The organism is Streptomyces sp. IMTB 2501, assembly GCF_001953885.1.
Classification (GTDB): domain Bacteria; phylum Actinomycetota; class Actinomycetes; order Streptomycetales; family Streptomycetaceae; genus Streptomyces.
This window is the reverse complement of the sequence record NZ_MQUS01000011.1, coordinates 229,725-276,796: the sequence shown is the minus strand read 5'-3', so window position 1 is coordinate 276,796 and position 47,072 is coordinate 229,725. Positions and strand designations below refer to the sequence as shown.

Below are 47,072 nucleotides of genomic sequence, written 5' to 3'. Positions count from 1 at the left end.
GATCCGATTTCCTCGGTGCTTTCCAGGCTCCCGCGTTTTTCTCGCGGTTTCCTTTCCGGCGGTTCCGACTCTATCAGATCCTTTCGGCGTCTGACTCCCAGTCAGGGGGGTTTGTCTTCCCGGCCGCTGGGCCGTTCCGACGTCTCAAACCTTAGCGGATCCGCTCGGCGATTCCCAATCGGGCCGCCGGGTTTCCATTCGAATTGAATTCGGGCATGCCGAAATCGACCCGTACGGGAGATCGTGCTGTGGTGTGAGGGGTGCCGCTCGAAGCGGCGGAGATGCTGCCGCAGAACCGTTACGGCCCCGTGGCAACCGGAAGAACTTTACGGAACCGGCAAGGGCGTGTCAACCCACCCTGTCAAGATCTTTTTCGAGTGGTCCCGGTGGCCTCAGCAGCCTCAGTCCAGGTCGCTGAGCCGGCCGCCAGCGTCCGGCTGGGCGTGCTCCACCCTGATCAGGAGCCTGGTCAGGACCTCGCCGAGCACCGCGCGCTCCGCGGGGGTGAGGTCTTGGAGGAGGTCCTCCTCGAAGACGGTCGCCAGGCGCATCGCCTCCAGCCACTTCTCGCGGCCCTCGGGGGTCAGCTCGACGATGACCCGGACGCGGTTGGACTCGTCGCGCTCCCGGGTGACGAGCCCCTCGGCGACCATGCGGTCGATCCGGTGGGTCATCGCGGCCGGCGTGAGCCCGAGGCGCTTGGCGAGGTCACTGGGGCCCATGCGATAGGGGACGCCGGAGAGGACCAGTGCCTTGAGCACCTCCCACTCGGCGTTGCTGATGCCGAGGGCGGAGGTCTGCCGGCCGTAGGCGACGTTCATACGGCGGTTCAGCCGGGACAGCGCCGACACGATCTTCTCCACCTGGGGGTCCAGGTCCTGGAACTCGCGTTGGTAGGCGGCGATCTGCTCTTCGAGTGTCGGCTCGGTGACGTCGGGGGCGGTGTCGGCCATGGCCGCAGTATGGCATGCAGCTCCTTTACATTGAAGTCCTTCACTGTGTACTCTTTAGCTTCGAACTTTAGCTTTGAAGTCTTCAGGTCTAACTAGTGAGAGAGGTGAACGTGACCAGGGCGATGGGCGCAGCGATGCGCCGGATCCACGTGGGTAACGCACTCAGCGCGTTCGGGCTCGGCTTCACCGTCCCGTACCTGTACGTCTATGTGGCGCAGGTGCGAGGGCTGGGAGCCATGACGGCGGGACTCGTGCTCGCCGTCTTCGCCGTGGCCGCGCTGATCGTTCTGCCGTTCGCCGGCCGGGCGATCGTGCGGCGCGGCCCGCTGCCGGTCCTGCTCGCCGCCCTGGTCACGGCCGCGCTCGGCGCGCTGAGCCTGGGGCTCGCGAGCAGCGCCGCCGCCGTACTGCTGTCCGCTGCGGCGCTGGGCGCCGGACAGGCGGTGATGCAGCCGGCGCTGGCGACGATGATCGTGGACTGCTCGACGGCCGACACGCGGTCGCGGGCGTTCGCGATGCAGTTCTTCCTGCAGAACCTGGGGCTCGGTATAGGTGGTCTCATCGGCGGTCACCTCGTCGACATCACGCGCGTGTCGTCGTTCACGCTGCTCTTCGCGATCGAGGCGGCGATGTTCCTGCTGCTGGTCGTGGTGATGGCGACGGTGCGGATGCCGCACTCGCCGCGGCTGGAGGACGCGCCGGCGTCGGCGAAGGGCAGCTGGAAGCAGCTGCTCGGCAACCGGGCGATGGTGCAGCTGTGTGTGCTGGGCTTCGTGCTGTTCTTCGCCTGCTACGGCCAGTTCGAGTCCGGGCTGAGCGCCTACGGCGTCGAGGCCGCCGGGATATCGACCTCCGCGCTGGGGACGGCCCTGGCTGCGAACACGCTGATGATCGTGGTGGCCCAGTTCGCCGTGCTCAAGTTCGTCGAGCGGCGCCGGCGGTCCCGTGTGATCGCCGGGGTCGGGCTGATCTGGGCTGTCGCCTGGCTGGCCGCGGGGTACGCGGGGCTGGGCCACGGCAGCCAGGAGATGGCGACGGCTGCGTTCGTCTCGACGTACGCGCTGTTCGGGCTGGGTGAGGCGATGTTGTCGCCGACGGTCGCGCCGCTGGTCGCCGATCTGGCTCCGGAGGGGATGGCCGGGCAGTACAACTCGGCGTTTGCGCTGGTCAAGCAGCTGGCGTTGGCCGTTGGGCCGGCGGTGGGTGGGCCGCTGGGGGCCTCTCTGCACGCGCCGTACATCGTGACCTTCCTGCTGTTCTCGCTGGGGATCACGGTGCTGGCGCTGCGGTTGGGGCGGCAGCTCACGGATGTGCAGGATCGGCCGTGGCTGGCGCGCGGGAGCCGGGTGGTCACGCGCGGCGGTGCGCCTGCGGAGCCGGTGGCCGCGGAGGCGTAGGCAGCCGGTGCTGGTGTCGGCCGGGGTGGGTTCCGCTCGCCCGCGCTTGCGGGGTGCCTCCCTCAGTGGGGGTACCCAGCGGCACGACCGCCCGCAGCGACGGCGGTGCCCGCAAACCGACGGCACTGCCGTTCCCCAGGGGCGCCTAGCCCTTCGACAAGACGAACTCGCACCACACGGCCTTCCCCCCGCCCGGTGTTCTGCGTGATCCCCAGTTGGAGGCGATGGTCGCCACGATGGCGATGCCTCGGCCCGACTCGTCGCCCGGTTCCGCGCGCCGGCGGCGTGGGAGGTGGTCGTCGCCGTCGGTGACCTCGATGATCAGGCGGCGGTCGGTGCGGCGGAGCCGGAGACGCATGGGTGGGGTGCCGTGCTGGAGGGAGTTGGCGACCAGCTCGCTGGCGGCCAGGACGCCGAGGTCGTGCAGCTCGGCCGGGAAGCGCCAGCTCGTCAGCACGCCGGAGGCGAAGGCGCGAGCGCGCGGGGCCGCTTCGACGCCGCCGAGGAGTTCCAGGGCCGCGTTGCGGAAGAGGTCGCCGTCGGGGCCCGTACGGGATGGGTGCTGGAGGACGAGGACGGCCACGTCGTCGTCGTGGTCGGCGGTGACGCCGGCCGAGCGGACCAGTCGGTCGCAGATCACCTGGGGAGTGCCCGTGGCGCCCGCGAGGGCGCCTTCGAGCGCCGCGATGCCCTCGTCCAGGTCCTCGTCGCGGCGCTCGACCAAGCCGTCGGTGTAGAGCACGGCTGTGGCGCCGGGGCCGAGGGCGATGGAGCCGGAGGCGTGGATCCAGCCGCCGGTGCCGAGCGGCGGGCCGGTGGGTTCGTCGGCGCGGGAGACCGTGCCGTTCTCGTCGCGGACCAGGATGGGCAGATGCCCCGCGGAGGCGTACACCAGCCGGCCCTCGTTCGGATCATGGACGGCGTAGACGCAGGTGGCGATCTGGTTGGCGTCGATCTCGGTGGCCAGGCCGTCCAGCAACTGGAGTACCTCGTGCGGGGGCAGGTCCAGGCGGGCGTATGCCCGGACGGCCGTCCGCAGTTGGCCCATCACCGCCGCCGCGCGGACCCCTCGGCCCATCACATCGCCGATGACCAGCGCCGTACGGCCGCCGCCCAGGGTGATCACGTCGTACCAGTCGCCGCCGACCGCCGCTTCCGTGCCGCCGGGCTGGTAGGTGGCGGCGATGCGCAGGTCGTCGGGTTGTTCCAGCTCCTGGGGGAGCAGGGAGCGCTGGAGGGTGACCGCGGTCTCGCGCTGGCGGCGCTCGCTGGCACGCAGCCGTTCGGCGGCCTCGGCGTGATCGGTGACGTCGGTGGCGAAGACGAGTACGCCGGCGTCGCGGTCCCCGTCCTCGGCGACGGGCGTGCAGGTGAAGGTGTAGGAACGGCCGTCGACGGCCTTGCGGGACTTCAGAGTGCGGGGCTTGCCGCTGCGCAGCACCTGGTCGAGGAGCGGGAGCAGGCCCAGTTCGGCGAGTTCGGGCAGTGCCTCGCGGGCGGGGGCGCCCGGGGGGCGTACGCCGAAGGCCGTCGTATAGGCGTCGTTGACGTAGGCGAGGCGGTGGTCGGGGCCGTGGACCAGGGCGACGAGGGCCGGGACGCGGTCGAGGACGTCGCGCGCGGGCAGTTCGTCGACGGCGGGCACCGGGGGTGCGTCGCCGGCCGGCTGTCCGGCGCGGGCCGCGGGCACGGAGCCTTCCCCTCGCCGGTCCGGGGAGACCGGGGTCTCGGTCCGCGCGGCGGCGCGGCGCTGCGTTCCGGGGAGCCGGGCGCTCCAGCGCGTGAAGTTCACTTGGGAAGAAGCCTCGTGGGTGCTGAGGGCGGGTGGGTGGCCCGTCCGCGGACGGTGGGGCGGTCTGGCAGGGGCGCGCCGCGGCGACATCCGTCAGACGCCTGGGCGAGCCGGGGAGTTCCTGGGTCCGGTCAGGACGACCCCTTCGGGTCGTCCGAGGGGCTGTGAGGAGGCTTTCCACCGGCCGCGAGTTCGAACTCCGCTCGCGGATGTTCGAGTGAACCGAGCGAGACGATCTCCCGTTTGAAGAGCCCTGCGAGGGTCCATTCCGCCAGGACCCGGGCCTTGCGATTGACGGTGGGCACCCTGCTGAGGTGGTAGACGCGGTGCATGAACCAGGCAGGGTAGCCCTTCAGCTTGCGCCCGTAGACCTGGGCGACGCCCTTGTGCAGGCCGAGGGAGGCGACCGAACCGACGTATTTGTGGGCGTATGTCTGAAGGGGTTCGCCGCGCAGCGCGTGGGCGATGTTGTCGCCGAGGGTGCGGGCCTGGCGGACGGCGTGCTGGGCGTTGGGCGGGGTCTCGGTGCCGGGCTCGGCGGCGGTGACGTCCGGTACGGCCGCCGCGTCTCCGGCCCCCCAGGCGTGCTCGGCGCCGTCGACGGTCAGCTGGGCGGTGCACTTCAGCCGGCCGCGCCCGGTGAGCGGCAGGTCGGTGGCGGCGAGCAGGGGGTGCGGTTTGACGCCGGCGGTCCACACGACCGTACGGGTCGGGAAGCGCTGGCCGTCGCTGAGGACGGCGACGCGGCCGGCGCAGGAGTTCAGGCGGGTGTCGAGGAGGACCTGGATGTTGCGGCGGCGCAGCTGGGTCACGGTGTAGCGGCCCATCTCCGCGCCGACCTCGGGGAGGATGCGGTCGGACGCCTCCACGAGGATCCACTTCATGTCCTCGGGGCGGACGTTGTGGTAGTAGCGCGCGGTGTAGCGGGCCATGTCCTCCAGTTCGGCGAGCGCCTCCACGCCCGCGTAGCCGCCACCCACGAAGACGAAGGTGAGGGCGGCGTCGCGGATCGCGGGGTCACGGGTGGAGGAGGCGATGTCCATCTGCTCGATGACGTGGTTGCGCAGGCCGATGGCCTCTTCGACGGTCTTGAAGCCGATGCCGTACTCGGCCAGGCCCGGGATGGGCAGCGTGCGGGAGACCGAGCCGGGGGCGAGCACCAGCTCGTCGTAGCCGAGAAGTTCGGCCGCTCTGCCCTCCTCGGCGGTGGCGAGCGTGGTGACCGCGGCGGTGCGCACCGCGTGGTCGATGGCGGTGACCTCACCGATGACGACATGGCACTGGTCCAGGACGCGGCGCAGCGGTACGACGACATGCCGAGGGGAAATGGAACCGGCCGCCGCTTCGGGGAGGAACGGCTGGTACGTCATGTAGGGGTCGGGGGTGACGACCGTGATCTCGATCTCACCCCGCTTGAGCTCGCCCTTCAGCTTCCGCTGCAGACGCAGGGCCGTGTACATCCCGACGTAGCCGCCGCCGACAACCAGAATGCGCGCACGTTCCTTCACCATCCCATGACGCACCCGGCGCAGTTGTTTGTCCACAGCCCCGGCAATTTGTGTGACTGACGGCCGGGTGGGCGCGAGGACGGCGGCGCTGTCGGGGTGGGACGAAAGGGGGCAGGTCAGCGGGGGCGGGCGAGGGGGCGCGAAGGTGCAGAAACGGGACGTACGAGACCCGTACTCCGATCGGGGGGCGCACTGTGCGGAACCTGCCCCTTCTGAATTGACTTCCTCTCAACTATGTTCGTGTGTCGACGGGGTGTAGGGGATGTGGTCGAACGGGTATCGCGACGGGCGGACCCGGTCGAGACCGATGCCAGTTCCACGCACTCCCGATTCAGTGGCGGGGAGAGTCTCCGGGGGGAGACGTCATTACCGGGGGAAGACATGCATGTTCAGGACACACATTGGTCATCCGCAGCCGCCATCGCGACCGGTGGCGGGGCGATGAGCCCGGCGGTGGGCAACGGACGCGCGGACGGGTCGCGTACGACACCGCTGCGGGTCGACGCACAGCGCAATCTGGAGCACGTGCTGCGTGCGGCGCGTGAGGTCTTCGGCGAGCTGGGGTACGGCGCGCCGATGGAGGACGTGGCGCGGCGCGCCCGGGTCGGGGTCGGCACGGTGTACCGGCGCTTTCCCAGCAAGGACGTGCTGGTGCGGCGGATAGCCGAGGAGGAGACGGCGCGGCTGACCGAGCAGGCGCGGGCCGCGCTCGGGCAGGAGGACGAGCCGTGGTCGGCGCTGTCGCGGTTCCTGCGGACATCGGTGGCGTCGGGGGCGGGGCGGTTGCTGCCGCCGCAGGTGCTGGTCGGTTCCACCGGTTCAGCCGGGTCCGGTGCTTCGGTGAGGTCCGCTGACGAGGCTCGGGTGCCTCAGCAGCGGGTGCAGCCGGGCGGTGGTGAGCTTCGGCTGGTGCCGGGGGAGTCCGCCGGCGCTGCCGATGACAGCGGGGCCGGGGAGTTGCTCGATGTGGTCGGGCAGCTGGTCGAGCGGGCTCGGGCGGCCGGGGAACTGCGGGCGGACGTGTCCGTGGGGGATGTGCTGCTGGTGATCGCCACGGCGGCACCCTCTCTGCCGGATGCGGCGCAGCAGGCCGCCGCGAGTGCGCGGTTGCTGGACATCTTGCTGGAGGGGCTTCGGTCTCGGCCGGCGTAGGGCCTTGGGAGCCGGTTCGGGGTGAGTGGCCCGTGTAGTCGTCGGGCCGCGGGCGCGTGGAGGCCGGTCGCTCCCCCAAGTTCTCGGCGGGGCCGCGTATCACATGCGGTCCCGCGCCCCTGAGGAGGTTGCAGTTCACTCGTCCGAGTAGTGGTCGTAAGGCTGTGCTGGCAACAGCCCTCGGATGAGTGGATGCCGTGAACGAGGGGTCCTTGAACAAAAGACAATGTGGCACCCTGAGCCGGTGAAGGGTTGGGCTGGGCCGGGGCCGGGGGCTTTCCGCGATGGGCGTTGACGGGTGGGACGAGTCACGCGGTGACGACGCGGGCGCGGATGCGGCCGCCGGGCTGCCCCCGCCCCAGGTGCCGAATCAGGGCGGTCGTGCGGCTTCGTCCGGTGAGCGGAGCAGCCGGAGCGTACCGGCCCAGCGTGACGGCAGCGTGCTGCCGCCGCCCCGGGAACGGCCACGCGACGACGGCGAGCTGATCGAACGGATGCGCGCCGGTGACGACTCCGCGTACGAGGAGCTGTATCGGCGGCACGCGGACGCCGTACGGCGCTACGCCCGCAGCTGCTGCCGGGACGGGCACACCGCCGACGACCTCACCGCCGAGGTCTTCGCCCGGATGCTGCAGGCGGTGCGCGGGGGATCCGGGCCCAAGCACGCCGTGCGCGCCTATCTGCTGACCTCCGTGCGGCGCGTCGCCGCGCACTGGACCAGGTCCTCCCGGCGTGAGCAACTCGTCGACGACTTCGCCACCTTCGCCCAGCAGGCCGCCCGGAGCTCGGAGGTCGCCGACGACGACACGTTGGACCTCGGCGCCGATGTGCGCGCGATGCACGAGGCCGAGCAGTCCATGGCCATGCGGGCCTTCCGCTCACTGCCCGAGCGCTGGCAGGCCGTGTTGTGGCACACCGAGGTGGAGGACGAGTCCCCGAGCGAAGTGGCCGTGCTGTTCGGGCTGGACGCCAACGGCACCCGGGTCCTCGCCAGCCGCGCGCGCGAGGGCCTGAAGCAGGCCTATCTCCAGGCCCACGTCAGCGCCTCCCTCTCCGGTGACGAGGAGTGCGCCCGCTACGCCGACCAGCTCGGCACCTACGCCCGCCGCAAACTGCGCATCCGCGCCGAGCGGGGCCTGCGCAAGCACCTGGAGGAATGCGTCAAGTGCCGGCTGGCGGCCGCGCAGATCGAAGAGGTCGCCGGCGGTATCCCCGGTGTCGTCCCGGTCGCGGTCATCGGCTGGTTCGGGGCCGCCGGGTACGCCAAGGCGCTCGGGATCGTCGCCGGCAGCGCCGGGGTCGGAGCCGCGGGTGCCGCCGCCGCGGCCACCGGGTCGCCCGGAAGCGCCGGCGGCGCGGGCGGGGCCGCGGCCGCGGAGGGGCTCGGGGCGCCCGTGAAGGCGGGGATCGCGGCCGGTGTGGTCGCGGTGGCCGCCGCCGCGGTGGCCCTGGCCCTGGTGAACGACAGCCGTCCGCCGGCGAAGGAGACGGCCAAGCCGGCGCCGTCCGCACCCGTCGTACAGCCCCCGGCGCCGCGGCCGACCCCGACGAAGAAGAAGCCCGCGCCGAAGCCGGTGGTGGTCCCCCCGGAGCCGGCCCCCACCCGGAAGCCGACGCCGAAACCCACCCCCAGGCCGACGCCCACACCCAGGCCGACGCCCACCCCGACCCCCACGCCGAAGCCGGCCCCGACGCCCACTCCGCCGCCGCCCACCACCGTCTACGAGGTGAGCGACCTCAGCTACGACATCACCGGCGACGGCACCCGGCCCGAGATCCAAATCGGCCAGAGCAGCTGGGTGTGGCAGCGCTACGGCATGTCGATCGGCGACAAGCAGTACGCGCGCGGGGTGACCGTGCACGGCGACTCCTCCGTGACCATCGCCCTCAATCGGCAGTGCACCTCCTACGACGCACTGGCCGGCGTGGACGACATGACGCTGGGCCTCGGCAAGGTGTCCTTCTCCGTCTACGCCGACGGCGTCCGGCTGTGGCACTCCGGGACGGTCAAGGGAAACGACCCTGCCGTGCCCGTTCATGTGGACCTGACCGGGCGCAAGACCGTACAACTGGTCGTACAGCCGCGCGCCGACCTCCTCGACCGGGCCGCGCTCGCGGACTGGGCGGAGTCCCGGTTCACCTGCCGGTAGGTAGGTAGGTAGGTAGCCAATAGACCGGCAGATCGGCGTGGCTAGCCGCGTTCGGCGGTCGTCGTCGCCTTGGCGTCCAGCTCGCGCAGCACGTCGGCCACGTCGAGGGACGCGCCCCGGGCGACCTCGGCCTCGTACCGCTCGGCCGACAGGGCCACCCGGGCGCCGGCCCGCACCCGCAGGGCCTCGCTGCGCTCCGGCTCGGGACGGAGATTGCCGTCGCGCCAGTGGTCCGCGGCGGCGAACAGCCGGACCGCACCGGCCAGATCGCCGCGCCGGGCCTGCAGACCCGCCGCGATGTCGGCCAGCCCCGCCGTGATCGACTCCGCGCACCGCTGGGCCACGGCCTCGCGCAGCGCCGTGGCGACGATCGGCAGCCCGTGCGCGGGGCCCGACTCGGCGGCGGTGAGAAGCGCCTCGACGCTGCGCAGGGCCGCCACGAACTGCGGCGGCGGGGTGCCCCCGTGCGTCACCGCGCACGTCGCCTCGTACAGCTCGCGGGCGGCCGCGTGCTCCCCGTCGTGCAGGGCGATGTGGGCGCGCAGCAGCAGCACGAAGGCCCGCGACTCCGGCACGGCGTACCGGTCGGCGGCCGCTCCCGCCTCGTCCAGGGAGGCCAGCGCGGTCCTCGGGTCGCCGGAACGGTAGGCGATCTCGGCGAGCCGGGCCATCAGGAAGGGCGATTCGGCGTAGGCACCCACCTCGTAGGCGAGGCGCAGCGCTTCCTCGTACTCACCGCGTGCCTCGCCGAACCTGCCGCGCGCCATGGCCGCCTCGCCGGCCGCGCTGCACACCTGGGCCCGCATCCAGCGGTCCCCGACGCGCCGGCTGAGTGTCCGCAGCTCGGCGAGATCCTCGTCCACGCCGCGCAGATTGCCCGGGGAGTCGACCATTGTGTGGGTGCGGTACATCAGGGAGACGCCGACTTCCCAATCCCCGCCGTACGCCCGGCAGTTGGCGACGGCTGCGGCCATGTCGGGGCCGAGGTCCCCCGCGCCGCCCAGGTAGTAGGCGGTCAGCGGCCAGACGATGCCCGGGAGCCGGGCGGCCCGGGGACCGCCGTGCTCGAAGGCGGCCCGCACGCGCGCGAGGTACTCCGGGGCCCGCGGGTCGGCCGCGAGGTGCTCGGTGGCCGACTCGGAGGTCAGGAACAGGTCGAGCATCCGCAGGTCCATCCGCAGCTCCCGCAGCGGATGCCCGGCCTCGCCGTCGGGTACGGCGAGAAGGGCGCCCACCGGGTCGGCCGACTCCACCAGCTTCATCAGACCGCCGCCCGGGGCCGGGCCCTCCGAGACACCCGGGACATCCGCGACGTCCGAGGTCGCCGGGGTCGCCGGGGTCGCCGGGGTCGCCGGGGTCGCCGGGGTCGCCGGGGTCGCCGGGGTCGCCGGAGTGTCCAGGGTGTCCAGGGCCACGCCCAGGCGCAGGACCAGCCGGACCCAGGACACCGCCTCCTGGCGGTGGTTGCGCAGCCACCAGAACCAGCCGATGGCCAGGACGATCGCACCCGCCTCCGGCTCGTCGCCGGCGCGCACGGAGCGGTCCAGCGCCGCCCGGATGTTGTCCAGTTCGGTCTCCAGACGGGAGATCCAGGGCAGTTGGTCCGCCGACCGCAGGCGCGGCTCGGCCGCCTCGACCAGCGCGCGCACCCACGCGCGGTGCCGTCGCTCGGCGGCGGGGCGCAGCCCGGTGACCTCGGCCGCGCGCTCGGTGGCGTACTCGTGGATGGTCTCCAGCATGCGGTAGCGCATGCTGCCGCCCGAGGCGTCCGGGGCGGCGACGACGAGGGACTTGTCGACCAGGGCGCCGATCAGGTCGGCGGCCGGGCCGGTGCACACGGCCTCGGCCGCCGCGAGGTCCCAGCCGCCGGCGAACACCGACACCTCGCGCAGCACCGTGCGCTCCCGCTCGTCCAGCAGGTCCCAGGACCAGTCGACGACCGCACGCAGGGTCTGCTGGCGGGGCAGGACTGTGCGGCTCCCGGAGGTGAGCAGGCGGAAGCGGTCGTCGAGCCGGTCGGCGATCTGGCGTGCGGTCAGCAGCCTGAGCCGGGCGGCGGCCAGCTCGATGGCCAGCGGCAGCCCGTCCAGCCGGCGGCAGATCTCCGCCACCGCCCCGGTGTCGGCGAGCACCACGCCGCCGTCGGGACGGACGGCCTTCGCGCGCTCGGCGAACAGTCGGTGCGCCTGCTCCGGGACGAGGGGCTCGACCGGGCGCACCGACTCACCGGGGACGCCCAGGGGTTCACGGCTGGTCGCGAGGATCGTGAGCCCCGGGCAGTGGGTGAGGAGGGTCTCGGCGAGGGCGGCGGCCGCGCCGATGACATGTTCGCAGTTGTCAAGGATCAGGAGTTGGCTGCGCGGGGCGCAGTACTCGATCAGCAGGGCGACGGGGTCGGCCTGCGGGGTCCCCAGCTCGTTCGTCAGCAGCACGGTCTCGCGCAGACCGAGCGCGCTGACCACCGCGCCGGGCACCGCCTCCGGATGGTCGAGCGGGGCCAGCTCGACCAGCCATGCCTGGGGGAGCCCTGCGGCGGCCTCCTCGGCGAGGCGGGTCTTTCCGGAGCCGCCCGGTCCGGTGAGCGTGACCAGGCGGGCCCTGTGCAAGTCGGAACGAATGGCTTCGAGTTCTGGTTCCCGCCCGACGAAGGACGTCAGACGGGGGCGGAGATTGCCGGTGCGCTCGGGGGGTTGGGCGGGGGCGGCCGGCCTCAGCGGCTCCGGCTCCGCAACTGACGGCGAACCCGACTGTGGCTGTGCGTCCGACTTGGGCTGTGGCTGTGGCTGTGGCTGTGGCTGTGGCTGTGGCTGTGGCTGTGGCTGTGGCTGTTGTGTGAGCAACGACGTGTGCAGGGCTTTGAGTTCCGGGCCCGGGTCGGTGCCGAGGGTGTCGGCGAGGGTGCGCCGGGCGGACTCGTACGCGGCGAGGGCGTCGGCGGTGCGGCCCGTGTCACGCAGAGCGCGGATGAGCAGGGCGTGCAGAGGCTCGTCCAAGGGGTGGGCCGCGGTCAGCTCCTTCAGCTCCGGTACGACGTCCGGGGCGCGGCCGAGGTCGAGGGCGGCGGCGGCCCGGGCGCGGGTCGCCTCCCGGCGCAGGGCTTCCGGGCGGGTGGCGGCGGTGCGGTCGGGGAGGTCGGCGAGCGCGGGGCCGTGCCAGAGGGTGAGGGCCTCGGTGAGGGAGCGGTGGGCGGTGGCCGGGTCGCCTGCGCTGAGAGCCTCGGTGCCGGTACGGACGAGCTCCTCGAAGACGTACAGGTCCACGTCGTCCTCGGTGGCCTCCAGACGGTAGCCGCCGGGGGTGGAGGTGATGCTGTGGCGGCCGAGGGCGCGGCGGAGGCGGCCGATCAGGGCCTGGAGGGCGGCGGGGGCGTCGTGGGGTGGGTCGTCGGCCCAGATCTCGTCGATCAGGGTTTCGGGAGTGGCGGTGCGGGAGGGGCGCAGGGCGAGGGCCGTGAGGAGGGTGCGCAGGCGCGGGCCGCCGATGGGTATGGGGGTGCCCCGGTCGTCCGCTGCTTGGGTCACTCCCAGGATTCTGTACCGCACCTGGTCATTGTCGCGGGGGGTTTCGGGGCGGGGCGACGGGGTTTCGTGATCGGTGCGGGCGCGGTGCCCCGAGTTGGAACGGGGCGAGAGCCGGGCGCAGCTCGCCGGGGGTGCCGCCAGGAAGGCGACGGCACCGCAGTTCCCTGAGGGGCGCGGCGCTGTGGCTGGTCGCGCCCCCGCGGCGAAGCCGCTGACCCGCAGGCGCGAACGGCGGGGTCAGGCCCCCCTGCGACCCGGCTCACGCGCCGGAGGCCAGCGCGTCCCTCCTCGGCTGGATCCCGGAGGGCACCGCACGCGCGCGTGCCGGGGTTCCCGTCCAGCAGGTGCCTCGGCGGGAGAGGAGGCGGTGGAGCCAGAGTTCGAGGGAGATGAGGTCGGCGAGGCCGTCCAGGGGGATGGGCTCGCCGGCGGCGCCCGCGCGCACGGCCTCGCGGATGACGCGGGCCTCCACCAGGCCGGCGTCGGCCAGAAGCGGGGTGGAGAACAGGTCGAGCAGCGGGTCGGCCGCCACGCGCAGGCCCGCGCGTGCGGCCGCCGCCGAGGAAGCGTGGGAGGGGGCTCCCCAGCCGGACGGGACGTCGGTGACGCCGGCACCCTCCAGGACCGTACGGAGGATGGCGGCGCGGGCGCCAGGCTGGACGCGCAGGGCTTCCGGGAGGGCGCGGCAGGCGCGGACGACCTGGTTGTCGAGGAACGGCGCGTGCAGGCGCTGGGAGCGGATCTCGGCGGCCTGTTCCAGGACGCGCAGATCGGCGGCGTGGCGGGCGAGGGCGGCACGCGCGCGATAGTCGCCGGGGCGTCGGCCTGCGCCCGCGGCGGAGCGGTCCGCGTCCGCCTGGAGCAGAACCGATACTTCGGCCAGGGCCTCGCCGGTCAGCCAGCGGGCGGCGGGCCCGGGTCTGGCCCAGGTCAGCGCGGCGAGGGAGGCGCCGACCGCTCCCTTGGGCTCGTCGAAGCGGCGCCGCATCAGCCGCTCTGCCAGCACTTCCAAGCCGGCCCGGTAGGGCGTGCGGGCGAGCCGGCGGGCGGCGCCGTACACGCGCGCGGTGACCATCACCGAGCCGTCGGCCTTGGCGAGCGCGGCGACCGGGCGGACCAGATGGCGCCGTTTGCGGTCCATGAGGAGGTCGGCGAGGCGGGCGGGGTGGGCGTCCAGGACCTGGCGGGCGCCGTGGCCGGTGAAGTGGTCGGCGCTGCCGGCGGCGAGCCGGGCGCGGTGCCGGGCGGCCGTGACCAGGGAAGGTCCGGGTTCGTCGGTGAGGGGGCCGTCGAGGTCGGCGTACGGCAGGGTCTCCTCGGCGCCGGTGACCACCACGTGGTGCAGGCGCGGGTTGGCGGCAAGGGCCCCGGCGCGTTCCACCTCGGCCTCGCGGCCGCCCACGGCCAGGTCGTTGAAGGTGACGGCCAGCAGCCGTTCGCCCGCGCCCGTGCCGTGGCCCAGCAGCGTGCCGGGTCTGCCGGGCAGCCCGGCGGCCAGCAGCGCGAGGGTGCCGGAGGCGGGGCCGCCGGAGAGGTCGGCGCCGATGCCGGGCACGGGCATCCCGCGCCGGGCCCGCCGCTCGGCCGGGCCCATGCCGGGCACCGGGCCGGGGTCGAGGTCGGGCACGTGGCGCGGTGCGGACAGCCGGGTGCGGACCGCCTCCACCAGGGCGTCGCGTACGGCGTCCACGGCGTGGTCGGGGTCGGCCGGGGGCGCGGCCACAGCGAGGGAGGCGACCGGCTCGTACCCGGCGATCTCGCGCGCCCCGGCGCGCAGCACGAGTGCGTGCCCCGGCGGAACGCGCCGTACGCCCTCGTACGGGGTGGTGTCGCGCAGCGCGGCCGGTACGTCCGGGGCGGCGAGCAGGGCGGCCAGGTGGCCGAAGTCGAGGTTGGCCTCGATGAGGTCGGCGAGGGGGAGCGCGGCGGTGGCGTAGGCCGTGCCGCCGGCCCAGGGGGTGTGGAACACCGGGCGGGCGCCCGCGAGATCGCCGCAGACGGTGATGCGGCGGCCGACCTGGACGACGGCCGTGTAGCTGCCCGGCCAGGTCGTCAGATGGCGCAGTGCGCCCCCGCGCGCGGTGAACAGGCCGCGCCGCAGCTCCTCGTCGGAGGCGCCACAGATGCCGAGGACGGCGATGCGGTTCTCCGCGTCGGCCCGGATCACGCGCACCTCGTCCGGGCGCCAGTCGCCGACGGCCCACAGCGGATCCGGGTCGCCCCACAGGAGTTGGGAGCCGACCGGGTGCAGGGTCTCGCCGTCATAGCCGGTGGCGCCCGCGGACCCGATTGCGGCGACGCCCGCGGCGGTGCTGCTCCAACCCACCAACCACCGCATCGACGCCTCCACAGGCTGTGGACAACAGTGCACCGTACGAACCGGATCCTCATGCTGCCATGAAAGACGCGGTGTGGAGGGGCGGCGGCACCGGCTTCGATCGAGGGAAGCCCGCGGGCAACACCGGAGGACACCAAGGGAGTCGACGGATGCGACGCATGCCGGCCGTCGGCGGTTCACGATGAGTACGACGCGAATGCGCCCCCCGTACGCTCCCCCAAGACGCCCTTCGCGCCCTCAAGTTGCGTGGTGGGAGCAGGGATTCAACCCTGACGAGCGGGATCGATTTTCAGCCAAACATACGGAGACGCCCGGGATTTGAGCACGCTCCGTACAGGCCTGCGGAGAGCGCGGTGAACGCGGACACGCGCACAGTCCGGGAGGCGGGCATCGCCTCCCGGACCGGTCCGCCACCCGCGGGGATGAAGGTGGCGGTGTCCCCCAGCCCACTGGATCCAGTACAGCGGGCCGACCCACGCAAGAGCCATGGAACCGCTCCCCCGATGGCCGGAGAAGAGCGCACGGACGGGCGCACGGCCACACGGGCGGGGGCACGCGGCGACAAGCCGTGCACGGTGCGTACAGGGCCGCGCTTCCGTACGGACCACAATCCCGCCATCCGGAACAATGCCCCTTAACGCTTGGGATGCGGCGAACTACGCTGGGTTTACGAATGCCGCGTGGTTATGCCAGCGCGGCAGCCGTCTGTGTCGAGGGGTGGCGCATGTCCAGGGAGCAACGCGGGCCGAACGAAAAGCTCGGCGCCGTTCTCGCCCTCGCGGGAATCAGCAACGCAGGACTCGCGCGACGCGTCAACGACCTTGGCGCACAACGCGGGTTGACTCTTCGCTACGACAAGACCTCCGTGGCGCGCTGGGTGTCGAAGGGGATGGTGCCGCAGGGCGCGGCGCCACACCTCATCGCAGCCGCAATCGGCCAGAAACTCGGCCGCCCGGTGCCGCTCCACGAGATCGGCCTGGCGGACGCGGATCCCGCGCCCGAAGTGGGCCTCGCCTTCCCCAGAGACGTAGGACAGGCGGTGAGGTCGGCGACGGAGCTGTACCGTCTCGACCTCGCCGGGCGCCGGGCCGGCACCGGCGGCATCTGGCAGTCGCTCGCCGGATCGTTCGCAGTGAGCGCATACGCAACGCCTGCCTCACGCTGGCTGATAACCCCCGCCGACAGCTCGGTCGCGCGGGAGGCGGGCTCCGCCGAGGGCTCCGGCGCACCGATCAAAGTCGGCCACAGCGATGTGCAGAAGCTGCGGGAGGCCGCCGAGGACGCCCGGCGCTGGGACTCCAAGTACGGCGGCGGGGACTGGCGTTCGTCGATGGTGCCGGAATGCCTGCGGGTGGAGGCGGCGCCGCTGCTGCTCGGCTCCTACTCCGACGAAGTGGGCCGCGCGCTCTTCGGGGCCTCCGCCGAACTCACCCGGCTCGCCGGGTGGATGGCCTTCGACACCGGCCAGCAGGAGGCCGCGCAGCGGTACTACATCCAGGCGCTGCGGCTCGCGCGCGCGGCGGCGGACGTGCCGCTCGGGGGCTATGTGCTCGCCTCCATGTCGCTCCAGGCGACGTATCGCGGCTTCGGCGACGAAGGGGTCGATCTGGCGCAGGCCGCGCTGGAGCGGAACCGGGGGCTGGCGACGGCCCGCACGATGAGTTTCTTCCGGCTGGTGGAAGCGCGGGCACACGCGCGTGCGGGTGATGCGCAGGCGGCGGGTGCGGCGCTGAAGGCGGCGGAGGGTTGGCTAGAGCGGTCCAGGGATGGTGACAACGACCCCTCTTGGCTTGGTTTTTATGGCTATGACCGGTTTGCTGCCGATGCAGCCGAGTGCTACCGGGATCTGAAGGCGCCCCGGCAGGTTCGGCGGTTCACCGAGCAGGCGTTGTCGAAGCCGACGGAGGAGTTCGTGCGCTCGCACGGACTGCGGCTGGTGGTGTCGGCCGTCGCCGAGCTGGAGTCCGGGAATCTCGACGCCGCGTGCGAGCAGGGGGTGCGGGCCGTGGAGGTGGCCGGGCGGATCTCCTCGGCCCGGACGACCGAGTATGTGAAGGATCTGCTGCACCGGCTGGAGCCGTACGGGGACGAGCCGCGGGTGGCGGAGCTGCGGGAGCGGGCCCGGCCGCTGTTGATGACGTCGGCCTGAGAACCCGCACCGCCTGCGTTTGAAGGCGTTGTCAGTGGCGCAGTGCACTATCGAGGTGGGAGGTGGTGCAGGTGCCGGTCGAGGCGTACGACTGTGATGTGCTCGTGGTCGGTGGGGGGATCGTCGGGCTGTCCACCGCGTATGCGATCACACGGGCCGCGCCGGGCACACGGGTCACCGTGCTGGAGAAGGAGCCGGGCCCGGCCCGGCACCAGACGGGACGCAACAGCGGGGTCGTCCACAGCGGGATCTACTACCGGCCGGGCTCGCTCAAGGCGCGGTATGCCGTGCGGGGCGCCGCCGAGATGGTGAAGTTCTGCGCCGAGTACGGCATCGCGCACGCCGTCACCGGCAAGCTGATCGTCGCCACGGAGCGGGAGGAGCTGCCGCGGCTGCACGCGCTCGTGCAGCGCGGACGGGAGAACGGCATTCCGGTGCGGGAGCTGGGCCCCGCCCAGATCGGCGAGTACGAACCGGAGGTCCGGGGGCTGGCGGCCATACATGTCGGCACGACCGGCGTGTGCGACTTCGTGGGCGTCGCACGCCAGCTGGCACAGGCCTCGGGGGCGGAGATCCGGTACGGCGCGCGGGTCGTCCGGGTCGACCGGCGGCCGGAGCGGGGGGTCGCCGTACTCACCGCCGGCGGTGACGTCGTACGCGCGCGCGTGCTGGTGAACTGCGCCGGGCTGTACTGCGACGAGCTGGCCCGGCTGACCGGGGACGAGCCCGGGGTGCGGATCGTGCCGTTCCGCGGTGAGTACTACGAGCTGGCGCGGCCCGAGCTGGTGCGGGGGCTGGTGTATCCGGTACCGGATCCGGCGTTCCCGTTCCTCGGGGTGCATCTGACCCGGGGCATCGACGGGGGTGTGCACATCGGGCCCAACGCGGTGCCGGCGCTGGCCCGCGAGGGGTACGGCTGGGGGGTCGTACGCCCCCGGGAGCTGGCCGGGACCGTGGCATGGCCGGGGTCGTGGGCGATCGCCCGGCGACACTGGAGACACGGCGCGGGGGAGCTGCACCGCTCGCTGTCGAAGGGGGCGTTTCTGCAGGCCGTGCGGAGGCTGTTGCCCGGGGTGGAGGGCGACGACCTGGTGCGGGCCCCTGCCGGGGTGCGGGCGCAGGCGGTGCTGCGGGACGGGACGCTGGTGGACGACTTTCTCATCCGAGAGGGGAGCCGGGCGGTGCACGTGCTCAACGCGCCGTCTCCGGCGGCAACGGCTTCCCTGCCGATCGGCAGGGAAGTCGGGCGCCGGGTGCTGTCCATGCTCGGCTCGGTCAGCTGAGAGGGCACCCTCGTAGGGCGCCGTAAAATCGGAAGCACTGTGTCTGACTTCCTCAACGCCCCCGAAGCCCCCTCGCCGGCCCCCCACACCCCCGGCGTCTCCGTCCGGCATACCCGGGCCAAGGGGGAGCCGCGGTTTCCGGACGGGCCCAGGGCGGATCCTGCCGGGTCGCACTTCGAGCGGCGGATCCGGAGTTTTCAGCCGCGGCGGAGCCGGGTGACCGCGGGGCAGGCCGATGCGTTGCAGCGGCTGTGGCCCCTGTGGGGGCTCGACATCGACGGGCAGCGGGTGATCGAGCTCTCCGAGCTGTTCGGCAACGACAAGCCCGTCGTGCTGGAGATCGGGTTCGGGATGGGCGAGGCCACCGCGCAGATGGCCGCCGCCGACCCGGACACCAATATCCTCGCCGTCGACGTGCACACGCCGGGGCAGGGGAATCTGCTGAATCTTGCCGACCGGGGCGGAATGGCCAATGTCCGGGTGGCGAACGGGGACGCGATCATCCTGCTCAGGGAGATGCTCACCCCCGACTCGCTGGACGGGGTTCGCGTGTACTTCCCGGATCCCTGGCCCAAGAAGCGGCATCACAAGCGGCGGCTCATCCAGCCCGAGTTCCTGACGCTCGCCGCGACCCGGCTGAAGCCCGGTGCGCTCGTGCACTGCGCGACCGACTGGGAGCCGTACGCCGAGCAGATGCTGGAAGTGCTCAGCGCACACCCCGACTTCGAGAACACGCAGGCCGACGGCGGTTTCGCGCCACGCCCCGAGTTCCGGCCGCTGACCCGTTTCGAGGGTCAGGGACTGGACAAGGGACATGTGGTGAACGATCTGCTGTTCCGTCGTGTACCGCACCCGGGCCGATAAACCGCTCAGCACCTCGTCCCGTCACCGTTAGGGTCGATGCCGTGGCCACCAGTCCTCCGTTTCCGACGTATCCCCCGGGCCCCGAGGGCCTTGTGCTTCGCCATCCGCACTGGTGGCAGCGCAGGTGGGTGCGGTACGGAGCACTGATCACGCTGCTGGCGCTGTCCGGGCTGGTCATCCTCGCGCTGGTGCGCAAGCAGACCGGTACCGAGGGGTTCCTCGTGGGGCTCGGGCTGGCCATGCTGCCCGTGCCCTGGCTCATAGCCGCCTTCCGCTGGCTGGACCGGGTGGAGCCCGGCCCCTGGCGGAATCTGGTCTTCGCCTTCGCCTGGGGCGCGTGCGCGGCCGCGCTGATAGCCATCGTCGCCAACAGCTTCGCCACCAAGTGGATAGCCACCGCCACCGCCGATCCGGCCAGCGCCAACACCCTCGGCGCCACCGTGATAGCGCCCATCGTGGAGGAGTCCGCCAAGGCCGCCGCCGTGCTGCTGGTCTTTCTCTTCCGCAGACGTGACTTCAGCGGGATCGTGGACGGGGTGGTGATAGCGGGGATCACCGCCACCGGGTTCGCGTTCACCGAGAACATCCTCTACCTCGGTACGGCCTTCGGGACCGACCAGCTCACCGGCGACCGCGGCATCGCCTCCGTCACCGCCGCCACCTTCTTCGTGCGCATCGTGATGTCCCCGTTCGCGCACCCCCTGTTCACCACCCTCACCGGTCTCGGCTTCGGTTTCGCCGCGCTCTGCGCAGAGCGGCAGCGCGCCCGACGGGTGCTGCTGCCGATCTGCGGTCTGCTGCTCGCGATGAGCATGCACGCCTTCTGGAACGGCTCCTCCACCTTCGGCGAGTTCGGGTTCTTCGCCGTCTACGGCGCGTTCATGGTGCCCGTGTTCGGGCTGCTCACCTGGCTCGCGATCTGGACGCGGCAGCGGGAGCTGCGGACCGTGCGGGAGGAGCTTCCGGCGTATGTGCTGGCCGGGTGGCTGGGGCCGGCCGAGCCGTTCGCGCTCGGGTCGATGGGGGCGCGGGGGACGGCCCGTGACTACGCCCGGCACCACCATGGCCGGGCGGCGGCGCGGGCGGTGACGCAGTACGAGACGTACGCCACGTCGCTCGCGTTTCTGCGGCGCCGGGGGCGGCAGGGGAAGGCCGGGGCCGACTTCGTCGTACGGGAGCGGGAGCTGCTGGACGAGTTGTGGAAGCGCAGGGACGTGGCGCGGCCGGCCCTGGAGTATGCGGCGCGGACGGCTGCGCCGGCCTGGCCGATGTATGCGGCACCGGTGCCTCCGGCGTCCTGGCCGGGGTACGGGTATCCGGCGGTGCCGTACCCCGCCTACAACCCGTATCGGTCGTAGCCGTTCGGGTTGCGGAGGGTCCGGCACCGCCGGAATGGCTAGGCCGACGCCTCCGTCAGGCTCGTCACTTCCTCGTCCGTCAGCTTCAGGTCCGCCGCCCCCAGCAGCGCCGGGAGCTGCTCCACCGTGCGGGCCGAGGCGATCGGGGCGGTGATGGTCGGCTGGGCGGCGAGCCAGGCGAGGGCGACCGTGGCGACGGGGACCTCGTGAGCGGCGGCGATCTCGTCCAGGGCCGTGAGGACCTGCTGACCTCGCTCGGAGTCCGCGTACTGCTGGGCCCGGCCCGCGCGAGCGCTGTCGACCGTGGTGCCGGGGCGGTACTTGCCGGTCAGGAAGCCCGCGGCGAGGGAGAAGTACGGGACCGCGGACAGGCCCTCCTTGGCGGCCAGGTCCTGCAGCGGGCCCTCGTAGGTGTCGCGGGAGACCAGGTTGTAGTGGGGCTGGAGGGCGACATAGCGAGCCAGGCCCTCACGGTCGGAGAAGTCGAGGGATGCCTTGAGGCGCTCGGGGCTGATGTTGGAGGCGGCGATCTGCCGGACCTTGCCCGCCTTCACCAGCTCGTCGAGGGCGCCGATGATCTCCTCCACCGGCACCTCGGGCTTGTCGAAGTGGGTGTAGTAGAGGTCGATGTGGTCGGTGTCCAGGCGGCGCAGCGAGGCGTCGGCGGCGGCCTTGATGTTGGCGGCGGACAGGCCCTGGTACTCGGGGTGCTGGCTGACCTTCGTGGCGATGACGACGCTGTCCCGGTTGCCGCGCGCCTTGACCCACTTGCCGATGATCGTCTCGGACTCGCCGCCCTTGTTGCCCTCGATCCAGGCACTGTAGGCGTCGGCGGTGTCGATGAAGTTGCCGCCCGCCGCCGCGTAGGCGTCGAGGACGGCGAAGGAGGTCTCCTCGTCGGCGGTCCAGCCGAAGACGTTGCCGCCGAGGGAGAGCGGGAAGACCTTGAGGTCGGAGGAGCCGAGTGTGCGCAGAGAAGTCATGTTCTGCGTCAACGCCGGTGGCAGATGATCTCATTCCGCCGCCGGCGTCGCGTTCACACGAATGCCGTGCTCAGGGGTTGAGGCCCTTGTCCCGCAGCCACGGCGCCGGGTCGACGGCGGACGCCTGGCCGTTCGGGTGGACCTCCAGGTGGAGGTGCGGGCCGGTGACGTTGCCGGTGGCGCCGATGCGGCCGATGACGTCGCCGGTGGAGACCTTCTGGCCGACCGAGACGTTGATCGAGGACTGGTGGCAGAACCACAGCTCGGTGCCGTCGTCCAGGGTCAGGATGGTGCGGTAGCCGTAGGCGCCGGCCCAGCCCGCCTCGGTGACCGTGCCGCCGTGGACGGCCTTGATGAGGGTGCCGGTGGGGGCGGCGAAGTCGAGGCCGGTGTGGTAGCCGGAGGACCACATCGCGCCGGGCTGGCCGAAGGTGCCCGTGATCGTGTACGACACGACGGGCAGGGTGTACTCCTTGGCCAGCTCGGCCAGCCGCTTGGCCTCGGCGGCCTTCTTGGCGTCGGCGTCCGCCTGTGCCTTGGCGTCGGCGGCCTTGGCGGCGGCCTCCTTCTCCGCCTTGGCCGCGGCGTCGGCGGTCTGCTTCTCGGCGGCGGCGAGCGCGGCGGCGGTGGCCTTGCTGTCGGCCTTGCTCTGCTGCTGCTCGGCCTGGGCCATGATCCGGTTGCGCAGCGCCTCGCCGGCGTCACCGCTGTCGGCGCTCTCGGAGGTCATGCCGACCTTGCTGAGCCCGGTGGCGGTGGCCTGGTGCTGGTGGGAGGAGTCGTCGCCGAAGAAGTGGGTGACGGAGTCCGGCAGGGATATGGAGACCGGCGGCTTGCCGGTGTTGGCGCTGGCCATGCCGCCCGCGCCGACGGCGGCCATCACGCCGACGCCGAGGACGGTGGAGCTGCGCGCGAATCCGCCGCGCTGCTTGGCGACGCGGTGCCGGCCGCGGGCGGGGGTGAGGGACTCCTCGGTGGGGTTCCACTCCTCCCAGGGGCCCTCCTCCGCGCGGTAGGAGCCGTAGCCGAAGATCTCCGGCTCGGGTTGCGCGGGCGCGAACGGGGCTTCTGGGGCAGGCGGGTTGGACGCCACTCGGGCGTGCTCCTTTCCTTCCTCCGCCTACCGGGTTAGCTGACGGGTTCGGAGCAGGAAGGTCTCCTACGCGCGTATACCAGGCGTGGACTCGACGAGTTCACGTCAGTATCCGCGTGATTCACCCCAAGGTGGTGGTTCCCCGGTTCCCTTGCGGGATTCGGCGCGTGCGCACGGAGCCGCCTCTTGTGACGGCTGGGACGACCGCGCTGCGTTATCGAACGTTAATAGACCCCAGAGTCACTTTCCAAGCCGTTCGGCTTGATCATTAACGTTTTCCGATGGGGACTTACCAGCCAGGAACGCTGCAAATCGGGCGAGTTGGCCACCGTTCAGGAGCGTCGGAGTTTTTGATGGTGTCTCAGATGTTATGCGGAGGGCGGTCGTCCGGTTACCGTACGTAAAGGTGATCACGGACGTCGTACGGCGAGCAGGGCCATGTCGTCCGTCATCCCGCCGCCGGAGTGCCTGCGCACCTCGTCGGCGAGCCGGTCGAGCAGGACGACCGGGGCGGGGAAGGTGCGTCCGGCGAGCCGTCGTTCGGGGTCGTAGAACCGGCCGTGCGTGTCACGGGCCTCGGACAGGCCGTCGGTGTGGAGCAGCAGGGTGGCACCGCTCGGGAAAGCCTCCTGCTGCGCGCGGTCGGGCCACATCCCGAGGTCGCCCATGCCGAGCGGCAGCGCGGGGTCGGGGGCGGCGAGCGTGCGCAGGGTGCCGTCGGCGTACAGCAGCAGCGGCGACGGATGACCGCGGTTGACGATCCGTACGACGCCGTCGCCGTGCGGGAGTTCGACGAGGACCGCGGTGGTGAAGCCCTCGAAGGCGTCGACGCCGTCCCGCCGGGTGCCCTCGCGGGCCAGCGCCCGCTCCAGCCGCTGCGCGACCGCCTCCAGTGTGGCCTCCTGCTCGGCCGCCTCCCGGAACGCCCCGATCACCACGGCGACGGCGGCGACCGCGCCCAGCCCCTTGCCGCGCACATCGCCCACGACCAGCCGGACCCCGCGCGGGCTGTCCTGCACGGCGTACAGGTCGCCGCCGATGAAGGCGTCCTGCCGGGCCGCCTCGTAGCGGGCGGCGATCTCGAAGCCGCCGATCCGCTCGGCGGGCTCGGGCAGCAGGGCCCGCTGGGCGGCCTCGGCGATCTCCCGGGCGGAGGCGAGCCGCCGGTCGCCGATGCGGACCACGCGGTTGATGGCGACGGCCAGCAGGGCGACGGTGGCCACGGTGACGACGTCCGTGACGGTGGCCACGGCCGGGTGTTCGCCGCCCCGGGTGTGCACCGCGTACATCGCGGCCACGGCCGCCAGGCCGGTCAGCACGGTGGTGCGCAGCGAGGACAGGGGCGCGGCGATCAGCGGGGCGGCGGTGAAGAAGGGGACGGCGGTGAACTCCCTCGGGGTGAGCAGGCCGTACAGGACACCGCCGGCGATCAGCAGGGCGGGCAGCGCGCGGGCCAGGGCGCGGGGGGTGAAGCGGCGCGGGAGCGGCGGTGCCGTCTCGTCACCGAGACCCGGGTCGGGCACCGGGTCACCCGGAAGCCGGCCACCCGCCCTGGCGTACGGGCTCTCCTCCACCTCACCAGAGCGCACCGCTTGTCTCCCACATGTCCGACGTACGTACAGCCTGGCCGGACCGGGCCCGCCGGGCGAGCTCCATGACCCGAGCGGATGACGCCGGTCCACACCTCCCGGTCAACCGGTGTGCGAGCAGCCCTGCGCATGACGTATGCTGGTGACACAACGACGCGGGGTGGAGCAGCTCGGTAGCTCGCTGGGCTCATAACCCAGAGGTCGCAGGTTCAAATCCTGTCCCCGCTACTGAAGACTCAGGGCCCGGAAGCCATTGGTTTCCGGGCCCTGAGTGTTTTCACCGGCGCCGAGTGTTTTCACCGGCCCTGAAAGCCTTCCGGGCGGATCAGCCCACCAGATGCCTGTTCGGCGCCTTGGCCTGGTCCTCGTACTCCGGCAGTACGACCACCTCGACGCCCCCCTTCACCAGAATCCCCGTACCGTCGGCCCCCGCCACGAACGTGTCCGGCTCCTGCCAGGCAGTGACCACCCGCCGCACCCCCGCCCGAAGGATCAGCTCGGAGCACGGCGCGGGGCGGGAGGCGCGTCGGGCGCACGGCTCCAGGCTGCTGTAGACGGTGGCGGCAGGCAGCCGGGGGTCGGCCGGGTCGATCTTCGCGAGCGCGGCCTCCTCCGCGTGGACCACGGGGTCGTCCCCCTCGCGCGAGTGGCCGCGGGCCAGCTCCGTACCGTCGGCGGCGACCACCACCGCCCCCACGCTGAACGCCGTGGGCGAGGGCGGGCACAGCGCGGCGAGTTCGCAGGCGGTGCGCAGCCAGTGGCGGTCGGCGGCGGCGGGGAGCGGGCCGGTACCGGGGGCCGTGGGCTCGTAGCGCATGAGGACCACGTCCTCGATCCGCCGGGTCTCGGTCAGCCGCAGCCGGCCGGCCTGGTAACCCCCGGGGCCGAACAGACGGGGTGCGGCCGGGTCGCCGACGAACAGCGGGGCGAGGACCAGCTGCAGCTCGTCGGCGAGGCCCTGCCGCAGCAGCTGGGTGTGGACCGTGCCGCCGCCCTCGACCATCAGCCGCCGTACGCCGCGCACGTCGTGCAGGTGGGACAGCAGGGCGCGCCAGTCGAGGTCGGGGCCGAGCGGGACGACCTCGGCGGCACCGCCGAGGCGGCGGCCGGCCTGCTCGGCGCCCTTGTCGGTCGTGTAGACGAGCTTGTCGCCGCCGGTGTGCCAGAACTTCGCGCCGGGGTCGAGGTCGCCGGCGGCGGTGACGGTCACCTTCAGCGGGTACTCCGGCCGGCCCTCCCGGACGCGGGCCGCGCGGCGCTCGGCGGAGTTGACCAGCAGCCGCGGGTTGTCGGCACGGATCGTGCCGGCGCCGATCAGGATGGCGTCGACGGAGGCCCGTACCGCGTCGACCCGGTCGAAGTCGGCCGGGCTGGACAGCAGAAGCCGTTCGGGACCGGTGTCGTCCAGGTAGCCGTCGAGGGAGACGGCGGCGGACAGCAGCACGTACGGATACGACATCGGCGCGGTCTCCCTGCGAAGTCACTCTTGGTTCAAGTTTGAAACAAACCTACACTGTCGGCATGACGACCCGCTGGCTCAGCCCCGAGGAGCAGCGCGCGTGGCGCGCGTACATGGCCGCGACCCACCTCCTGGAGGACGCGATGGACCGGCAGCTCCAACAGGACGCCGGCATGCCCCACCTGTTCTACTCGGTGCTCGCCAACCTCTCCGAGGCGCCCGACCGGCGGCTGCGCATGACCGATCTCGCCGAGACGCTGAAGATCACGCGCAGTCGGCTGACCTATGCGGTGACCCGCCTGGAGCGGGACGGGCTGGTGCGCCGGGAGAACTGCCGCTGGGACAAGCGCAGCAGTATCGCCGTGCTGACGGACGAGGGGACGGCCGTGCTGGAGCGTACGGCACCCGGGCACGTCGCGGTCGTGCGCGCCACCCTGTTCGACCGGCTCACGCCGGAGCAGGTGGGACAGTTGGAGGAGATCTTCACGGGGGTCGCACGCGGGCTGCAGGGTGACGGCGCCGGCGAGGCCGGGGCGGACGACGTTCCCTGGCGGCGCCGGTCGTCCTGTTCCGGCTCCTGAGCCACACCCGACCGCCCCCCGAGTCACATCCGGCATCCGGAAGTCACACTCGACACTCGGAAAACAATTGCTTTAAGTTTGAAGCATGAGGTAGGGTCCCCTTCGAAACCGCTGTTTCAAATCTGAAGCAGCAGCCGCTTCCGGAGGGACCCGCATGCCCGACACCCCCGCCGCCACGACGCGCGCCCGCGTCCGGGTACCGCTGCGTTTCCACGACGGCTACAGCGTCGACGCCGAACTCGTCACCTTCCACGGCCTGGCCGACGGCCAGGAGCACGTCGCCGTCGTCCTCGGCGACCCGGCCCCGGGCTCCGTCCCGCTGGTGCGCCTGCACTCCGAGTGCCTGACCGGCGACGTCTTCGGCTCGGCCCGCTGCGACTGCGGTCCCCAGCTGCGCGAGGCGGTCGAGCGCATCGCCGACCGCGGCGGCGTCCTGCTCTACCTCCGCCAGGAGGGCCGCGGCATCGGCCTCTACAACAAGCTCGACGCCTACGCCCTGCAGGACCAGGGCCTCGACACCTACGAGGCGAACGCCGCGCTCGGCCTGCCGGAGGACGCCCGCGACTACACGGCCGCCGGGCAGATGCTCACCGCCCTCGGCATCGGGGAGCTGGACCTGCTGTCCAACAACCCCGACAAGGCGGAGCAGTTGCGTACGCTGGGCGTCGTCGTACGGGACCGGGTGCCGACCGGTGTCTTCACCACGGCTCACAACGTCCGCTACCTGCGTGCGAAGGTCCTGCAGACCCGGCACACCCTGCCGCTGGCGGAACTCACGGAGCGCAGCGCGGGCTGAGCCGGCCCGCATCCGCCCCGGCTACGAGGGGGCTCTCAGTCGTGGGTGCCCGACGGGAGGCGGAGGGCCGGCAGGGCCGCCAAGGCCAGCAGGATCGCCGCGATGGCGTACGCGGTTCGGAAGCCGGGTGGGGTCGTGCCCGTCTGGCCCAGTGCCACCGACAGGGCGGCCGTTCCGACGGACGCGCCCAGTTGGGAGTTGATGCTCAGCGCGGTGCTCGCCGCGGCCAGCCGTTCCGCGGGCAGTTCCCGGCTCGCGGTGGTCATCGTCGGCATCAGCACCACGCCGACGCCGACGCCCAGCACCATCGCCGAGGCGACCATCCGCCAGGGCGCGACCCCGGGCACCCCGGACTGCCAGGCCAGCAGTGCCATCCCGAGGGCGGCCGCCGCGATCCCGGCCGGGATCAGCCGGCGCGGTGCCACCCGGTCGATCCGTCGCGCCGCGATCTGCATCGTCGTGCCGACGACCAGACCCGTCGGCGCGCCCAGCAGGCCGGCCGTCGTGGCGCTCAGGCCGCGCTCCTGCTGCCAGTACAGCGGGCCGAGCAGCATCGCGCCGAAGTAGCCGCACGTGAACAGCGCGAGCGTGCCGATGGCGCCGGCGAACGTCCGGTCGCGCAGCAGCCGCAGGTCCAGCAGGGGGGCGGACGCGGTGAGCGCCCGGCGTACGAAGCCCGCGGCGAGTGCCGTGCCGGCGAGCGTCGGCACCAGGGCGCCGGGTGCGCCGAAGTCACCGCGCTCACCGCCCCGGGCCAGGCCGTACAGGAGCAGGGCAAGGCCGGGCGAGAGCATCAGCAGGCCGGGGAGGTCCAGCCGGGCGGCGGTACGCGCCGTGCCGGTCCCGTTCGTCGGCGCGTCCGGCGGCAGGAGCCGTAGTCCGAGCGCCAGGGCCAGGGCGCCGACGGGCACGTTGACCAGGAAGATCCAGTGCCAGGAGGCGGCGTCGACCAGCCAGCCGCCGAGCACCGGCCCGGCGACCGGCCCGACCAGGATGGGCAGCCCGCCCACGGCCATGGCGCGGCCGAGCCGACCGCGGTCGGCGGCGCCCATCACCATCGTCATGCCGACCGGCTGCAGCAGCCCGCCGCCGAGCCCCTGCACCGCCCGGAAGGCGATGAGGCTGCCCGCGTCCCAGGCGCACGCGGCGAGCAGCGAGCCGAGGGTGAAGAGTGCGAGCGCGGTCAGATAGGTGCGCTTGGCGCCGAGCCGGGCCATGGCCCACGCGGCGGTCGGGATGACGGCGGCCAGCGCGAGCGTGTACGCGGTGGCGGTCCACTGGATGGTCTCCAGCGAGGCGCCGAAGGACTGCGAGAGCCGGCGCATCGCGACGTTGACGATCGTCATGTCGAGCACCGCCATCATCGAGCCGATGACGGTGACGGCCAGGGTGCGGTTCAGGACCGTGGCCGGGTTCCCCGGGTTCGGTACCGGTCGGGCCGGTGCCGCGGCCGACGCGGTCGTACGCATCTCCCCCACCTCTCCTCCCCCGCCCTCAGCCCGCGTACGGGCGCTCGGCCCGCGCGGCTCGCAACGCGCGCCCCCACCAGGCGAGTTGGCCGAGCATCCCCTTCACGGCGCCGGCGCACACCGTCTCGTCCCGGGGCGTGCCGTCCTCCCCGAGGCCGGACCAGGGGCCGTGCAGGCTGACCGAGTCGCGCACGGTCGTCGCGTGCAGCTCGGCGAAGACCAGCCGGAGTTGCTCGACCGCGCGCAGCCCGCCGCCGAGGCCGCCGTACGACACGAAGCCGACCGGCTTGGCCTGCCACTGGGTGTAGTGCCAGTCGATGAGGTTCTTCAGGGATGCCGGGAAGCTGTGGTTGTACTCCGGAGTGACGACGACGAACGCGTCGGCGGCGGCAAGCCGCGGCGAGACGTCCCGCAGCGCGGCGACGGCCGCGGGGCTCGGCGTGTCGCCCCAGCCGGGCAGCACCAGCGGGAGGTCGACCTCGGCGAGGTCGATGACGTCGAGGTCGAGGGCGTCGTCGGTGGCGGCGCCGAGGAACCAGTCGGCGACGGCCCGGCCCTGCCGGCCCTCCCGGACGCTGCCGACGATGACGGCGACGCGCAGCGGCGCGTCCTGGGCCGACAGAGCTTCCTTGCTGGTGACAGACACAGGTGTCCCCCTTCTCCTGGCGGGTCGGCCGCCCTGTGCGGCCTCCCGCACAGAAAGTACAACGGTCGTTGTAAAAAATACAACGCTCGTTGTAAGTCGGATAGAGTGGCCGGTCAGGAGGAGGCGGTTGTGGGCGAAACGAACGAGTCCCGGCTGACGCAGGCGCGACGCGAGGTCTCACCGCGCAAGCTGGAGAAGCAGATGGCGATCGCGAGCGCGTCCTGCACGCTCTTCGGCCGCGAGGGCTATGCGCGCGCCTCGGTCGACGCGCTGGCCGCCGAGGCCGGCGTCTCCACGCGCACGCTCTACAACCACTTCCCGGGCGGCAAGGCCCAGCTCTTCCAGACGGTGGTGACCTGGTCGTCCAACGAGGTCCGCGATGCCCAACTGGCCCGCCTGCGAGCAACGTTGGACCCCGAGCGGCCACCGCGCGCCGAGGATCTGGAACGCGATCTGGTCGCCCTGGCCCGTGCGTTCGTCGGCCTCATGGCCGACTATCCGAACCACTTCGCGCTCGTCCGGCACATCCACGCCGAGGCCGACCATGTGCCGCCGGAGGTCCTCAAGGCCTGGTACGAGGCCGGTCCGGGACCGGTCGGCCGGGCCGTCGCCGAGGCGATGACCCACCTCACGGACGCCGGACTGCTGGACATGCACGGCGACGCGGCGCTGGCCGCCGGCCACTTCATGGCCCTGACCAGCCACACGATCGTCCAGTTCACCGACTACGGCGTCCACCCCCTCCCGGCGGCGGAGACGGACCGGCTGATCAGGGGCGGTGTGGCGGCATTCCTTCGGGCCTACGGACGCGACGGCCTCGGCCCCACCGGCTGACCATCGGCCCGGCCGCAGGAGTCGGGCAGGGATCAGCGCGCTCCCCGGAGGAACCCCTCCACCACCCGGCGCACCTTGCGGGCGGCACCGTCGTCCCCGAGCCGCATCGCGATGTTGGCCGCGTTGCAGACGGCGTCCACCTGGAACGCGGCCAGCTCCACGTCCGGCGCGGCGGGATCACCGGCGCCGGCGGCCTGCCGCAGCTGTTCGGCGATCAGTTTCAGCCATGCCTCGCGATGGGCGAGCAGGGCGTCACGGACCGCGCCGGGACGGCTGTCGTAGGCGGGAAGGTTGGCGGACCAGAAGCAGCCGCCGACGAAGAGGGGGGTCTGCGCGTAGGTGATCCAGTGCTCGGTCAGCGCTCGCAGCCGGGCGGCACCCGCCGGGAAGGCCCGCGCGGGTCGCACCACGGCCCGCTCGAACTCGCGGTGCGCGCACTCGGCGGCGGCCAGCTGCAGGTTCTCCTTGGTCCGGAACAGCGTCTGGACACCGCTCTTGCTCAACCCGAGGTCAGCGGCCAGCCGGCCGATGCTGAGCCCGTCGAGGCCCTCCAGCGAGGCGATGTCGACGGCGTGCCGGGCGACTCGTTGCCGGGCGCGCGCACCGCGCACCAGCCGCAGATCGGTCACCTCAGGCCCCTCCGCACCCAGGATTCCGCGCCCCGCGCCGCGCTCCGGAACGTGTCGTTCGCTTTCCATCCGCGCCATCGTGCCACACCTCACAGAAGATGTACGACCGGTCGTATGTCTTGTTGACCGTCTGTACCGGACGACTTGCTGGACGTCTTGTTGCCCGGGACCGCCCGGGCTGACAACTTCGCGCGGAGTACTGTGACCGGAGTGGTTGTCGATGACCGCCTGCACACGGAGCCGGACATTCCATGGTGAGACGCAATGACCAACGGCGTGCCGTGCTGGTCGACGCCGCGATCGAGGTGCTGGCGCGGGACGGGGCACGCGGGCTGACCTTCCGGGCGGTGGACGGGACGGCCGCCGTGCCTCCCGGTACGGCGTCCAACTACTTCTCCAGCCGCGACGAGCTGCTCACCCAGGCCGGCGCCCGCGTCTACGAGCGGCTCCAGCCCGACGAGGCCACGCTCGCCCGCCAGCGGACCGCCGGCCGCGACCGGGAGACGTACGCGGAGCTGATGCGTGAACTCGTCGGCCGGGTCGCCGCCTTCCGCACCGGATACCTCGCGCTGCTGGAACTCCGGCTGGAGGCGACCCGCCGCCCGGAGCTGCGCGCCGTGCTCACCGAGCGGGTCCGCGCCGATCTCGCCGCCAACGTCGCCTATCACGAGGCCTCCGGCCTGCCCGGCGACGCCACGGCCGTCAAGCTGCTCTACCTCGCCCTGAACTGGCTGATCGTCGAACAACTCACCCTGCCGGACGTGCTCTCCGAGGCGGAGCGGGACGAACTGGTGACGGCGGCGGTCGAGCGGATCGTGACCCAGGCCTGAACAGCCCGCCGTGTGCGCCACCGAGCCCGGGGCGTGAACGCGGTCAGACGGTGGCCCGGGACCGGTCCGGGCAGAGGTGGTGCACGGCGGTCCGTGCGGCGTGCGGGGCGAGGAGGCTCTGCAGTTCGTCGGCCGCGAGCTTGAGGAGATCGCCGTCCCGGGTGGTGTGGAGGGTTTCGAGGACGAAGGTGACGTGGGTGGAGTCCTCGGTGACGCGGGTGCGGTGGGCGTCGCGGTGGTTCCAGTGCCGCGTCAGGACACCGGTGGTGTCGGCGTAGATGATCTCACCGGGCTTGGGGTTCTCGACGGCGTCCGGCTCGCCGAGCGGGGTGAAGGGCTCGGCGCCGTGCGCGTAACGGATGTCGACGTCACCGGTGACCCGGTCCAGGTCGAAGGCGCCGGCGGGCAGACCGTGCCGGACGGAGACGGCGTTGTAGGAGTCGACGGCCGGGTTGATGCGCGGCAGGGTGCCCTTCTTGGCGAGGCGGCGGCCGAGCGCGTCGACGCTCGGGCGGATGCGGCGGGGGTTGGTGCCGAAGGCGCGGTAGGCGCCGTGCCAGGCCTCGATACGGGGGTCGGTCTCGTCGGCGGGCCGCCAGGTACCGTCCGCTAGTTGCTGTTCCAGTTCCTCCAGGGCGGTGGCCGTGTGCGGCCAGGGTTCACGGCCGCGCAGACCGGTCGCCGTGACCAGGGCGATGAGGGTGTCGGGGAAGGCGTCGGCGACGGCGGGGGCGAGCCGGAAGGCCCGGTCGCGCACAACGTCCGGGCGGCCCGCGTCCGCGCGGGTCTGTCGCTGGACGAACTCAGCCGGCGCGCCCAGGTCAGCAAGGGCGCCCTGGTGGGCCTGGAGAAGGCCCAGGGCAACCCCAACCTGGCCACGCTCGTCCGGCTGGCCGACACCCTCGGCATCTCGGTGTCCGCGCTGATGCAGGGGCCGGCCGAGAGCTGGGTCCGCGTGGTGTCCGCCGACACCACGGCTCCCCTGTGGACCGGAGAGCGGGGCAGCGAGGCCCGGCTCATGCTGACGACCGCGGGCCCGACCCCGGTCGAGGTCTGGCGCTGGCGGCTGGAACCGGGCGAGGAATACCCCAGCCACCCCCACCAGGCCGGGGTCGTGGAGACCGTCAGCGTCACCGGCGGCCGGATGACCCTGGTCGTGGACGGCACCGAGCACCCGCTGGAGGCCGGCCAGACCGCCGTGTTCGACGGCGACACCCCGCACACCTACCGCGGCGCGGGCACCGGGACCTGCCATCTGATCATGACGGTCCAGCTACCCCTCTGATCGAACTCCGCGATATTCACGGAATGCAATTTCCTGCCTATTAGCTTTTCGCCGATTGCTGCGATCGGCCCCCTCAAATACTGCTTTCGGGCAACGAAAACACCCGAATGTACGACACCCCCTCCCCCGGAGGGGCTCGTTAGGCGGTCGTGACACGAACTGAGGGACTCACGACCGGGAATCTTCGCTCGACGATCACATTTAACGTGGAATGCGACGAAGGTGAGGTGTTCATTGACGGATGTTCAGATCTTCTCGACGACTTCCTGAGAAGAATGACCCAGCTGGAAAGTGAGTACCTGCAGGCGATGGTGGGGCTATAGGACTTACAGGATGGACAGGATTCACAACGAAGACCTCTTCAGCGACACCGAGTTCAGCACGCTTGAGATGCAGTGGGATCCAGTCGAAGAACTGGCCCAGATGCTGTCCGCCGCGTCGGCCGCGGAACCCGAAGTACCGAGTCCGCCGCACGAGCGGTCCAGCCACCGGAGGACCCGGCAGCGGCTCCGTGCGGAATCCCGCTCGCACGACAGCAACCGGGGAACCCATGTCACGATCCTGATCGCGACCATCTCGGTGTGCGCCGTCTGTATGTTGGGCTGGTCATTCTCTTATTCCTATGCCCAGCTCCGCGCCACCGCGGGCTCCGTGCTGCCGGCGAGACTCGCCGAGTGGTGGCCGCTGACGGTGTACGGGCCATGGCTCGTGGCGGCCCTGTCCATTCTGCGGGCGACCGTTCAGAATCGCAGCGCGCGTAGGTCCTGGGGTGTGGTGCTGGGCGCCTCCGCCATGGCGGTGGCCCTGTGTGTCAGCCACTCACCGCACTCACTGCTTTCCTGGATTATTTTCGGAATTCCGCCGATCACCGCGCTGGTGTGTTTCTGGGAGATTGTCGGCCAGGTCTCGTCCAAAGTGGCCAAACCCCGGCACGCCGCACACACGCGACGGAACTCCAAGCCGTAGAGCCGCCGTTCGCCGTCACTCCGTCAGCCGTCGCCGCCCGCCCCGGCGCCGAAGCCGCTCGGCGCCGCCGGTCCGCGCGACGGCCGGCCGGTGACGTTCGAACCGTGCTCTGCGGCCCGGATGGGCGGAAGCCCAGATGGATGAAAGAGGTGCTCGGCAACCTGGTCCGATTACAGACGGTATTACGTTCGATATGCGGTCTGTGCGCGTCTGGGCAAGCCTTGGACGCAAGCCCCCAAGACACGTGTCTTGCCGGAGGATCCAGAAAGGACCGTTCCCATGCGATACATCGCCGCCCTCTTCATCGCCGGGCTCCTCGCAGCTGTTGCGGCCCCGTCCGCTTCCGCTGGGGAAGGCCCCGGCTACGTCTGCGACACCCACACGATTAGCTCGCTCTGCTGGTGACTTCGTTGTGAACGGCAACAGGCCGCGGACGTGGAGTCCGCGGCCTGTTCCCGCGCTCACGACGAGCGGCTCACGGGTGCTGGGATGCACCGCGGGCGTAGTCGGTCTCGCCGATCGCGACGGGACGTACGCCGCCGAGCCGAGTCAGCGGAATTTCATCAGCAAGGTATAGGCGGGGCCAACTCACCGCGAAGCTCCGCCTGTTGCCGTACCTTCCGAAGTGTCGAGGCCCGACGGAAGCGGCAGGGGGGACGCACGTGGGGAACCAGGCTCGCTACCGGCACCCGTCCGCGCGGGAACCGCGCGTATGAGCGGGAGCCCGTTCTTCCAGCATGACTTCAAGCCCGGCTCTGCGCCGGATTCCCCGCCGGACTCTCGGCCGGACAAGACCCCGTCACCGGGTGATGCGCGGCGGGCGGCCAGAGGGCGGGTGCTGATCTTCGCCGGATGGACCCTGCGGATCGTGGGCACGGCGTCGGGCATCCTGGGGTTCATGGTCTTCAGGAAGAGCCTGGAGAGCGATCAGTGGTCGTCCGTTCCGCACATCCGCTGGTGGTTACGCCTGCTGGGAGCGGTGGTGGGCTTCTTCGCCGGCGTGGCGGTCTTCATGATCGGCCGGCAGACCGTCGTACGCGGCAAGCAGCACATCGCCGACGTCATCGAGTCCTTGGACCGCCTGCCCGGCACCCGCTACCTGCTGTACTTGCGCCCGTTCTCCAACGACGCGCTCATGTCCGGGCTGCCCGACGACATCCAGGGCGGCGGAAACGCCCAGAACTTCTTCCTCGTCTCGGGGCTGACGTACGAGGAGTCCCTGGTCCGCCGCTTCCGGCGGTTCGGCCGGGTCATCGCGATCGGCCGGCCCGGCGAGGCGCTGCCGCTACCGGGAGCGGCACGCGGGTATCTGCCGCTGGGCGACTGGCAGTCCGAGGTGAGCAGGCTGATCGCGGGTGCGCACGCCGTGCTGCTGGCGGCGGGTCCCGGTGCGGGCACGGTGTGGGAGTTCACCGAGGCGGTGCGCCTCGTACCGCCGGCACGGCTGTTGCTGCTGGCCTACTGCGATGCCCCGACGTACGACCGCTTCCGGGAAGCCGTCGCCGAGGAGTACGACCGCCGCTCACGCACCGAACCAGGCGCACCGGTGACGGGCCTGTGGCCCCCACTGCCCGGCCTGCCGGACTTCCCCTCGCCCGCCCGCCCCGAACGGCCACGCTGGGAGGTCCTCCTGAACGGCGGGAAGAAGCGGCTGCGTTGGGACTTCACCCTCAAAGGGCTGATCGTCTTCCGGCCGGACTGGGCGGCGAAGTTCATTCGCTTCGACCCCACGACGCTACGGCTGTCCAGCACATGGACGCTCAGCCGGCTGGTCAGGCGTGAACTCCAGCCCGTCATGGACCAGTTGACCGAGCTCGACACACGGGAGGAGCCCGGTGACGACATCCCCTGAGCCGGACCCGCAGCCGGAGACGCCGGTCAGGCGGCCGGAAACACCGAACCGGCGGCCGGAGACACTGGACCAGCAGCCGGAGCTACTGGAGTTGTACAAACTCGCCGTAGAGATGGCCGACCGGGTCTCCGCTCGTCGAGGCACCGCCAACGCCTTCTTCCTGTCGGTGCAGTCGGCCCTGGTGACCCTGGTCGCCTTCGGCTCTCCCAATCTGTCGCAGTCCCCCTGGTGGGTACCGCTGGCCGTGGCCCTGGCGGGCATCACCCTGTCCGGCGCGTGGTGGCTGCAACTGCGCAGCTACCGGGACCTGAACAGCGCGAAGTTCCAGGTCATCCACAAGCTGGAGGACCACCTCGCAGCACGGCTCATGGCCGACGAGTGGGACATACTCAAGCGGGATCCCCTTCCCGGCCGGCGCACGCGCTACGCGGAGCTGGGCACCTCCGAGCGCATCGTCCCCCTCGTCTTCGCCATGGCCCACCTGATCCTGTTCGGGGGCACACTGTCCGTGTGACCTACCTGGACTCGCTCGCCGCCCTCATCCGCTCCTGCCTGCCCCCGCACGCGAAGCCCCCCGCGTACTCCGACGGCCTGTTCCGCCTCTACGCCGTCCTTCTGCTGGCAAAGGGGGACCAGGTGACCGACGAGGACGTCCACAACGCCTGGTGCGCCTGGATGCAGACGGTGAACAGCGACCACAAGGCCCTGATCCCCTTCAGCGACCTCGACCCGGCGACACGCGCCGCGGACACCCCGTACACCGAGGCCATCCACGCAGCGACCCGCCGGGTGGCCAGGGGCCACGAGTAGCCCCCGGCCACCCGGGCCGCTCACGCAGGTCAGCCGATGGGGGTCTTGGCCAGAACCTCTCGCAGCGAAGTTGATCCCCGGGTCGCGTCCGGCAGCTGCTGATTCGTCCGCCCGAACGGCAGCGAATCCGCAGGCCACAGGCACATCCGCTCACGCATCGCCCACGCACGAGCCCGAAAACGACACAGCGCCCGAGTCAGCCGAAGCCGACCCGAGCGCTGCGTAGCAGGTCAGAGGGCATATCCCCCGCCTACCTCCGGTAGGCCCTGTGGGACTCGAACCCACAACCAATGGATTAAAAGTCCACTGCTCTGCCAATTGAGCTAAGGGCCCAGGCGATGTTGCCTGTCCGAGCATAGCCGGACGCGGCCGCGTCTCCGATCGGGTATCGGTGACCCGGCCGCGTCATGTGGGGCTCGGAGGGGGAGTAGGGGGTGGGATGGTCAGTTTTCGACCGGTTCCGGGGTCGCGGCGCGCGCCCCGTCGAGGAACCAGTGGCGGGCCGAGGCCAGCCACCAGGTCGCGGCGAAGCCGAGGACGACCAGGACGGCGACGGGGGCGTAGTTGAAGGTCTCCCAGGTGACCGGGGAGACCTGCGGGAGCATGAAGAGGATCGTGATCAGGACGACCCAGGTGACGGAGACGACGCCGACCGGGCCCGACCAGCGGCCCAGGTGCCACGGCCCCCGGGCGAAGGCCGCACCCTTGCGCACCCGCAGGAAGGTCGGGATGACGTACGCGATGTAGAGGCCGATGACCGCGATCGATGTCACCGCCGCGTACGCCGTCGAGTTGATCAGGTAGGGGAGGCCGAGGGCCAGGGCGCCCAGCGCGGCCAGCCAGACCGCTGCCACAGGGGTGCGGGTGCGCGGGCTGACCGTGTGCCAGACGCGGGAGAAGGGCAGCGCGCCGTCGCGGGAAAAGGCATAGATCATGCGGCTGTTGGCCGTCACCGACGCCATCCCGCAGAAGAGTTGCGCGCCGATCACCACCAGCAGGAGGAGTTTGCCGGTCGTGGCACCGAGCGCGTCCAGGAGAATCTGGGCCGGGGGCGCGCCGGTCGGGGACGCGAGTTCCTTGTCGTACGACTGGATCGCGAAGGTGAAGCCCAGCAACAGCACGAAGCCGGCTATCCAGGACGTCCAGATCGAGCGGACGATGCCCTTCGGGCCCGCCGTCGACGCGTCGTGGGTCTCCTCCGTCATGTGAGCCGAGGCGTCGTAGCCGGTGAAGGTGTACTGCGCCATCAGGAGGCCCAGGAGGACGACGTACGCGCCACTGCCCCAGCCGGTTTGGTTCACGAACTTCGTGAAGACGAACGTCGCCGACTGGTGGTGGTCGGGGACGAGGGCGAGCGCGCCGACGATCACCGCCACGCCCAGCACATGCCACCACACGCTCACGTTGTTCAGGAACGCGACGATGGGCACGCCGAAGGTGTTCAGCAGGCCGTGCAGGAGCAGGATCGCGGCGAAGAGGAGGACCGTGCGGCCGGGGGTCACCTCGAAGTCGAACTGGAGGTTCAGGTAGGCGCCCAGGAAGGACGCCGCTCCGAAGTCGATGCCGGCCGTCACCGCCACCTGGCCCAGTACGTTGAACCAGCCGGTGAACCAGGCCCAGGCTGCCGCGGAGCGGGGCGGTGCCAGGCGATGGGCCCAGAAGTACAGGCCGGCCGAGGTGGGATACGCCGAGCAGATCTCGGCCATCGACAGGCCGACGAACAGCGTCATCAGGCCCACCGCCACCCAGCCCCAGGTGATCACGGCGGGACCGCCGGTGGTCATGCCGAAGAGATACAGCGTGAGGCAGCCGGAGAGTACCGAGATGATCGTGAAGGAGACGGCGTAGTTCGAGAACGCCGACATCCGGCGGGCGAGGACCTGGGTGTAGCCGAGCTGGGCCAGCCGTTCCTCGTCCGACGGCGTATGTGCCTCGCTCACTCTCGCATCATCTGTCATGCCCCCAGCAATTCCCTTACCGGGGGCGTGACATGCGTCACGCTATGGCCAAAAAGGGCCCGTACGACGTCGTCGTACGGGCCCTTCTCAGATCACTCGGCGGTGCTCAGCTGCGTCAGCCGTTGCGCTTCCAGCGCGGCTTGTCCTCGCGGCGGCCGAAGGAGCCGTTGCCGCGGTGGTCGTCACGGCGGCCGTAGGGGCGCTCGTGGCCACCGGAGCGGAAGCCCGGACGGTCGTCGCGGCGGTCACGGTTGAACGGACGGTCGCTGCCGCGGTGCCCGCCACGCTCGTCCCGGCGGAAGCCGCCACGGTCGTCACGACGCTCGAAACCACCCCGGTCGTCACGACGCTCGAAGGAACGGCCACCACGGTCACCGCGGTCATTACGGTCGTTGCGGTCACGGTCGAACGGACGACGGTCGTCACGGCGCTCGAAGCCACGGCCACCACGGTCGTCACGACGCTCGAAACCACCCCGGTCGTCACGACGCTCGAAGGAACGGCCACCGCGGTCATTACGGTCGTTGCGGTCACGGTCGAACGGACGACGGTCGTCGCGACGCTCGAAGCCACGGCCACCACGGTCGTCACGACGCTCGAAACCACCCCGGTCACGGTCGAACGGGCGGCGCTCGTCGCGACGCTCGAAGCCACGGCCACCACGGTCACCCCGCTCCTCACGGCGCTCGAAGCCCCGCTCGGCACGGTCACCACGGTCGCGGTCGAAGCCGCGCCGCTCCCGGCGCTCGTACGGCGCCGAAGCCGCCGGACGCTCCTCGCGCTCGGCCCGCTGCTCGGCGGCGGCAGCGGCCTCGGCGACCGCCAGCTCCTCCGCGGCCGTCGCCTGGGCCTCGGCCACCGCGGTCTCCGGGTCCTCGCCGCGCTCGCGGGCGACCCGGGCGACCAGCCGGTCGGCCTCCTCGCGCAGCTCGGCGGCGCGGCGCTGGGCGCGCTCCAGCTGCTTGGTGAGCTGGGTGACCTCGCGCTCGGCCTGCTGGGCGGCGTTGCCCGCGGACTCAGCCTGGACCTCGGTCATGGAGCGGGCGCCGGTGATCTCGGCGACCTCCGGGTCGAAGGCGGCACCGCCCTGGATGATGTGGCGGGCCGCGTCCACGCCGGCGTCCTCCATCAGGCGGAAGATCTGGCGCCGCTGGTGCGGCAGGGACAGGGAGACGACCGTGCCCGTGCGGCCAGCGCGAGCGGTGCGGCCGGCGCGGTGCAGGTAGTCCTTGTGGTCACCGGCCGGGTCCACGTTCAGGACCAGGTCGATGCCGTCGACGTGGATACCGCGGGCGGCGACGTCGGTGGCGACCAGGACGTTGACGTAACCGTCCTTGAAGTCGGCCAGCGTGCGGGTGCGGGCGCCCTGGGTCATGCCACCGTGCAGCGCGTCGGCCTTCGCACCGGCCTCGCGCAGCTGCTCGGCGACGCGGTCGGCGCCCAGCTGGGTGCGGACGAAGATGATCGTGCGGCCCTTGCGGGAGGCGATCGCGGCGGTGACCGGCGCCTTGTCCTTGGGCTTCACGATGAGGATGTGGTGGGACATCGTCGTGACGGCGCCCTGGGCCGCGTCCACCTCGTGGGAGACGGGGCTGTTCAGGTAGCGGTCGACGAGGGTCTGGATCTCGTTCTCCATCGTGGCGGAGAACAGCATGCGCTGGCCGCCCGCCGGGACCTGGTCCAGCAGCTCGGTGACCTCGGGCAGGAAGCCCAGGTCGGACATCTGGTCGGCCTCGTCGAGTACGGCGATCTGCACGTCCTCCAGCGAGCAGGCGCCGCGGTTGATGATGTCGCGCAGACGGCCGGGCGTGGCGACGAGGATGTCGACGCCGCGCTCCAGGGCGTAGATCTGGTTGCCCATGGAGGTGCCGCCGCAGACGACCTTCATCTTCAGGCCGAGGACGTCGCCGTACGGCTGGAGGGCGTCGGCGACCTGCATGGCCAGCTCGCGGGTCGGGGTGAGGATGACCGCGCGGGGGCGCTTCTTCTCGGTGCGGCCGCCGGCCAGCGTGGCCAGGGTCGGCAGACCGAAGGAGAGGGTCTTGCCGGAGCCGGTGCGGCCACGGCCGAGGATGTCCTTGCCGACCAGGGCGTCCGGGATGGTCGCGGCCTGGATCGGGAAGGGGGTCGTCACGCCGTTCTGCGCGAGCTTGCGCACGACACCCTCGGGCAGGCCGAGGTCGGCGAAGGTGATCTGGGGGGACTGGGTGTCAGCGGCCTCGGGGGCCTCGGCGACCTCGTCGGTCACGTCGGCGAGTTCCTTGTCGAGCTGGTCGATCTCGTTGAACTCGTTCTCGGACACGACGAACTGGTCAGTGCTGGACACGGACATGCGAATGCGAAACCTTCCGGAGTCTCTTCGGCACGCGCCCGTCAACTCCGTGTTTCGCTCACGACCGCCTCAATGCGGTCCGCCACGGCAAAGGAGAGTACGCGCCACACGGCGCGCTCTGTGGTGGCGCCGGGCAAATGGGATCAAACGATCTACCACCATACGCACTCACCACCCCTGAAGGCAAACCGAGCCTCATAGTCGCAGGTCGGACCTCATCTGCTCGGGTCAGCTCCGGCTCGGCCGCTCACGCCGGTGCGCCCGCAGCCGGTGCCGGTTCGCGCTGGACGAGCTGCGGTCCCGTCTCCGCGTGCGCCGACGAGGACGGCTCGGCCGTCGGGGGCTCGGAGGTCGCCGGAGGCGGGGTGGAGGGCGGGGGCTCGGGCGGGGCGGAGGTGGCCGGTGGTGTCGGCGGGGCCTCGGTGGGCGCCGGATCGCCGGGCTTGACGGTCCGGCCCGGCTTGCCGGGTTTCGCCGGGGCCGCGGGGACGCTGTCCTCGCCGGACGGGGTGTCCGAGGCGGAGGGCGACGTCCCCGGCTTCGCCTTGCCGCCGTGCTCGTGCTTGTTGTCCTCGCCCGCCCTGCCGTGCTCGCCGAAGCCCCTGGCACCGTCCACCGGGCCGCCGTCGGGCGCCTCACCACCGTGCCGGCCCGCCGAGTGCGAGGGCCTGGCCGGGACCGCGTCGTCACCCACGTTCACACAGCCGGCGGCAGCGGCGAGGGCCAGCACCGAGACGGTGAGCCGGACGGGTACGGACAAGGGGCGCACGGCGGCCACCTCCGGAGGCAAGGAACGGAGTCAACCTCCCCAACTCCCGCCGCCCGCAAGAAGACACGCGCCACGTCCGCATCGACGCCCACCCACAAGCCGACGCACGTCTACGACCCCCTCCGCCGTAGTGCGTACCTCGTCATTCACCGCTACCGCACTCACCCGTACCCAAGGGCATGGAGCCGGGCGTCGTCGATGCCGAAGTGGTGGGCGATCTCGTGGACCACGGTCACCTCGGTCTCGGCGACGACGTCCGCGCGGCTGTCGCACATCCTCAGCGTCGGCCCGCGATAGACGGTGATCCGGTCCGGCAGCACGCCCGCGTACCACTCGCCGCGGTCGGTCAGCGGTGTGCCCTCGTACAGGCCGAGCAGCTCGGGGTCGTGGGCGGGCGGTTCGTCCTCCACGAACACCGCCACGTTGTCCATGAGCCGCGTCAGCTCCGGCGGGATCCGGTCGAGCGCCTCGGCGACCAGTTCCTCGAACTCCTCGCGCGTCATCTCCAGCACACGGTCATTGTCCGGTACGGGGGCCCGTACGAGAGCGGTGCGGCACCGCATATCCACGGCCGGACTTGGGCATACGGCACCAATGGTCCGCGTTCCCGTCGCAGCCCTCCGCACGATGACTCACCGCCTGCGCCACGCCGCCCACGGCGCCCGCCCGCTCCCCGTTCCGCAACGCGCCGCCCCGAAGCCCGCCGCCCCGGAACTCACCGTGCCGGAAGTCACCGCCCGCCCGCGCCCCTGGCTCCGTGCCCTCGGTCTCACGGCCGTCGTCCTCGTAGGCGCCTGGCTGGGGCTGCTGATCGTGGGGAACGTACGGGCCCCGGTCGGCCCCATGAACACGACGATGGCGCTGCGCCCGTCCCTCACCGGCGGCACGAAGATCAATATCTCGCCGCTGGGCGCGCTCACCCTGGACAGCCATGTGGCGCCCGTCCGCCTGGACGTGAACGTGGACCAGCTCGACCCACTCCGCTCCCAGGCGCTGGTCGACCACCCCGAGCGGATCTCCGGACTGCAGGACGAGGTCGCCAAGGACGTCGAGCACGACACGCTGGACCTGGCCGTGCGCTCCTGTGTCGCTGTGGTCGCCGGCGCCACGGCCCTCGGCCTCGCCGTCTACCGCAGCCCCCGCCGGGCCCTCACCGCCGGCGGCCTCGCCCTGACCCTGCTGGCCGCGTCCGGGGCGAGCGCGGCCGCCACCTGGAACCCGAAGTCGATACTGGAGCCGAAGTTCTCCGGCCTGCTCAGCTCGGCACCGCAGGTGGTCGGCAACGCACGCAGCATCGTCTCCGACTTCGGCGTCTACCAGAAGGAGCTGGCCCGCCTGGTGACGAACGTGACGAAGCTCTACGACGTCACCTCCACGCTCCCGGCCTACCAGCCGGATCCCTCCACCATCCGGGTCCTGCACGTGTCGGACATCCACCTCAACCCGGCGAGCTGGAAGATCATCGCCTCGCTGGTGGAGCAGTACAAGGTGAACGTGATCGTGGACTCCGGCGACACGATGGACCACGGCATCGCGGCGGAGAACGGCTTCCTGGACCCGATCCGGGGCCTGGGAGTGCCGTACCTCTGGGTGCGCGGGAACCACGACTCGCCGACCACCCAGCACTATCTGGAGCGGATGAAGAACGTGCACATCCTGGACGACGGCCGCGCCCAGACGGTCGCCGGACTGCGTTTCGCGGGCATCGGCGACCCGCAGTTCACCCCCGACCGCTCGGTGGTGCCCGGCGGCGACGCGGCCGAGCAGCTGGCGGGGGACCGGCTGGCCAGCGCCCTGCGCGACCAGAAGGCCCGGCACACCCCGGTCGACGTCGCCGTCGCCCACGAGCCGGCCGCGGCCCGCGAGACGGACGGCGAGGTGCCGCTCGTGCTGTGCGGCCATCTGCACCACGAGGGGGACGAGAAACTGCCCTACGGCACGAGGCTGCGCATGGAGGGCTCCACGGGCGGCAGCGGGCTGCGTGCGGTGGAGCGCACCTACCCGGCCCCCATCGAGGCCTCGATCCTCTACTTCGACCGCGACAGCCGACGGCTGCAGGCCTGGGACGCGATCAAACTGGGCGGCCTGGGCGAGACGACGGCCGAGGTCAGCCGCCACCTGGCCGACGACGCCCTCCACCAGCGGACCCACCACGGGAAACCGAGCGCCACCCCCACCCCGGCAACCCCTTCCCCCGCCTCTTCCACCTCTTCGCCGTAAACCGTTTTGGCGATACTCCCCGCCATCCCATATGCTTCTCACGTCCCCGACGCGCTGAGAAGCGCCCAGGCGGGCCGATAGCCCTCATCGTCTAGCGGCCTAGGACGCCGCCCTTTCAAGGCGGTAGCACGGGTTCGAATCCCGTTGGGGGCACGCAATGCCGTGTGCGACACTGTTGCACGCAAGCTTGGTCCTGTGGAGCAGTTTGGAGTGCTCGCCACCCTGTCAAGGTGGAGGCCGCGGGTTCAAATCCCGTCAGGACCGCTGGTGTTTCACGTGAAACACCTTGGCTGGGTAGCTCAGTTGGTACGAGCGTCCGCCTGAAAAGCGGAAGGTCGCCGGTTCGACCCCGGCCCCAGCCACAGCCACGAAGGCCCCGTTCAATGAACGGGGCCTTCGTCGTTCGGTTACGACCGGGCGCGGTACGGGCTGCTCGCGCTGATCATCAGCAATCTGGCGATAGCGGCCGTCGCGATCTTCGGTGTGTGACGGCTCCACGAGGACGAGTCCGTGATCGTCGGCGTCCTGACCGCCGCGTTCACTGCCGTGAGCAGCATGACCACCGCCTACCTGGGCATCAAGGCAGTCTCAAGTACCGCGAAGTCGATCGCGCTGGGCCAGCAGGGCGCTGCTCCGGCCACGACACCGCCGGCCGCCACGCCGCCGCCCCAGCGGACTCCCTGAGCAGCGCGGTCAAATCGTTCGCTTGTTTTTCGGACGGGGTGAGATCCTGGATCGCGTATGTCTACGCATCCCGCCCCCGTTCTCGGCACCCTCGCTCCCCGTCTGACCGAGTTGTCGCTGCGCGACGCGCATCGGCTCGGCCGGCGGCTCGAGGGCGCGCGCAAGATCCGTAAGCCGGAGGCCCGCGCCGCCGTCCTCGCCGAGATCGAGGCGGAGGTCGGCAAGGCCGAGGCACGGATCGGTGAACGGCGTGCCCGTGTGCCCGCCGTCTCGTACCCCGGGCAGCTGCCCGTCAGCCAGAAGAAGGACGTGATCGCGGAGGCCATCCGCGATCACCAGGTCGTCATCGTCGCCGGTGAGACCGGGTCCGGCAAGACCACGCAGATCCCCAAGATCTGTATGGAACTCGGGCGCGGCGTGCGTGGCATGATCGGGCACACCCAGCCCCGCCGTATCGCCGCCCGTACCGTCGCCGAGCGGGTCGCGGAGGAGCTGCGGACGCCCCTCGGTGAGGCCGTCGGCTGGAAGGTCCGCTTCACCGACCAGGTGAACCCGGACGCCACCTTCATCAAGCTGATGACGGACGGAATCCTGCTCGCCGAGATCCAGACCGACCGCGAACTGCGCGCCTACGACACGATCATCATCGACGAGGCCCACGAGCGGTCCCTCAACATCGACTTCCTGCTCGGCTATCTCGCGCAGTTGCTGCCGAAGCGGCCGGATCTCAAGGTCGTCATCACCTCCGCGACCATCGATCCCGAGCGTTTCTCCCGGCACTTCGGCGACGCCCCGATCATCGAGGTCAGCGGCCGGACGTACCCGGTGGAGGTGCGCTACCGGCCGCTCCTCGAAGAGGAGTCGGACGACGCCGACCGCGACCAGATCACGGCCATCTGCGATGCGGTGGAGGAACTCCAGGCCGAGGGGCAGGGCGACATCCTCGTCTTCCTCTCCGGTGAGCGGGAGATCCGGGACACCGCCGACGCGCTGGAGAAGAAGAGGTACAGATTCACCGAGATCCTGCCCCTCTACGCACGGCTGTCGCACGCCGAGCAGCACCGGGTCTTCCAGCCGCACACCGGGCGCAGGATCGTTCTGGCCACCAACGTCGCCGAGACATCCCTCACCGTCCCCGGGATCAAGTACGTCATCGACCCCGGCTTCGCCCGGATCAGCCGCTACAGCCACCGCACCAAGGTCCAGCGGCTGCCCATCGAGCCGATCTCCCAGGCCAGCGCCAACCAGCGCAAGGGGCGCTGCGGCCGGACGAGCGACGGCATCTGCATCCGGCTGTACTCCGAGGACGACTTCGTCGGCCGCCCGGAGTTCACGGACGCGGAGATCCTCCGCACGAACCTCGCCTCCGTCATCCTGCAGATGACCGCCGCCGGCCTCGGCGACATCGAGAAGTTCCCGTTCATCGACCCGCCGGACCACCGCAACATCCGTGACGGTGTGCAGCTGCTGCAGGAGCTGGGCGCGCTCAACCCGGCCGAGAAGGACGCACGCAAGCGGCTCACCGACACCGGCCGCAAGCTCGCCCAGCTGCCCGTCGACCCGCGCCTGGCCCGCATGGTGCTGGAGGCCGACAAGAACGGCTGTGTCCGCGAGGTCATGGTCATCGCCGCCGCGCTGTCCATCCAGGACCCGCGCGAACGCCCGGCCGACAAGCAGACCCAGGCCGACCAGCAGCACGCCCGCTTCAAGGACGAGACCAGCGACTTCCTCGCCTATCTGAACCTCTGGGGTTACATCCGCGAGCAGCAGAAGGAGCGGGGCTCCAGCTCGTTCCGGCGGATGTGCAAGCAGGAGTACCTGAACTTCCTGCGCATCCGTGAGTGGCAGGACATCTACACCCAGCTGCGTACGGTGGCGAAGCAGATGGGCATCCACCTCAACGAGGAGGACGCGGCCGGCGACCGCGTCCATGTCTCGCTGCTGGCCGGCCTGCTCTCCCACATCGGGATGAAGGACGTACGGGAGGGCAACAAGAACGAGTACCTGGGCGCCCGCAGCGCCAAGTTCGCGATCTTCCCGGGCTCGGCGCTGTTCAAGAAGCAGCCGAAGTTCGTGATGTCGGCCGAGCTGGTGGAGACGAGCCGGCTGTGGGCGCGGGTCAACGCCAAGATCGAGCCCGACTGGGTCGAGCCGCTCGCCGAGCACCTCCTGAAGCGGACGTACAGCGAACCGCACTGGGAGAAGGACCAGGCGGCGGTGATGGCGTACGAGAAGGTCACGCTGTACGGCGTCCCGATCGTCGCCCAGCGCAAGGTGAACTACGGCCGCATCGACCCGGAGACGAGTCGCGAGCTGTTCATCCGCAACGCGCTGGTCGAGGGCGACTGGCGTACGCACCACAAGTTCTACGCCGACAACCGCAGACTCCTCAGCGAGGTGGAGGAGTTGGAGCACCGGGCGCGGCGCCGGGACATCGTGGTCGACGACGAGACGCTCTTCGACTTCTACGACCAGCGGGTGCCGGAACATGTCGTCTCCGGCGCCCACTTCGACTCCTGGTGGAAACGGAAGCGGCACGAGCAGCCCGACTTCCTGGACTTCGAGCGGGAGATGCTCATCCGGGAGTCGGCCGAGGCGGTCACGAAGGCCGACTATCCGGACTCCTGGCGGCAGGGGCAGCTCAAGTTCCGGGTGACGTACCAGTTCGAGCCGGGCGCGGACGCGGACGGTGTGACGGTCCACATCCCGCTCCAGGTCCTCAACCAGGTCACGGACGAGGGCTTCGACTGGCAGATCCCAGGCCTGCGCGAGGAGGTCGTGACGGAGCTGATCCGCACCCTCCCCAAACCGGTCCGCCGCAA

Annotated in this window: 35 protein-coding genes, 5 tRNA genes, 1 pseudogene and 1 riboswitch (1 of these 42 only partly in view); of the genes and pseudogenes, 23 read left to right on the top strand and 18 right to left on the bottom strand. The window is 71.4% G+C overall.

Going from position 1 to position 47,072, the window contains the following annotated elements; genetic code table 11:
• Positions 1–401: 401 nt before the first annotated feature.
• Entirely contained in the window at positions 402–953 is a 552-nt protein-coding gene (locus AV521_RS21215) for a MarR family winged helix-turn-helix transcriptional regulator (RefSeq protein ID WP_076090029.1), read from the bottom strand.
• A gap of 122 nt (positions 954–1,075) precedes the next feature.
• On the opposite strand from AV521_RS21215, the gene AV521_RS21210 reads away from it, so the two are divergent.
• Positions 1,076–2,350, top strand: a complete 1,275-nt coding sequence (locus AV521_RS21210; RefSeq protein ID WP_179023274.1) for an MFS transporter — start codon at positions 1,076–1,078, stop codon at positions 2,348–2,350.
• A 145-nt stretch (positions 2,351–2,495) separates the two neighbouring features.
• Here the strand turns inward: AV521_RS21210 and AV521_RS21205 are convergent, their stop codons facing one another.
• Positions 2,496–4,142: a SpoIIE family protein phosphatase gene (locus tag AV521_RS21205; protein ID WP_076090027.1), complete on the bottom strand. Its 1,647-nt coding sequence runs from the start codon at positions 4,140–4,142 to the stop codon at positions 2,496–2,498.
• A gap of 131 nt (positions 4,143–4,273) precedes the next feature.
• Positions 4,274–5,653 (bottom strand): NAD(P)/FAD-dependent oxidoreductase, encoded by a 1,380-nt coding sequence (locus AV521_RS21200; protein WP_076090026.1) that lies wholly within the window; start codon positions 5,651–5,653, stop codon positions 4,274–4,276.
• A 378-nt stretch (positions 5,654–6,031) separates the two neighbouring features.
• Between AV521_RS21200 and AV521_RS21195 the strand changes: the two genes are divergently transcribed.
• Together AV521_RS21195 and AV521_RS21190 are read left to right on the top strand one after the other, a co-directional pair.
• Entirely contained in the window at positions 6,032–6,802 is a 771-nt protein-coding gene (locus tag AV521_RS21195) for a TetR/AcrR family transcriptional regulator (RefSeq protein ID WP_076090025.1), read from the top strand.
• Positions 6,803–7,086: 284 nt separating this feature from the next.
• Positions 7,087–8,952 (top strand): sigma-70 family RNA polymerase sigma factor, encoded by a 1,866-nt coding sequence (locus AV521_RS21190; protein WP_079249348.1) that lies wholly within the window; start codon positions 7,087–7,089, stop codon positions 8,950–8,952.
• A 41-nt stretch (positions 8,953–8,993) separates the two neighbouring features.
• Here AV521_RS21190 and AV521_RS21185 read toward each other — a convergent pair whose 3' ends face one another.
• Positions 8,994–12,494: a BTAD domain-containing putative transcriptional regulator gene (locus AV521_RS21185; protein WP_179023258.1), complete on the bottom strand. Its 3,501-nt coding sequence runs from the start codon at positions 12,492–12,494 to the stop codon at positions 8,994–8,996.
• 238 nt (positions 12,495–12,732) lie between these two features.
• Positions 12,733–14,811: an asparagine synthase-related protein gene (locus AV521_RS21180; protein ID WP_076090051.1), complete on the bottom strand. Its 2,079-nt coding sequence runs from the start codon at positions 14,809–14,811 to the stop codon at positions 12,733–12,735.
• A gap of 724 nt (positions 14,812–15,535) precedes the next feature.
• Here AV521_RS21180 and AV521_RS21175 point away from each other — a divergent pair.
• The 4 genes from AV521_RS21175 (at position 15,536) to AV521_RS21160 (ending at position 20,465) form a co-directional block, all read left to right on the top strand.
• Complete coding sequence (locus AV521_RS21175) at positions 15,536–16,960, top strand: MFS transporter (RefSeq protein ID WP_076090023.1); 1,425 nt, start codon at positions 15,536–15,538, stop codon at positions 16,958–16,960.
• A gap of 62 nt (positions 16,961–17,022) precedes the next feature.
• Entirely contained in the window at positions 17,023–18,243 is a 1,221-nt protein-coding gene (gene lhgO / locus AV521_RS21170; RefSeq protein WP_076090022.1) for an L-2-hydroxyglutarate oxidase, read from the top strand.
• Between the two features lie 39 nt (positions 18,244–18,282).
• Positions 18,283–19,107 carry a tRNA (guanosine(46)-N7)-methyltransferase TrmB gene (trmB, locus tag AV521_RS21165; RefSeq protein ID WP_076090021.1) on the top strand — a complete coding sequence of 275 codons (825 nt, stop codon included), beginning with the start codon at positions 18,283–18,285 and terminating at the stop codon, positions 19,105–19,107.
• Between the two features lie 41 nt (positions 19,108–19,148).
• Positions 19,149–20,465, top strand: a complete 1,317-nt coding sequence (locus AV521_RS21160) for a PrsW family intramembrane metalloprotease (protein WP_179023256.1) — start codon at positions 19,149–19,151, stop codon at positions 20,463–20,465.
• 38 nt (positions 20,466–20,503) lie between these two features.
• Here AV521_RS21160 and AV521_RS21155 read toward each other — a convergent pair whose 3' ends face one another.
• The 3 genes from AV521_RS21155 to AV521_RS21145 all read right to left on the bottom strand — a co-directional run bounded on the left by AV521_RS21155 (position 20,504) and on the right by AV521_RS21145 (position 24,130).
• Entirely contained in the window at positions 20,504–21,448 is a 945-nt protein-coding gene (locus AV521_RS21155) for an aldo/keto reductase (RefSeq protein WP_076090019.1), read from the bottom strand.
• Positions 21,449–21,518: 70 nt separating this feature from the next.
• Positions 21,519–22,541 carry a M23 family metallopeptidase gene (locus AV521_RS21150; RefSeq protein ID WP_076090018.1) on the bottom strand — a complete coding sequence of 341 codons (1,023 nt, stop codon included), beginning with the start codon at positions 22,539–22,541 and terminating at the stop codon, positions 21,519–21,521.
• 7 nt (positions 22,542–22,548) lie between these two features.
• Positions 22,549–22,717, bottom strand: a riboswitch (cyclic di-AMP (ydaO/yuaA leader).
• 234 nt (positions 22,718–22,951) lie between these two features.
• Positions 22,952–24,130, bottom strand: coding sequence for a PP2C family protein-serine/threonine phosphatase (locus tag AV521_RS21145; protein ID WP_076090017.1), 1,179 nt, complete (start codon positions 24,128–24,130; stop codon positions 22,952–22,954).
• Positions 24,131–24,284: 154 nt separating this feature from the next.
• On the opposite strand from AV521_RS21145, the gene AV521_RS21140 reads away from it, so the two are divergent.
• Positions 24,285–24,358: transfer RNA gene (locus tag AV521_RS21140), tRNA-Met, on the top strand.
• Between the two features lie 97 nt (positions 24,359–24,455).
• On the opposite strand, the gene AV521_RS21135 is transcribed toward AV521_RS21140, so the two are convergent.
• Positions 24,456–25,589, bottom strand: coding sequence for a dihydrofolate reductase family protein (locus tag AV521_RS21135; protein WP_076090016.1), 1,134 nt, complete (start codon positions 25,587–25,589; stop codon positions 24,456–24,458).
• Between the two features lie 62 nt (positions 25,590–25,651).
• Here AV521_RS21135 and AV521_RS21130 point away from each other — a divergent pair, with 62 nt between their 5' ends.
• On the top strand, positions 25,652–26,170 hold the full coding sequence (locus tag AV521_RS21130; RefSeq protein WP_076090015.1) for a MarR family winged helix-turn-helix transcriptional regulator: 519 nt from the start codon (positions 25,652–25,654) through the stop codon (positions 26,168–26,170).
• Positions 26,171–26,324: 154 nt separating this feature from the next.
• On the top strand, positions 26,325–26,966 hold the full coding sequence (gene ribA, locus AV521_RS21125; RefSeq protein ID WP_076090014.1) for a GTP cyclohydrolase II: 642 nt from the start codon (positions 26,325–26,327) through the stop codon (positions 26,964–26,966).
• A gap of 35 nt (positions 26,967–27,001) precedes the next feature.
• Here the strand turns inward: ribA and AV521_RS21120 are convergent, their stop codons facing one another.
• Together AV521_RS21120 and AV521_RS21115 are read right to left on the bottom strand one after the other, a co-directional pair.
• Positions 27,002–28,435: a DHA2 family efflux MFS transporter permease subunit gene (locus AV521_RS21120; RefSeq protein WP_076090013.1), complete on the bottom strand. Its 1,434-nt coding sequence runs from the start codon at positions 28,433–28,435 to the stop codon at positions 27,002–27,004.
• Positions 28,436–28,460: 25 nt separating this feature from the next.
• On the bottom strand, positions 28,461–29,081 hold the full coding sequence (locus AV521_RS21115) for an NADPH-dependent FMN reductase (RefSeq protein WP_371917052.1): 621 nt from the start codon (positions 29,079–29,081) through the stop codon (positions 28,461–28,463).
• 129 nt (positions 29,082–29,210) lie between these two features.
• Here AV521_RS21115 and AV521_RS21110 point away from each other — a divergent pair, with 129 nt between their 5' ends.
• On the top strand, positions 29,211–29,915 hold the full coding sequence (locus tag AV521_RS21110) for a TetR/AcrR family transcriptional regulator (protein ID WP_076090012.1): 705 nt from the start codon (positions 29,211–29,213) through the stop codon (positions 29,913–29,915).
• Between the two features lie 32 nt (positions 29,916–29,947).
• Here the strand turns inward: AV521_RS21110 and AV521_RS21105 are convergent, their stop codons facing one another.
• Entirely contained in the window at positions 29,948–30,613 is a 666-nt protein-coding gene (locus tag AV521_RS21105) for a TetR/AcrR family transcriptional regulator (RefSeq protein WP_076090049.1), read from the bottom strand.
• Between the two features lie 182 nt (positions 30,614–30,795).
• On the opposite strand from AV521_RS21105, the gene AV521_RS21100 reads away from it, so the two are divergent.
• Entirely contained in the window at positions 30,796–31,374 is a 579-nt protein-coding gene (locus AV521_RS21100) for a TetR/AcrR family transcriptional regulator (protein WP_076090011.1), read from the top strand.
• A gap of 43 nt (positions 31,375–31,417) precedes the next feature.
• Here AV521_RS21100 and AV521_RS21095 read toward each other — a convergent pair whose 3' ends face one another.
• Positions 31,418–32,131: a B3/4 domain-containing protein gene (locus AV521_RS21095; RefSeq protein ID WP_076090010.1), complete on the bottom strand. Its 714-nt coding sequence runs from the start codon at positions 32,129–32,131 to the stop codon at positions 31,418–31,420.
• On the opposite strand from AV521_RS21095, the pseudogene AV521_RS21090 reads away from it, so the two are divergent.
• The 5 genes and pseudogenes from AV521_RS21090 to AV521_RS21070 form a co-directional block, all read left to right on the top strand.
• Positions 32,123–32,659: pseudogene (locus tag AV521_RS21090) on the top strand (helix-turn-helix domain-containing protein); the annotation flags it as partial. The gene AV521_RS21095 and the pseudogene AV521_RS21090 sit on opposite strands and share 9 nt — an antisense overlap.
• 333 nt (positions 32,660–32,992) lie before the next feature.
• Positions 32,993–33,625 carry a DUF2637 domain-containing protein gene (locus tag AV521_RS21085; RefSeq protein ID WP_076090009.1) on the top strand — a complete coding sequence of 211 codons (633 nt, stop codon included), beginning with the start codon at positions 32,993–32,995 and terminating at the stop codon, positions 33,623–33,625.
• 712 nt (positions 33,626–34,337) lie between these two features.
• Entirely contained in the window at positions 34,338–35,477 is a 1,140-nt protein-coding gene (locus AV521_RS21080; RefSeq protein ID WP_143658634.1) for a hypothetical protein, read from the top strand.
• Positions 35,461–35,991 carry a hypothetical protein gene (locus AV521_RS21075; protein WP_079249347.1) on the top strand — a complete coding sequence of 177 codons (531 nt, stop codon included), beginning with the start codon at positions 35,461–35,463 and terminating at the stop codon, positions 35,989–35,991. The genes AV521_RS21080 and AV521_RS21075 overlap by 17 nt, the downstream gene beginning before the upstream one ends.
• Positions 35,988–36,287 (top strand): hypothetical protein, encoded by a 300-nt coding sequence (locus AV521_RS21070; protein ID WP_076090007.1) that lies wholly within the window; start codon positions 35,988–35,990, stop codon positions 36,285–36,287. Before AV521_RS21075 ends, AV521_RS21070 begins: the two co-directional genes overlap by 4 nt.
• Before the next feature lie 260 nt (positions 36,288–36,547).
• On the opposite strand, the gene AV521_RS21065 is transcribed toward AV521_RS21070, so the two are convergent.
• The 5 genes from AV521_RS21065 to AV521_RS21045 all read right to left on the bottom strand — a co-directional run bounded on the left by AV521_RS21065 (position 36,548) and on the right by AV521_RS21045 (position 41,858).
• Positions 36,548–36,620 (bottom strand) — tRNA-Lys (locus AV521_RS21065).
• A 110-nt stretch (positions 36,621–36,730) separates the two neighbouring features.
• Entirely contained in the window at positions 36,731–38,245 is a 1,515-nt protein-coding gene (locus AV521_RS21060) for an amino acid permease (protein ID WP_076090006.1), read from the bottom strand.
• A 115-nt stretch (positions 38,246–38,360) separates the two neighbouring features.
• Positions 38,361–40,577, bottom strand: coding sequence for a DEAD/DEAH box helicase (locus tag AV521_RS21055; RefSeq protein ID WP_076090005.1), 2,217 nt, complete (start codon positions 40,575–40,577; stop codon positions 38,361–38,363).
• Between the two features lie 247 nt (positions 40,578–40,824).
• On the bottom strand, positions 40,825–41,346 hold the full coding sequence (locus AV521_RS21050; protein ID WP_076090047.1) for a hypothetical protein: 522 nt from the start codon (positions 41,344–41,346) through the stop codon (positions 40,825–40,827).
• Between the two features lie 161 nt (positions 41,347–41,507).
• Positions 41,508–41,858, bottom strand: a complete 351-nt coding sequence (locus tag AV521_RS21045; RefSeq protein ID WP_067115278.1) for a metallopeptidase family protein — start codon at positions 41,856–41,858, stop codon at positions 41,508–41,510.
• 115 nt (positions 41,859–41,973) lie between these two features.
• Between AV521_RS21045 and AV521_RS21040 the strand changes: the two genes are divergently transcribed.
• From AV521_RS21040 to hrpA, 6 genes are all read left to right on the top strand, one after another.
• Positions 41,974–43,566 (top strand): metallophosphoesterase, encoded by a 1,593-nt coding sequence (locus AV521_RS21040; RefSeq protein ID WP_107480970.1) that lies wholly within the window; start codon positions 41,974–41,976, stop codon positions 43,564–43,566.
• Between the two features lie 80 nt (positions 43,567–43,646).
• Positions 43,647–43,719, top strand: a tRNA-Glu gene (locus AV521_RS21035).
• A gap of 36 nt (positions 43,720–43,755) precedes the next feature.
• Positions 43,756–43,830 (top strand) — tRNA-Asp (locus AV521_RS21030).
• Between the two features lie 24 nt (positions 43,831–43,854).
• Positions 43,855–43,928, top strand: a tRNA-Phe gene (locus AV521_RS21025).
• A 148-nt stretch (positions 43,929–44,076) separates the two neighbouring features.
• Positions 44,077–44,250, top strand: a complete 174-nt coding sequence (locus AV521_RS21020; RefSeq protein WP_305965180.1) for a hypothetical protein — start codon at positions 44,077–44,079, stop codon at positions 44,248–44,250.
• 57 nt (positions 44,251–44,307) lie between these two features.
• A protein-coding gene (hrpA, locus tag AV521_RS21015) for an ATP-dependent RNA helicase HrpA (RefSeq protein WP_076090004.1) crosses the window boundary here: on the top strand, positions 44,308–47,072 show its 5' portion. 1,180 nt of this gene lie beyond the right edge of the window; only the first 2,765 of its 3,945 coding nucleotides appear in the window; it begins with the start codon at positions 44,308–44,310; its stop codon lies off the right edge, out of view.

Excerpts from the sequence above, each read along its gene's own strand:
- AV521_RS21100 (WP_076090011.1), top strand. The coding sequence starts at position 30,796 with ATGGTGAGACGCAATGACCAACGGCGTGCCGTGCTGGTCGACGCCGCG.
- AV521_RS21120 (WP_076090013.1), bottom strand. The coding sequence starts at position 28,435 with ATGCGTACGACCGCGTCGGCCGCGGCACCGGCCCGACCGGTACCGAAC.
- AV521_RS21060 (WP_076090006.1), bottom strand. The coding sequence starts at position 38,245 with ATGACAGATGATGCGAGAGTGAGCGAGGCACATACGCCGTCGGACGAG.
- AV521_RS21175 (WP_076090023.1), top strand. The coding sequence starts at position 15,536 with ATGTCCAGGGAGCAACGCGGGCCGAACGAAAAGCTCGGCGCCGTTCTC.
- AV521_RS21215 (WP_076090029.1), bottom strand. The coding sequence starts at position 953 with ATGGCCGACACCGCCCCCGACGTCACCGAGCCGACACTCGAAGAGCAG.
- AV521_RS21195 (WP_076090025.1), top strand. The coding sequence starts at position 6,032 with ATGCATGTTCAGGACACACATTGGTCATCCGCAGCCGCCATCGCGACC.
- AV521_RS21055 (WP_076090005.1), bottom strand. The coding sequence starts at position 40,577 with ATGTCCGTGTCCAGCACTGACCAGTTCGTCGTGTCCGAGAACGAGTTC.
- AV521_RS21135 (WP_076090016.1), bottom strand. The coding sequence starts at position 25,589 with ATGTCGTATCCGTACGTGCTGCTGTCCGCCGCCGTCTCCCTCGACGGC.
- AV521_RS21155 (WP_076090019.1), bottom strand. The coding sequence starts at position 21,448 with ATGACTTCTCTGCGCACACTCGGCTCCTCCGACCTCAAGGTCTTCCCG.
- AV521_RS21105 (WP_076090049.1), bottom strand. The coding sequence starts at position 30,613 with ATGGAAAGCGAACGACACGTTCCGGAGCGCGGCGCGGGGCGCGGAATC.
- AV521_RS21130 (WP_076090015.1), top strand. The coding sequence starts at position 25,652 with ATGACGACCCGCTGGCTCAGCCCCGAGGAGCAGCGCGCGTGGCGCGCG.
- AV521_RS21040 (WP_107480970.1), top strand. The coding sequence starts at position 41,974 with ATGACTCACCGCCTGCGCCACGCCGCCCACGGCGCCCGCCCGCTCCCC.
- ribA (WP_076090014.1), top strand. The coding sequence starts at position 26,325 with ATGCCCGACACCCCCGCCGCCACGACGCGCGCCCGCGTCCGGGTACCG.
- AV521_RS21085 (WP_076090009.1), top strand. The coding sequence starts at position 32,993 with ATGGACAGGATTCACAACGAAGACCTCTTCAGCGACACCGAGTTCAGC.
- AV521_RS21210 (WP_179023274.1), top strand. The coding sequence starts at position 1,076 with ATGGGCGCAGCGATGCGCCGGATCCACGTGGGTAACGCACTCAGCGCG.
- AV521_RS21190 (WP_079249348.1), top strand. The coding sequence starts at position 7,087 with ATGGGCGTTGACGGGTGGGACGAGTCACGCGGTGACGACGCGGGCGCG.
- AV521_RS21200 (WP_076090026.1), bottom strand. The coding sequence starts at position 5,653 with ATGGTGAAGGAACGTGCGCGCATTCTGGTTGTCGGCGGCGGCTACGTC.
- AV521_RS21180 (WP_076090051.1), bottom strand. The coding sequence starts at position 14,811 with ATGCGGTGGTTGGTGGGTTGGAGCAGCACCGCCGCGGGCGTCGCCGCA.
- AV521_RS21080 (WP_143658634.1), top strand. The coding sequence starts at position 34,338 with ATGAGCGGGAGCCCGTTCTTCCAGCATGACTTCAAGCCCGGCTCTGCG.